Annotated in this window: 44 protein-coding genes and 1 tRNA gene; 23 read left to right on the plus strand and 22 right to left on the minus strand. The window is 71.1% G+C overall.

Annotated elements, in window-relative coordinates:
* The first annotated feature begins 218 nt into the window (after window positions 1-218).
* Genes AB0J74_RS37365 through AB0J74_RS37375 form a run of 3 tightly spaced genes read left to right on the plus strand, consistent with a single transcriptional unit; the run spans window position 219 to window position 4,951 of the window.
* The gene (locus AB0J74_RS37365) at window positions 219-1,988 is read left to right on the plus strand and encodes an ABC transporter (protein ID WP_363457532.1); all 1,770 of its coding nucleotides are present in this window, start codon (window positions 219-221) and stop codon (window positions 1,986-1,988) included.
* Entirely contained in the window at window positions 1,985-3,682 is a 1,698-nt protein-coding gene (locus AB0J74_RS37370) for a GTPase (RefSeq protein ID WP_363457535.1), read from the plus strand. The genes AB0J74_RS37365 and AB0J74_RS37370 overlap by 4 nt, the downstream gene beginning before the upstream one ends.
* A gap of 51 nt (window positions 3,683-3,733) precedes the next feature.
* A complete protein-coding gene (locus AB0J74_RS37375) occupies window positions 3,734-4,951 on the plus strand; it encodes a hypothetical protein (protein WP_363457538.1) in 1,218 nt (405 codons plus the stop codon).
* A gap of 45 nt (window positions 4,952-4,996) precedes the next feature.
* On the opposite strand, the gene AB0J74_RS37380 is transcribed toward AB0J74_RS37375, so the two are convergent.
* The 5 genes from AB0J74_RS37380 to pdhA form a co-directional block, all read right to left on the minus strand.
* Window positions 4,997-8,026: a hypothetical protein gene (locus AB0J74_RS37380; protein ID WP_363457541.1), complete on the minus strand. Its 3,030-nt coding sequence runs from the start codon at window positions 8,024-8,026 to the stop codon at window positions 4,997-4,999.
* Between the two features lie 183 nt (window positions 8,027-8,209).
* The gene (locus AB0J74_RS37385) at window positions 8,210-8,350 is read right to left on the minus strand and encodes a hypothetical protein (protein WP_363457543.1); all 141 of its coding nucleotides are present in this window, start codon (window positions 8,348-8,350) and stop codon (window positions 8,210-8,212) included.
* A gap of 202 nt (window positions 8,351-8,552) precedes the next feature.
* Complete coding sequence (locus AB0J74_RS37390; RefSeq protein WP_363457546.1) at window positions 8,553-10,034, minus strand: dihydrolipoamide acetyltransferase family protein; 1,482 nt, start codon at window positions 10,032-10,034, stop codon at window positions 8,553-8,555.
* 5 nt (window positions 10,035-10,039) lie between these two features.
* Window positions 10,040-11,029: an alpha-ketoacid dehydrogenase subunit beta gene (locus AB0J74_RS37395; protein ID WP_363457642.1), complete on the minus strand. Its 990-nt coding sequence runs from the start codon at window positions 11,027-11,029 to the stop codon at window positions 10,040-10,042.
* A complete protein-coding gene (gene pdhA, locus AB0J74_RS37400; protein ID WP_363457549.1) occupies window positions 11,026-12,150 on the minus strand; it encodes a pyruvate dehydrogenase (acetyl-transferring) E1 component subunit alpha in 1,125 nt (374 codons plus the stop codon). The genes AB0J74_RS37395 and pdhA overlap by 4 nt, the downstream gene beginning before the upstream one ends.
* Window positions 12,151-12,587: 437 nt before the next feature.
* On the opposite strand from pdhA, the gene AB0J74_RS37405 reads away from it, so the two are divergent.
* Window positions 12,588-13,103, plus strand: coding sequence for a hypothetical protein (locus AB0J74_RS37405; RefSeq protein WP_363457552.1), 516 nt, complete (start codon window positions 12,588-12,590; stop codon window positions 13,101-13,103).
* Window positions 13,104-13,106: 3 nt separating this feature from the next.
* On the opposite strand, the gene AB0J74_RS37410 is transcribed toward AB0J74_RS37405, so the two are convergent.
* On the minus strand, window positions 13,107-13,613 hold the full coding sequence (locus AB0J74_RS37410) for a histidine phosphatase family protein (RefSeq protein ID WP_363457555.1): 507 nt from the start codon (window positions 13,611-13,613) through the stop codon (window positions 13,107-13,109).
* A gap of 90 nt (window positions 13,614-13,703) precedes the next feature.
* On the opposite strand from AB0J74_RS37410, the gene AB0J74_RS37415 reads away from it, so the two are divergent.
* Window positions 13,704-13,997 (plus strand): DUF6458 family protein, encoded by a 294-nt coding sequence (locus AB0J74_RS37415; RefSeq protein ID WP_363457558.1) that lies wholly within the window; start codon window positions 13,704-13,706, stop codon window positions 13,995-13,997.
* Between the two features lie 58 nt (window positions 13,998-14,055).
* Here the strand turns inward: AB0J74_RS37415 and AB0J74_RS37420 are convergent, their stop codons facing one another.
* On the minus strand, window positions 14,056-14,736 hold the full coding sequence (locus tag AB0J74_RS37420) for a hemolysin III family protein (protein WP_363457560.1): 681 nt from the start codon (window positions 14,734-14,736) through the stop codon (window positions 14,056-14,058).
* Between the two features lie 80 nt (window positions 14,737-14,816).
* Here AB0J74_RS37420 and AB0J74_RS37425 point away from each other — a divergent pair, with 80 nt between their 5' ends.
* From AB0J74_RS37425 to AB0J74_RS37435, 3 genes are read left to right on the plus strand one after another with little or no spacing between them, the layout of a single operon-like run.
* The gene (locus tag AB0J74_RS37425; protein ID WP_363457644.1) at window positions 14,817-15,416 is read left to right on the plus strand and encodes an allophanate hydrolase subunit 1; all 600 of its coding nucleotides are present in this window, start codon (window positions 14,817-14,819) and stop codon (window positions 15,414-15,416) included.
* Window positions 15,413-16,459 (plus strand): biotin-dependent carboxyltransferase family protein, encoded by a 1,047-nt coding sequence (locus AB0J74_RS37430; RefSeq protein WP_363457563.1) that lies wholly within the window; start codon window positions 15,413-15,415, stop codon window positions 16,457-16,459. Before AB0J74_RS37425 ends, AB0J74_RS37430 begins: the two co-directional genes overlap by 4 nt.
* Window positions 16,443-17,195 (plus strand): 5-oxoprolinase subunit PxpA, encoded by a 753-nt coding sequence (locus AB0J74_RS37435; protein WP_363457565.1) that lies wholly within the window; start codon window positions 16,443-16,445, stop codon window positions 17,193-17,195. The genes AB0J74_RS37430 and AB0J74_RS37435 overlap by 17 nt, the downstream gene beginning before the upstream one ends.
* 148 nt (window positions 17,196-17,343) lie before the next feature.
* On the opposite strand, the gene AB0J74_RS37440 is transcribed toward AB0J74_RS37435, so the two are convergent.
* Both AB0J74_RS37440 and AB0J74_RS37445 read right to left on the minus strand, forming a co-directional pair.
* Window positions 17,344-19,179 (minus strand): NHL domain-containing thioredoxin family protein, encoded by a 1,836-nt coding sequence (locus AB0J74_RS37440; protein ID WP_363457568.1) that lies wholly within the window; start codon window positions 19,177-19,179, stop codon window positions 17,344-17,346.
* 31 nt (window positions 19,180-19,210) lie between these two features.
* Complete coding sequence (locus AB0J74_RS37445) at window positions 19,211-21,052, minus strand: acyl-CoA dehydrogenase (RefSeq protein ID WP_363457570.1); 1,842 nt, start codon at window positions 21,050-21,052, stop codon at window positions 19,211-19,213.
* Between the two features lie 268 nt (window positions 21,053-21,320).
* Here AB0J74_RS37445 and AB0J74_RS37450 point away from each other — a divergent pair, with 268 nt between their 5' ends.
* Window positions 21,321-21,455, plus strand: a complete 135-nt coding sequence (locus AB0J74_RS37450; protein WP_363457573.1) for a hypothetical protein — start codon at window positions 21,321-21,323, stop codon at window positions 21,453-21,455.
* Window positions 21,456-21,464: 9 nt separating this feature from the next.
* On the opposite strand, the gene AB0J74_RS37455 is transcribed toward AB0J74_RS37450, so the two are convergent.
* Window positions 21,465-22,586: a PP2C family protein-serine/threonine phosphatase gene (locus AB0J74_RS37455; RefSeq protein WP_363457576.1), complete on the minus strand. Its 1,122-nt coding sequence runs from the start codon at window positions 22,584-22,586 to the stop codon at window positions 21,465-21,467.
* Between the two features lie 71 nt (window positions 22,587-22,657).
* Window positions 22,658-23,308, minus strand: a complete 651-nt coding sequence (locus tag AB0J74_RS37460; protein ID WP_363457578.1) for a septal ring lytic transglycosylase RlpA family protein — start codon at window positions 23,306-23,308, stop codon at window positions 22,658-22,660.
* Window positions 23,309-23,474: 166 nt separating this feature from the next.
* Between AB0J74_RS37460 and AB0J74_RS37465 the strand changes: the two genes are divergently transcribed.
* From AB0J74_RS37465 to AB0J74_RS37485, 5 genes are all read left to right on the plus strand, one after another.
* Window positions 23,475-24,044 (plus strand): phosphoribosyltransferase, encoded by a 570-nt coding sequence (locus AB0J74_RS37465; protein WP_363457580.1) that lies wholly within the window; start codon window positions 23,475-23,477, stop codon window positions 24,042-24,044.
* Between the two features lie 176 nt (window positions 24,045-24,220).
* The gene (locus tag AB0J74_RS37470) at window positions 24,221-24,673 is read left to right on the plus strand and encodes a DUF6232 family protein (protein ID WP_363457582.1); all 453 of its coding nucleotides are present in this window, start codon (window positions 24,221-24,223) and stop codon (window positions 24,671-24,673) included.
* A 259-nt stretch (window positions 24,674-24,932) separates the two neighbouring features.
* Window positions 24,933-25,805, plus strand: a complete 873-nt coding sequence (locus AB0J74_RS37475; protein ID WP_363457585.1) for a helix-turn-helix transcriptional regulator — start codon at window positions 24,933-24,935, stop codon at window positions 25,803-25,805.
* Window positions 25,806-25,840: 35 nt separating this feature from the next.
* Window positions 25,841-26,041 carry a DUF397 domain-containing protein gene (locus AB0J74_RS37480; protein WP_363457588.1) on the plus strand — a complete coding sequence of 67 codons (201 nt, stop codon included), beginning with the start codon at window positions 25,841-25,843 and terminating at the stop codon, window positions 26,039-26,041.
* 182 nt (window positions 26,042-26,223) lie between these two features.
* Window positions 26,224-26,415 (plus strand): DUF397 domain-containing protein, encoded by a 192-nt coding sequence (locus tag AB0J74_RS37485; protein ID WP_363457591.1) that lies wholly within the window; start codon window positions 26,224-26,226, stop codon window positions 26,413-26,415.
* On the opposite strand, the gene AB0J74_RS37490 is transcribed toward AB0J74_RS37485, so the two are convergent.
* Complete coding sequence (locus AB0J74_RS37490; RefSeq protein ID WP_363457649.1) at window positions 26,362-26,535, minus strand: hypothetical protein; 174 nt, start codon at window positions 26,533-26,535, stop codon at window positions 26,362-26,364. The two genes, AB0J74_RS37485 and AB0J74_RS37490, sit on opposite strands and share 54 nt — an antisense overlap.
* A 60-nt stretch (window positions 26,536-26,595) precedes the next feature.
* On the opposite strand from AB0J74_RS37490, the gene AB0J74_RS37495 reads away from it, so the two are divergent.
* A complete protein-coding gene (locus AB0J74_RS37495) occupies window positions 26,596-27,804 on the plus strand; it encodes an FAD-dependent oxidoreductase (RefSeq protein WP_363457647.1) in 1,209 nt (402 codons plus the stop codon).
* Here the strand turns inward: AB0J74_RS37495 and AB0J74_RS37500 are convergent.
* From AB0J74_RS37500 to AB0J74_RS37510, 3 genes are read right to left on the minus strand one after another with little or no spacing between them, the layout of a single operon-like run.
* On the minus strand, window positions 27,779-28,558 hold the full coding sequence (locus tag AB0J74_RS37500; protein WP_363457594.1) for an alpha/beta hydrolase: 780 nt from the start codon (window positions 28,556-28,558) through the stop codon (window positions 27,779-27,781). The genes AB0J74_RS37495 and AB0J74_RS37500 overlap by 26 nt on opposite strands.
* A complete protein-coding gene (locus tag AB0J74_RS37505; protein ID WP_363457597.1) occupies window positions 28,555-28,998 on the minus strand; it encodes an SRPBCC family protein in 444 nt (147 codons plus the stop codon). Before AB0J74_RS37505 ends, AB0J74_RS37500 begins: the two co-directional genes overlap by 4 nt.
* Window positions 28,995-29,336 (minus strand): metalloregulator ArsR/SmtB family transcription factor, encoded by a 342-nt coding sequence (locus tag AB0J74_RS37510; protein ID WP_363457599.1) that lies wholly within the window; start codon window positions 29,334-29,336, stop codon window positions 28,995-28,997. Before AB0J74_RS37510 ends, AB0J74_RS37505 begins: the two co-directional genes overlap by 4 nt.
* 78 nt (window positions 29,337-29,414) lie before the next feature.
* Here AB0J74_RS37510 and AB0J74_RS37515 point away from each other — a divergent pair, with 78 nt between their 5' ends.
* Complete coding sequence (locus AB0J74_RS37515) at window positions 29,415-29,774, plus strand: hypothetical protein (protein ID WP_363457602.1); 360 nt, start codon at window positions 29,415-29,417, stop codon at window positions 29,772-29,774.
* A 6-nt stretch (window positions 29,775-29,780) separates the two neighbouring features.
* On the opposite strand, the gene AB0J74_RS37520 is transcribed toward AB0J74_RS37515, so the two are convergent.
* The gene (locus AB0J74_RS37520; protein WP_363457605.1) at window positions 29,781-30,347 is read right to left on the minus strand and encodes a flavin reductase family protein; all 567 of its coding nucleotides are present in this window, start codon (window positions 30,345-30,347) and stop codon (window positions 29,781-29,783) included.
* Between the two features lie 110 nt (window positions 30,348-30,457).
* Here AB0J74_RS37520 and AB0J74_RS37525 point away from each other — a divergent pair, with 110 nt between their 5' ends.
* The 5 genes from AB0J74_RS37525 (at window position 30,458) to AB0J74_RS37545 (ending at window position 33,785) form a co-directional block, all read left to right on the plus strand.
* Window positions 30,458-30,799, plus strand: a complete 342-nt coding sequence (locus AB0J74_RS37525; RefSeq protein ID WP_363457608.1) for a PadR family transcriptional regulator — start codon at window positions 30,458-30,460, stop codon at window positions 30,797-30,799.
* Complete coding sequence (locus AB0J74_RS37530) at window positions 30,796-31,743, plus strand: permease prefix domain 1-containing protein (RefSeq protein ID WP_363457611.1); 948 nt, start codon at window positions 30,796-30,798, stop codon at window positions 31,741-31,743. The genes AB0J74_RS37525 and AB0J74_RS37530 overlap by 4 nt, the downstream gene beginning before the upstream one ends.
* 62 nt (window positions 31,744-31,805) lie before the next feature.
* Window positions 31,806-32,270 (plus strand): DUF4265 domain-containing protein, encoded by a 465-nt coding sequence (locus AB0J74_RS37535; protein WP_363457614.1) that lies wholly within the window; start codon window positions 31,806-31,808, stop codon window positions 32,268-32,270.
* Window positions 32,270-32,908 carry a class I SAM-dependent methyltransferase gene (locus tag AB0J74_RS37540; RefSeq protein ID WP_363457617.1) on the plus strand — a complete coding sequence of 213 codons (639 nt, stop codon included), beginning with the start codon at window positions 32,270-32,272 and terminating at the stop codon, window positions 32,906-32,908. The genes AB0J74_RS37535 and AB0J74_RS37540 overlap by 1 nt, the downstream gene beginning before the upstream one ends.
* 70 nt (window positions 32,909-32,978) lie before the next feature.
* Window positions 32,979-33,785, plus strand: a complete 807-nt coding sequence (locus AB0J74_RS37545; RefSeq protein ID WP_363457619.1) for a hypothetical protein — start codon at window positions 32,979-32,981, stop codon at window positions 33,783-33,785.
* On the opposite strand, the gene AB0J74_RS37550 is transcribed toward AB0J74_RS37545, so the two are convergent.
* The 3 genes from AB0J74_RS37550 to AB0J74_RS37560 all read right to left on the minus strand — a co-directional run bounded on the left by AB0J74_RS37550 (window position 33,762) and on the right by AB0J74_RS37560 (window position 36,907).
* Window positions 33,762-35,459, minus strand: a complete 1,698-nt coding sequence (locus tag AB0J74_RS37550; RefSeq protein ID WP_363457622.1) for an FAD-dependent oxidoreductase — start codon at window positions 35,457-35,459, stop codon at window positions 33,762-33,764. The two genes, AB0J74_RS37545 and AB0J74_RS37550, sit on opposite strands and share 24 nt — an antisense overlap.
* A 157-nt stretch (window positions 35,460-35,616) precedes the next feature.
* The gene (locus AB0J74_RS37555; protein WP_363457625.1) at window positions 35,617-36,051 is read right to left on the minus strand and encodes a hypothetical protein; all 435 of its coding nucleotides are present in this window, start codon (window positions 36,049-36,051) and stop codon (window positions 35,617-35,619) included.
* Window positions 36,052-36,833: 782 nt separating this feature from the next.
* A tRNA-Gly gene (locus AB0J74_RS37560) sits at window positions 36,834-36,907 on the minus strand.
* Between the two features lie 146 nt (window positions 36,908-37,053).
* Between AB0J74_RS37560 and AB0J74_RS37565 the strand changes: the two genes are divergently transcribed.
* Window positions 37,054-38,013 (plus strand): zinc metalloprotease, encoded by a 960-nt coding sequence (locus AB0J74_RS37565; RefSeq protein ID WP_363457628.1) that lies wholly within the window; start codon window positions 37,054-37,056, stop codon window positions 38,011-38,013.
* 62 nt (window positions 38,014-38,075) lie between these two features.
* Here the strand turns inward: AB0J74_RS37565 and AB0J74_RS37570 are convergent, their stop codons facing one another.
* Window positions 38,076-38,582, minus strand: coding sequence for a pyridoxamine 5'-phosphate oxidase family protein (locus tag AB0J74_RS37570; protein ID WP_363457630.1), 507 nt, complete (start codon window positions 38,580-38,582; stop codon window positions 38,076-38,078).
* Window positions 38,583-38,626: 44 nt separating this feature from the next.
* On the opposite strand from AB0J74_RS37570, the gene dcd reads away from it, so the two are divergent.
* On the plus strand, window positions 38,627-39,214 hold the full coding sequence (gene dcd, locus AB0J74_RS37575) for a dCTP deaminase (RefSeq protein ID WP_363457633.1): 588 nt from the start codon (window positions 38,627-38,629) through the stop codon (window positions 39,212-39,214).
* A gap of 43 nt (window positions 39,215-39,257) precedes the next feature.
* Here the strand turns inward: dcd and AB0J74_RS37580 are convergent, their stop codons facing one another.
* On the minus strand, window positions 39,258-40,214 hold the full coding sequence (locus tag AB0J74_RS37580) for an NlpC/P60 family protein (RefSeq protein WP_363457636.1): 957 nt from the start codon (window positions 40,212-40,214) through the stop codon (window positions 39,258-39,260).
* 106 nt (window positions 40,215-40,320) lie between these two features.
* Window positions 40,321-41,260 (minus strand): hemolysin family protein (locus tag AB0J74_RS37585; RefSeq protein WP_363457639.1); only part of this gene is annotated, 940 nt, incomplete at its 5' end.

Here is a 41,260-nt window from a genome sequence, read left to right on the forward strand (position 1 = left end):
GGCTCACCGCCTTCGAGGACGCTGACGACCGAGTTCGTCGTGCCGAGGTCGATGCCGACCGCACGTGCCATGGCTTACTTCCTTACGTCAAGTTGAGTGAATCGGACTCAATGATGCCACGATCATGCCACGCGTCAAACTGGGTTGAGTGTGGTAAGCGCAACTTCTACCTCCGCGTTCCTGTTGTCCAGGCCGCATAGATCGGGCACGCTTTACCCGTGACGACGCAGGTAGCGGCGGTGGTCCCGGAGGGACTGCCCACCGCGCTGGGCCGACTACGGGCGGCGATCTCGGCGGCCGACTACCCCCTGTCCCTCACCTCCGCGGCCGAGGCGCGCAAGGTCGGCGCCGCCCTGATCGCCCAACTCGACGACTATCTGCTGCCCCGGCTCGGCCGGCTCGACGCGCCCCTGCTGGTGGTCGTCGGCGGTTCCACCGGCGCCGGCAAGTCGACGCTCGTCAACAGCCTCGTCCAGGCCCGGGTGAGCGCGCCCGGCGTGCTCCGCCCGACCACCCGGGCGCCGGTGCTGGTCTGCAACCCCGCCGACAGCCAGTGGTTCCGCCAGGGCGACCTGCTGCCCGGCCTGACCCGCACCAGCCAGCCCAGCGATGACCCACACACCCTCCAGCTCGTGGCGGCACCCGCCCTCACCCCGGGCCTGGCCTTCCTCGACGCGCCCGACATCGACTCGGTCGTCGACCAGAACCGGGCGCTGGCCGCGCAACTGCTCGCCGCCGCCGACCTCTGGCTGTTCGTCACCACCGCCTCCCGCTACGCCGACGCGGTGCCCTGGGACCTGCTGCGCACCGCCCAACTCCGCGGCACGGTGATCGCCCTGGTGCTCGACCGGGTGCCCGAGGAGGCCGCGGTCGAGGTGCATGCGCACCTGGCCGAGATGCTGGCCGCCAACGAGCTCGCCGAGGCCCCGCTGTTCGTGCTTCCAGAGACCGACGTCGACGGCCAGGGCCTGCTGCCGCCGCGCGACACCGCCGAGCTGCGCACCTGGTTCGACCGGCTGGCCAGCGACGCCAGCGCCCGCACCGCGGTGGTCCGGCAGACGCTCAACGGCGCGGTCGCCGCGCTCGGGCCGGCCGCCGACGGGCTCGCGGCCGCGGCCGACGAGCAGGCCGCGGCGGCCCGGGCCTTGCGTGAGCGGGTACGCGCGGCCTACCGCGGCGCCTCGGAGACGGTCGAGCGCAGCCTCAAAGACGGCCGGCTGCTCCGCGGCGAGGTGCTGTCACGCTGGCACGAGTTCGTCGGCACCGGCGACTTCTTCCGCGGCCTCGAGGCCCGGATCGGCCGGCTGCGCGACCGGATCACCGCCGCCGTCACCGGCCGACCGCAGCCCGGCAACCAGCTCAAGTCGGCGATCGAGTCACAGCTCACCACGCTGCTGCGCGGCGTCGCGGCCGACGCCGCGGAGAACGCCTACACCGGCTGGCAGGCCCACCCGGCCGGCGCCGCACTGCTGGAGCCCGCGCTCGCCCGGCCGACCCCCGACCTGCCCGACCGGGCCGACCGGCTGGTCCGCGACTGGCAGCGCGGCGTGCTCGAGCTGGTCCGGCAGGAGGGCAGCGACAAGCGCTTCGTGGCCCGCACCGCCGCCTACGCGGTCAACGCGACCGGCCTCGCCGTGATGATCGCAGTGTTCGCCTCGACCGCCTTCATCCCGACCGGCCTCGAGATCGGCACGGCCGCCGGCACCACGCTCGCCGCGCAGAAGGTCCTCGAAGCGATCTTCGGCGACCAGGCCATCCGCCGGCTCGCCGCCAAGGCCCGGCAAGACCTGCTCGACCGGGTCGACGGGCTGCTCGCCGACGAGGCGGCCCGCTACTTCAAGCGGATCGAGGCGGTCGGCGTCGACGCCGATCCCGGCAGCGAGCTTCGCGCGGCGGCGGCCGAGGTCGAGCGGGCCCGCTCGGCGGCCGCGCTCACCGGGGGCATCCGGCTGGCGCTGCCCGATCGCGATGCGGGGGCGCAGCGGTGACCCAGTTCCTCGGCCGGGTCCGGGAGAGCCTGCGTGGCAACCGCCGCGTCGACCCCGACCTGCTGATCGGCCGCCTCGACGCGGTGCAGCGGTTCCTCGACGCCGCCGACGGCCACCTGCCGTCCGACCGGTTGGTCCCGGCACACACCCTGGTCGAGCGGGCCGCCGGCCGGCTGTCGCTGTCCCGCGACCACACCCTCGTCGCCCTCGCCGGCGCCACCGGCAGCGGCAAGTCCAGCCTGTTCAACGCGCTGGCACACATGAACCTCTCGCCGGTCGGCGTCCGGCGCCCGACCACCGGCCAGGCGTTCGCCTGCGTCTGGGGTCACGCCGACGACGCGGGCCGGCTGCTCGACTGGGTCGGCGTGCTGCCGCGCAACCGGTTCGCCCGGGAGAGCCCGCTCGACGGTGACGACGAGGCCGCCCTGCGCGGCCTGGTCCTGCTCGACCTGCCCGACCTCGACTCGGTCGAGTCGGCACACCGGGTCGAGGTCGACCGGCTGCTCGGCCTGGTCGACCTGATCGTCTGGATCGTCGACCCACAGAAATACGCCGACCGGGTGGTGCACGACGCCTACCTGCGCGAGTTCCACCGGCACAAGGACGTCACCGTGGTGGTGCTCAACCAGGCCGACCGGCTCTCCAGCGCCGACCTGCCCAAGGTGCTCGACGACCTGCGCCGGCTGCTCGACGAAGACGGCATCGGTGGTGTGCCGGTGCTGGCGACGGCCGCGGTGCAAGATGCGGCCATGGTCGACCTGCGCCGGCTGCTCGAACGCACGGTCGCCGAGCGCCAGGCGGCGTTGCGGCGGCTCAACAGCGACGTCGACAGGGCCCTGGCCGGGATCGACGACCTGGTCGGGCCAGCGGCGCCGGCCGACGTCGACAAGACGACCACGCGCGACCTGGCCAACGCGCTGGCCGGCGTCGCGGGGGTGCCGGCGGTGGCCGACGCGACCGAGCGGGCCTACCGGCACCGGGCCGGTTCGGCGACCGGCTGGCCGCTGGTCAAGGGCTGGCGCAAGCTGCGGCCCGACCCGTTGCGCCGGCTCCACCTGCACACCCCGCCGATGGTGGGCACCGAGCTCACCCCGGCCACCGACCCGCCGACGCCGGCGTTGACCTCGCTGCCCGACCCGAGCGCCGCGCAGCGCGCCTCGCTCGGCATCGCCCTGCGCAGCGTCACCGACAACGCCGGCGGCGACCTACCCGAGCAGTGGCGGGTGGCGGTCAGCGACGCCGCCCGATCCCGGCTCAGCGACCTTCCCGACGCGCTCGACAAGGCGGTGGCCGGCACCGAACTGGGCGTCGAGCGCAAGCGGACCTGGTGGCGCTTTGTCGGGCTGTTGCAATGGCTGGTCACCCTGGTCGCCGTGGCCGGGCTGGTCTGGCTGGTGGCCGGCTACATCGTGCGGGCGCTCGGGCTGCCCCGGTTCGACTATCCGATGGTGGGCGAGGTGCCGCTGCCGACGCTGGGGCTGCTGGGAGGCCTGGTCGCCGGCATCCTGCTGGCCCTGCTGGTGAAGCCGTTCATCCATTGGGGTGCGCGGCGCGCCCGGCGGCGGGCCGAGGCCCGGATGCGCGACTCGGTCGCCGAGGTCGGCCGCGAGCAGGTCATCGCCCCGGTGCGGGTGGTACTGCGCGACTACACGGCCGCCCGCGACGCCTACGGCGCGGCCGGGCCACCCCGTTAGGGCGGCTTCCGGGATCGTGCCCGCGCGGGGCGACCAGCGTAGGGTCACTACATGGCGACGCCACAGACTCCCTATGAGGCCGTGTTGAAGGCCGCGCGTGACGTCGACAAGCTCGACTGCGCGCTCGACGCCGAGATGCTCGGCACCGCGCTGCTCGGCAGCGTCTACGCGATCGCCGAAGAAGACCGGGCCGGCGCCGTACGTACCTTCGTCGAAGGTTTCCTCACCGCCACGTCCCGGCGGCGGGCCGCGGCGGCGACCACCATCCGGTCCGTTTTCGCCTCCCTCGTCCCCGACGCGCCCGGCGCCGCCGCGGTCAAGCCCGGCGCCCAGGCGCCGTCGTGGTCCGGCCAGCTCGGGCGGGTGCGCCCGACCGGCACCTATGCCTATGGCGACGTGTACGGGGACCAGACGTCATACCTGGCCACCTTCGCCTACGAGGACGACGCCGAGGGCGGGCCCGAGCACGCCGTGGTGGCCCTGGTCGACCACAACATCGGCATCACCAAGGACGTGTTCGTCGGCGGGCCGGCCGAACGGATCCTCGGCCAGGTCCGGCGGATGTGCGCGGCCGACGGCCTGACCTGGTTCCGCGAGGAAGACCCGCGCACCCTGCGCGGCGAGGTGGCCAAGCACCTGCGGATCACCGACGAACTCGGCGACCTGCCCGGCGAGGGTTCGCTGGCGACCGACCGCGCGCTGGTCGGCGCCCGCCTCGCGCTCCTGCCCGCACCCGCCCTGGGCGTGGTGCCAGACCTGCCCGAGCCGCTCGGCGACGACGAGCGTACGACGCTGATCCGCACGTTCCTGTCGGCGCCGGAGGCGGCCCGCTTCGAGCTCGACCGGGTGCCCGAGGCCGACCTCGGATCGCTGCACTTCTGCCTGAGCCTGGTCCTCGACCACGCGGCCAGCCTGCCCGACGCCGACCCGATGCGCTGGAGCCCGATCGTGGTCGAGCTGTTCATGCTCGACTGGGTGCACCGGCGTGCGGTGCTCGACATGGACGACGCCGCGCTGCTGCCCCGGGTGGTGCGCGCCTGGGCCGCTTACGCGTCGCGGGTACGCGGCCTGCCGGCGGAAGCGGTGGCCGCGACCGACCAGGCGGTGGAAGACACGGTGCCGGAGTTCGTGCGGCTCTACACGACCGGCGAGCGGCGCAGCCCGGCCACCGCCGCGGTGGCCCAGCTCATCGCCGAGGGCGTCGACCTCAACGACCCGGCCGCCCTGGACGCCTGGCTCGCCGAAAACCGCGACCGCCTGGGCGACTGAGCTTCTGACAGAGCCGGGCGCCCGTGGGGCGCCCGGCTCTTTCTGTCAGTTGGTCGGCTCGGCCGACGGGCTGTCGCCCGCGCCGCCGGACGGCGGGGCCGCCGCCTTAGGGCTCAGGCAGAGCACGTTGTCGTTGCGGCCGCCGGACACCTCGACCACCGGCTGGCCCTTGTCGGGGCACTTGGCCGCGTCGTCGACCCGGGAGACCACCTGGAACGCGTTGGGTTCGGTGCAGGTCGCCGCGACGGCGGTGTTGCCCGACTGGCGGACGCAGTCGCCGACCGCCGGGTTGAAGCCGTCGCCGCTGGAACGGGTGATGAGGTAGACCACCGCCAGCGGGATGACCAGCAGCAGGATCGCCGCACCCAACACCATCGCCAGGACCCGGCCGTTGCGCTCCTTGGCCGGCGGGTCCGGCTTGTCGTCGCTCGGTGTGGCCGGCTCGGCCTCCGGCCGGAACGCCTCGAACCGACCCTGGTCGTCGGCCGGTGCCGCGGACCAGGTGGCGGTCGGCGGCCCACCCGGGCTGCCGGCCCGGTTGAGCGGACCCAGCGGGCGGCCGGAGTTGAGCGGACCGCTGATCCGGCCCTGCGGACCGGCACCCGGCCCACCCGGACCCTGCGGCACGCTGACGCTGCCGGCGTAGCCACCCGGCGGGCGGATCCCCTGGGGACCCTCGAGCCCCTCGGAGCCGGGCCGGTTGCCCACGTCGGGCGGCGAGACCCGCGCGCTTGACCGGTAGCTACCCGGCGGACCGGGCGGCGCCGGCGGCACCTCGATCGGCGCGCCGAACGCGGTCGGCGCACCCTGCTGGTCAGGCCCCTGCCCGAAGCCACCGGGCTGCTGCCCGAAGCCACCGTGCTCACCGCGACCGGGCGCACTCGACGGCGGGCCGCCGAAGCCACCCTCGTCACCACGACCCGGACCACCGGGGAAGCCAGGCTGCTGCCCGAAGCCACCCTCGTCGCCACGACCCGGACCACCCGGCTGCCCTACGCCGCCCTGGTCACCGCGAGCGGGACCACCGGGGAAGCCTGTCTGGCCGCTAAAGCCACCCTCGTCGCCACGACCCGGACCACCCGGCTGCCCGAAGCCGCCCTGGTCACCGCGACCCGGACCGCCTGGGAAGCCGGGCTGGCCGAAGCCACTCTCGTCACCACGACCCGGACCCGGGAAGCCCGGCTGCTGGCCGAAGCCGCGCTCGTCGCCGCGACCGGGAGCGCCTGGCGGCGGACCACCGAAGCCGGGCTGGCCGAAACCGCCCTCGTCGCCGCGACCCGGCGCACTCGGCGACCCGGGCGGCGGACTACCGAAGCCGGGCTGGCCGAAGCCACCCTCGTCGCCGCGACCGGGAGCGCCCGGCGGCGGACCACCGAAGCCGGGCTGACCGAAGCCACCCTCGTCACCGCGGGCTGGCGCGGTCGGCGAACCCGGCGGCGGCCCGCCGAAGCCACCCTCGTCGCCGCGGCCGGGAGCGCCCGGGAAGCCCGGCGGCGGGCCGCCGAAGCCGCCCTGGTCGGCGCCGCGGGCCGGCGAGCCGGGGAAGCCATGTGCGCCGCCGAAGCCACCCTCGGGAGCGCCGGCCGGGAAGCCGGGCTGCTGAGGACCGTCTTCAGTGCGCGACGGCCCACGCGGCGGGCCGCCGAAGCCACGATCGTCGCCGCGCGACTGTGAACCGGCGAGGCCTTGCGGGCCGCCGAAGCCGCCCTCCGGAGCCGCGCCGGGGAAGCCGTCGGACCGCGCCGGTGAGCCCGGGAAGCCGCGCGGTGGGCCGCCGAAGCCGCCCTCGTCGGAACGGGCCGGCGAGCCTGGGAAACCACGCGGTGGGCCGCCGAAGCCACCCTCGTCGCCGCGGGGCGCGCCGGGGGAGGGTGCTTCGCCGAAGCCGGGGAAGCTGCCGTTGTCGGCTGCGGGCGGGCCGGGGAACGCGGACGGGCCGCGGCCGACCCCGAAGCCTTCGGGCTGGTCGCCGCCGTCAGCCTCGGCGGGCGCGCTCACCGCACGCCCGTAGACGCGGGGCTGCGGCGGCGCGGCCGCGGGCGGCGGCAACGGCTGGTCGGTGGTCGGCTGGACCCGGCTCGCGGTCGGCACGGACGCGCTGGCGCTGACCGCGCGGCCGGCCGGCGCCGAACCGCTCGGCGGGCCGGACGTCTGGTTGGCACCGCCCTGGCTGGGCACGGAGGCGTGACCGGAGCGTTCGTCGTCGGCGTCGCCGAACCGGTTGGCCGGCGCTTCGGCGGCGCCGAACTGGGCCGGGTCGATCCGGACGGCGCCCATCGGCACCGAGGCCGAGCCCATCGGGCCGCCGACCCGCGCGGAGCCCACCTGGGCCGAGCCGCTGTGCGGCGCGCCGCTGGTCGGCGTGGCGCCCTGGGGCGGCACGGGCGGAGCGGCCGGGGCCGCGCCGCCGAAGCCGGAAGCCGCCGGCGCGAAGCCGGCGAAGCCGCCCGAGTCGTCGCTGGAACCGCCACTCGACGGCGGCGGCGTCCAGCCACTCGGGCCGGAGTACCCGCCGCCGAACGACGGCCCCTCCGCGGGCGGCTGGTCGGTCGGCTGCGGGATCGAGACCCGGCCGGACGCGGCGCTGTCACTCGACGACCGCGGCTGCGGGACGCTCGGGGGGTATTCGGTGCGACCGTGGTAGTCGATCGCGCCGTAGCTGTCGGCCGGCGGCTCGGTGGGCGGGAAGGCACCGAAGGACGCGCCGGGGACGCGGGTCTGCTGCGGCGGCAGCGGGGCCGGCTCGGGCGCCTGCGGTATCGGTGCCGGCGCGGGCGTGTAGGGCGCCGGCGGCTGCTCGTCGTGTGCTCCCGGGCGGTGGCCGTTGATCGGCCCGTGCGCCTCACTGCGGGGACCGCCGAAACCCTCGCCCGGGCGGGCCGCGCCCCATGGCGGCTGTGCGGCGCCGGGCGGGCTCCACTGGTCGGTCCGCTGTGGTGGGTCGTAGCCGGCCGGGGCCCACGGCTCCTCGGCCGTCTGACGCCGGGGGTCAGCCTCGTCGTAGCGGGGCCCGCCAGCGTCCGAGGCAGCTTCGTCCGGCTCGTAGCCGGGGTGCTGCGAACCCTCGGACGTCATCTGCGCCTCCTCCATCGCGGAACAGCGGCCCGGACGTCATGCCGACGCCGGGCAGCCGGACCAACCGTACCGGGCGGTGCGACAGGTAGGAATCCCGGTGCTGTGACCAGCGAATCCAGTAACCGCACCAATACGAAAGGCCCGCCCGGCACAAGCCGGGCGGGCCTTATCTACGGCGCGTAATCAGTACTGCTGGCGCTGCGCGATCGCGATGATCTCGGCGCGCACGGCCGACGAGTTGGTCTGGCTGAGCGCGCGCTCGAGGGCACGGGCCCGGCGCAAGCGGTCACGGTGCGTGCGGTAGCGGTCGATCATGGTGCTCATGGTGTCGCTCCTCTTCTGCGCCGGTCGCCCCCAACCGGCGTCGATACCTATTATGCCGGAGCCAGACGTCGGTTGCCATCGATTATTAGGTGAGCCGTACCACCAGCCGAACAAACTTAGGTCAGCACCACGGTGGACAGAAGAAGAAACGAAAGAGCCGGCGTGGCCCGAAGGCCACGCCGGCTCCCACAAAAGCGAAAAATCAGCTCCAAGCGAGCAGTGTCGCCTCTGGATCGTTGAGGAACGCACCCACGTCGCGCAGGAACTTCGCGCCCAACTCGCCGTCGATGATCCGGTGGTCGAACGACATCGCGAGCTGGGTGACCTGACGAATCTTGATCTCGCCCTCGTGCACCCACGGCGTTTCCCGCACGGCACCGAACGCGACGATCGCCGACTCACCCGGAGGCAGGATCGGCGTGCCGGCGTCGACACCGAAAACACCGACGTTGGTGATGGTCAGCGTGCCGCCGGTCATCTCGGCCGGTGGCGTCTTGCCGGTCTTCGCGGTCTGCACCAGCGCCGTCATCGCGTCGGCCAGTTCACGCAGCGACAGCCGGCCGGCGTCCTTGATGTTGGGGACGATCAGCCCCCGCTCGGTGGCCGCCGCGATGCCCAGGTTGACGTAGTCCTTGACGATGATCTCGTCGCCGGCCCAGGTCGAGTTGACCATCGGGTGCCGCTTGACGGCCAGCAGGATCGCCTTCGCCACCAGCAGCAGCGGCGAGATGCGCACCTCGCGCCACTCCGGCTGGGCGCGCAACCGGTCGATGACCTGCATCGAGCGGGTCATGTCGACGGTCAGGAACACCGTGACGTGCGGCGCGGTGAACGCCGACGCCACCATGTTCTCCGCGGTCAGCTTGCGCACGCCCTTGACCGGTACGCGCTGCTCGCGGGCGCCGGCCGCGACCGCGGGCGCCGCCGCGACAGCGGCCGAGCCGCCGTTCTGGGCCGCGAGCACGTCGTCGCGGGTGATCGAGCCGAGCGGACCGGAGCCGACCAGGCTGCGCAGGTCGACGCCGAGGTCCTTGGCCAGCTTGCGCACCGGCGGCTTGGCCAGCGCGACCTGGTCGCCGCGTCCGGCGCCGGGAGCGTCCGCCGGAACGTCGACCTGCGTGACCGGGGCGGGCGGCTCGACCTCGACCGGCTGCGCCGGAACGGAAGCCGGCGCACCAGAAGCCGGCGCACCAGAAGCCGGCGCACCAGAAGCCGGCGCACCAGAAGCCGGTGCGGCAGAAGCCGCGGGCGCGGAGCCGTCCGTACGCCGGGGCCGCCGCTTGGCCGCAGCCGTCTTCGGCCCGTAGCCGACCAGAACGGCCGTACGCCCGCCAGGCGCCGGGCCACCGATCAGACCGGGCTCGACCGCACCCTCGGCCGGCGCCACCTCGACCGCGGCCAGCGAGGCCGCCGACGGTGTGGGCGCGTCGGACGCGGACGGGTCGGTGTCGATCGCGACGATCGGGCTGCCCACCTCGACGGTGGTGCCCTCGGGGTGGTGGATCTCGACGACCTTGCCGGCCCACTTCGCCGGGATCTCGACGGCCGCCTTGGCCGTCTCGACCTCGACCAGCGGTTGGTTGAGCTCGATCTCGTCGCCCACCTGGACGAGCCACTTGAGGATCTCGCCCTCGGTCAGCCCCTCACCGAGGTCGGGCAGGTTGAACGTCTTTATTCGCGACATCGCGGTCACCAACCGAACGAGCGGTCGACAGCGTCGAGCACCCGGTCGAGATCGGGCAGGAATTCCTCTTCGACCCTAGCCGCGGGGTAGGGCGTGTCGAAGCCGGTCACCCGGAGCACCGGGGACTCCAGGGAGTAGAAGCACTCCTCGGTGATCCGGGCCGCGAGTTCGGCACCGATGCCGATGTTGCTGGGCGCCTCGTGCACGACCACGCAGCGGCCGGTCCGCCGGACCGACTCGTAGACCGAGCCAAGATCGAGCGGCGACAGGGTACGCAGGTCGATCACCTCGAGCGACCGCCCGTCTTCCTCGGCCGCGCTCGCGGCGTCGAGGGCGGTGCGCACCATCGGCCCGTACGCCAGGACGGTCACGTCGCTGCCGGCCCGCACCGTGCGGGACGCGTGCAGCGGATGCGCCGCGGACAGGTCGAGATCGAGGTCGACCTCGCCCTTCTCCCAGTAGCGCCGCTTCGGCTCCAGGAAGACGATCGGGTCGTCGGACTCGATCGACTGCTGGATCATGAAGTAGGCGTCTTCCGGCGACGAGCAGGAGACCACCTTGAGGCCGGCGGTGTGCGCGAAGTAGGCCTCGGGCGATTCCGAGTGGTGCTCGACCGCGCCGATGCCGCCGCCGAACGGGATGCGGATGACGATCGGCACCCGCACCTTGCCCTGCGAGCGGTAGTGCATCTTCGCGACCTGCGAGACGATCTGGTCGTACGCGGGATAGACGAAGCCGTCGAACTGGATCTCGCAGACGGGGCGGTAGCCGCGAATGGCGAGCCCGATCGCGGTGCCGATGATGCCCGACTCGGCCAGCGGCGTGTCGATCACCCGATCGTCGCCGAAGTCTTTCTGCAGGCCGTCGGTGATCCGGAAGACGCCGCCGAGCTTGCCGACGTCTTCGCCCATGATGATGACCTTCGGGTCGCGTTCGAGCGACCGGCGCAGGCCGGTGTTGAGCGCCTTGCCCATGGTCAGTTTCTCGGCCATCAGTGTGCGCTCCCCTCAAACGACGCCTGGTAGCGAGTGAACCGCTCGCGCTGCTCGTCGACCAGCGGCGAACCGTGCGGGTAGACGTGGTCGAAGATCGTCACCGGCTCCGGGTCCGGCATGGCCAGCACCCGCTCGCGCAGGTGCACGGCCTCGCGCTTGGCCTGCTCGTCGACCTCGGCGAAGAACGCGGTGTCGGCGATCTGCTGCTTTTCCAGGAATGCGCGTACCCGCAGAATCGGGTCCTTGGCCTGCCAGGCCTCGACCTCGCTGGCGATGCGGTAGCGGGTCGGGTCGTCGGAGGTGGTGTGCGCACCCATCCGGTAGGTGTAGGCCTCGATCATCGTCGGGCCCTGACCGAGCCGGGCGTGGTCGAGCGCGGCCCGGGTCACCGCGTAGCTCGCGAGCACGTCGTTGCCGTCGACCCGAATGCCGGGGAAGCCGAAACCGGCCGCGCGGCGGTAGAGGGGGATGCGGGTCTGGCGCTCGAGGGGCTCGGAGATCGCGTACTGGTTGTTCTGGCAGAAGAAGACCAGCGGGGCGTTGAACACGCCGGCCCAGATGAACGCCTCGTTGACGTCACCCTGGCTCGTCGCGCCGTCGCCGAAGTAGGCGATAACCGCCTCACCGTCGTCGGTGCCGGTCTTGCCGTCCATGGTCACGCCCATGGCGTACCCGGTCGCGTGGAGGGTCTGCGCCCCGATGACGATCGTGTACATGTTGAATTTGAACTCGTTCGGGTCCCAGCCGCCCTGGTCGACGCCGCGGAACAGGCCCAGCGGCATGATCGGGTCGATGCCCCGGCAATAGAGAACGCCGTGCTCGCGGTAGGTCGGGAACGCCATGTCCTGCGGCTTCAGCGCGCGGCCGGAGCCGACCTGGGCGGCCTCCTGGCCGAGCAGGCTGGCCCAGATGCCCAACTCGCCCTGGCGCTGGAGGGCCGTGGCCTCGGCGTCGAGCTTTCGGACGATCACGAGGTCGCGGTAGAGCCCGCGGTATTCCTCGTCGGTGAAGTCGACACGGTAGACCGTGCCGTCAGAGCCGGTCACCGACTCGATCCGCTCACCTTCCGGAGTGAGCAATTGGACAAGCTCCCCGTCGGGGGGCGAGCCTCCCTTGGCCATCCGTGTCTCCCTGTCTGTGGTGCGGTGCCGGGGGTGTCCCGGCCGCGCAGCTTCGTCGCCCGCCAGCAGCGCCGACCGGCCTTATCTCACCGCGCCGGACCCGGTGGGGCCGCCGCGCGGTTGGGAGCCGACATCGCGTTCCGCGCCCTCCGCAAGGATGTGCTCGAGGCCCCGGCCACGTTGCCGTCGACTCCATCCTCGCATTGCCACCGGCGGTACCACAGGTTGGTTGACACTCTCCATGATCGACCTCGCCTGGTCCAGCATGGTGAAAGTTGGCACATAGACACGCAGTAGATAGCTGGCAAACCGAGCGTAACTGCGCGACTCTGGTCGCCGGACGCGATGACCGAATAGGACCGATTCCCCCCGGTTGACGGTCTGCCGGGCCTCCCCCGCCGCGTCGTCGCGTTCATCTGCAGACGAGGAGTTCGGCCGTGCCGGACGAGACCCTTTGGCCGCCACCGGGCGGCCGACATCGCGCCTCCGGGCTCAACGGCCCGACCAGGCGTTACGCGCTCATCGTGCTGGCCCTGGCGGTGACCTCGTCGCTGCCGATCCTGGCCGCGATCGGCCCCGGCGCCGGTTCGGTCGGCGACGCGCTGGCGGTCGACCAGCAACCCGACACCACCCCGTTCATCCCGCCACCCTCGCCGGGCCCGGTCGTGGTCATCCCGATCCTCCCCAGCCTGGCCGAGCCGCCGGTGCCGCCGCCGGTGGCCACCCTGTCGACCCCGGCGGACAAGCCACGGCGCCCGCAGGCGCGCCCGCAACGCGACGGCCGGACCAAACCCCACCGGGCGGTCGCCGCGCGCCCCACCCGCGAACGGCAGCCGGAGCGGGCCAAGGTCCGCGAGCCCCGCCCGCGGGCAGGCCACGGCCGGGTGGTCGTCAAGCGCAAGCTGTGGCGGCACACGCCGGCGGCGCTGCGGCACCGCTGCCGGCACCGCTAGCGATCAGCCGCGGGCGGTGTGGGTCTCCAGCAGTGGCGCGTCGCCGCGGCCGCATTCGTCCCAGGCGCCCTCGTAGCGGTGCGCGGCGACGCCGCTGGTGCGCAGCTCGGTGCCCTTCTTCGGGTCGAGCAACTCGGAAGCCAGCGAGATCGACGGGTTGTGCCCGATGAGCATCACCGTGCCGACCGCGTCGTCGACGCCCTGGATCAGGTCGATCAGGTCGGCGGCGTCGCCGTCGTAGACCTCCGCGCGATAGTCGACCTCGGGAGACGGCGGGTTGTCGCCGGCCGCGTCGGCCATGCCCAGGGCGATCCCGTGCCAGGTCTGCCGGGTGCGCTTCGACGGCGAGCAGATCACCAGGTCGGGCCGGTAGTCGCGGTGGGCGAGCCAGGCACCGATCGCGCCCGCGTCGGCATGACCCCGGGGTGTGAGCGGCCGGTCCACATCACCCACGCCGGCCGGCCGGTCGGCCTTGGCGTGCCGCACCAGCAGGATCCTGCGCTCGGTCATGCCACTCAGCTTGCCTGATTGGCGCCGCCTCCACATGGGTAAGTCGGACTGTGCCCGTCCGCTCGACGCTCTATGAAGGAGGCGACCACAGTGGGCATCGGTGCAAGCATCTTCCTGATCGCGATCGGCGCGATCTTCACCTTCGCGCTTGACGTCAACGTGGGCTGGCTCGACCTCGACGTGGTCGGCTGGGTCCTGATGTTGGCCGGCGTCATCGGCCTGGTCCTAACGCTCTGGTTCTGGCAGAGCCGCAAGCGCACGACCGTCGTCCGCGACACCCGCGCCACGCCCCCGACCTACGGGACCCCGGCACCGCCTGCGCCGCCGGCGCAGGGTCGGGTCGAGGAATACCACGAGGTCCGGCGCGACGACCGGGCCTACTGACCGCCCTCCCCCGACAGCGAATGGCCCCCGCCGCACAGGCGAGGGCCATTCGCTGTCGTCAGGCGGCGAACAGCGCCAGGTAGATCGCCACGTGGTGGCAGATCGCGGCGATCAGCGTGCAGGCGTGGAAGAACTCGTGGTGGCCGAACACGGTCGGCCACGGGTTGGGGCGGCGCATCGCGTAGAACACCGCGCCCACCGTGTAGGCGACGCCGCCGGCCAGCAGCAGCAGGAGACACGCCAGGCCGCCGTGCTTGGCGATGTCGGGCAGCACGGCCAGGGCGACCCAGCCGAGCGCGAGATAGAGCGGTGCCGACAGCCAGCGCGACCCGTGCGGCCGCAGCAACTTGAGCAGCACGCCGCCGACCGCACCGGCCCAGACGATGCCCAGGATGATCGTCGCCGTGCGGGTCGGCACCAGCAACACCATGAACGGCGTATAGGTGCCGGCGATGAAGATGAAGATCATCGAGTGGTCGAGCCGGCGCATGATCTGATAACCGCGCTCCGACCAGACCCGCCGGTGATACAACGCGCTGGTGGCGAACAACGCACACACAGTGATGCTGTAGACCAGGCAGCTCACCAGCGGCGACCAGCCCGGCCGGGTCGCCGCGATCGCGCAGAGCACGATCCCGGCCACCACTGCGACGAAGGAGGCGTACGCGTGTAGCCAACCGCGCATCCGGGGTTTGCCTAGGTCCACCGGCCGCATCCGGGATCGGGTCGATGTCGTCACCGGATCAGGCTACCTAGCTGCGCTGATAGCAGTCTGGCAGTCCGCGTACCCGCGATCTGAAGAAGTCGACAATGGAGCCCGTGGACATCCATCCGGTCGGCGCGACCGCGCTGCTTCTCGAGTGCCCACCCGGCGAGGTGGAAGCCTGGCGCGCGGAACTCTGGCGCCGCCGCGCGACCGGCGACCTGACCGCGACCGAGATCGTCCCCGGCGAGCGCACGGTGCTGCTCGACGGCGTCGAGACACCGGCTGAGGTGATCGCCGGCTGGGCACCGCCGCCGCCGGCCAGCTCCACTTCGGCTCGGGTCGTCACGATCCCGACGGTGTACGACGGCCCCGACCTCCCCGCCGTCGCCGCGCTGTGGTCGGTGCCGGTCCCGGCGGTGATCTCCCGTTTGGCGAATACCTCCTTTCGGGTGGCGTTCTGCGGCTTCGCTCCGGGTTTCGGGTACCTGACCGGCCTCCCCCCGTCGCTGGCCGTGCCGCGGCTGGCCTCCCCCCGCACGTCGGTCCCGGCGGGTTCGGTCGGGTTGGCCGGCGCCTATGCGGGCATCTACCCGACCGCTTCGCCCGGCGGCTGGCAGCTCGTCGGTCGCACCGACGTCACCCTCTTCGACGTCGAACGCGATCCGCCGGCCCTGCTCACGCCCGGCACCATGGTCCGGCTGGTGGCGGCATGAGCGGAGTGCTGGCGGTGGTCAAGGCCGGCGCGCTGACGACGGTGCAGGACTTTGGCCGGCCCGGCTACGCCCATCTCGGCGTGCCCCGCTCCGGCGCGCTCGACCCGGGTGCGCTGCGCCGGGCCAACGCGCTCGTGGGCAACCCCGCCGGCGCCGCGGGCCTGGAGACGACGCTGACCGGGTGCGCGTTCCGGCTGCCGGCGGGCGGCCTGGTCGCCCTGACCGGCGCGGTAGCGGCAGTCTCCGTCGACGGCGTCCCGGCCGCGCTCGACGTGGCGGTGCGGGTGCCGCCCGACGGGCTGGTCGAGGTCGGCCGAGCGACCGCCGGCGTGCGTTCCTACGTCGCGGTCGCGGGCGGGATCGCGGTCCCGCCGGTCCTCGGCAGCCGATCGACCGACACCCTCTCCGGTCTCGGCCCGCCCCGCCTCCGCAACGGCGACCTTCTCCCACTCGGCCGACCGGGCGACGCCGCCACCGCGGCGGGCAGCGACCGGATCCCGAACGGCTCGGACGGGCCTGACCCGTACGGCCCGGACCCGCACGGCCCGCACGGCCCGGGCCCGCACGGCCCGCACGGCCCGCACGGCCCGGACCCGCACGGCCTGCACGGCCCGGACACCCCAGAAGGCGCAGACGGCCCGAACGGTCTTGAAGCGGGCGGCCGCCGCCTGGCGTCCTCAGCGACGCCGGGTCGCGACGGGCTCATCGTGTTGCCGGTGCGGCTCGGGCCGCGGGATGGGTGGTTCACCGCTGCGGCGGTCGAGACGTTGCTGACGACGGCGTACACGGTGAGCCCGAACAGCAACCGGGTCGGCGCGCGGCTGGCCGGCGCTGCCCTGGCCCGCGCGGTCGCCGGCGAACTGCCCAGCGAGGGCGTGGTGCTCGGCGCCGTGCAGGTGCCGGCGGACGGGCAGCCGTTGATCTTCCTGGCCGACCATCCCACCACCGGCGGATATCCGGTGATCGCGGTGGTGACTGACGTTTCCGCACTGGCCCAGGCCCGTCCGGGCAGTACCGTCAGATTTCATGGACCTCAACGCTGACCTCGCCGAAGGCTTCGGTATCTGGCGGCTCGGCGACGACGACGCGCTGCTCGACGTGATCACGTCGGCCAACGTGGCCTGCGGCTTCCACGGCGGCGACTCGGTGACCATGCGGCGGGTCTGCGCCACCGCGGCCGCCCGCGGCGTGACGGTCGGCGCCCAGGTCAGCTACCGCGACCTGGCCGGCTTCGGGCGGCGGCGGATCGACTACGCGTTCGACGAGTTGCGCGACGACGTGATCTACCAGATCGGCGCGCTCGACGGGTTCTGCCGGGTGGCCGGCATGGCGGTGCGCTACGTCAAGCCGCACGGCGCCCTCTACAACACCGCGGCCGTCGAGGAGGCGCAGGCAGCCGCGGTGGTCGCCGCGGTCCGCGACTACGACCGAAAGCTGCCGATCCTCTGCTCGCCCGGCTCGACGCTGGCCGAACTCGCGGTCGGCGCGGGCCTGACCGTCGTCGGGGAGGGTTTCGCCGACCGGGCCTACGAGACCAACGGCAACCTGGTTTCCCGCTCCCAGACCGGCGCGGTGATCACCGACCCGGACGCGGTGGTCGCCCGGGCCGTCAGGCTGGCCCGCGAGGGCACCATGGTGGCCGTCGACGGCTCGACCATCCCGCTGCGGGTGGCGTCGATCTGCCTGCACGGCGACACGCCCGGCGCCGCGGAACTGGCCCGCCGGGTCCGCGACGGCCTGACCGCCGCGGGCGCGACCCTGGCACCCTTCGCGAGTTGACCTCAGCCGCGTCTCGCCGCCGCCCGCCTGCGGGCCCGGCCCGCATCTGACCTCAGGCGCGTCTCGCCGCCGCCCGCCCTCGGCCCGGCCTTGCGTCTGACCTTAGCCGCGTTTCGCCGCCGCCCGTCGGCGCGGCTGGCGTCTCACCTCAGCCTTCGTCGAGCCCGCGCAGCACCAGCGCGACCCGCTGCCCGCCGCCGGCGGCGACCTTGATCGGCACGCCCCAGTCCTGCCGGGTCAGGTGGCATGCCGCGTGCTCGGCGTCGGCGTCGCAGGTCGCCGCCTGCGCGACCACCTGGAGCACACCGCCCTCGACATCGCCCGCGATGACCAGTCGCCGGCGCAGGTCGGTGGTGGCGCCGGCGCCCTCGACCAGCAACTCCGGCGGCGACGCGGAGACGGTCAGCCGGGTCGACGGCCCGAACTGCTCGTCGAGTTTCTGCCCCGGCGCCGGCGTGAAGATCACGTCGAGGGTGACCTCACCGGCGGCGACCATCGTCGGCGGGCGCTCGGTGCGGTGCCGGGTGCCGGGGGCGGTCGACCCGCCGGCCGCGCTCAGCGCGCCGGGCGCCAGAGCGGTCAGCCGGTGCGCGGCCGACTCGACGACGAGCACGTCGCCGGTCGCGGTGACGACGATCCCGCTGGGCTCGGCTAGCCCGTCGGCCACGGTCGAGACGGTGTCACTGACCGGGTCGAAGCGCCGTACCGCGCCGTTGTAGGTGTCGGCGACCAGCACCGAACCGTCGGCGAGGGCGCACACGCCGAGCGGGTGCTGGAAGAGCGCCTGGTCGGCCGGGCCGTCCATGTGCCCGAAGTCGAAGAGCCCCTGCCCGACCGCAGTGTGCAGCACGCCGTCTTCGACGTAGCGCAGCGCGCTGGTCTCGCTGTCGGCGATCCAGAGCCGCCGGCCGTCGGCCGCGGTCGACAGCCCCGAAGGCTGCGCCATCCAGACGTCGGGCAGCGGCCCGTCGCGCAGCGCCTCGACCGTGGTGCCGGCGTAGACGCCGGTGGTCCGCTTGATCGGGTCGAACCACCAGAGCTGGTGGATCCCGGCCATCGCGACGATCAACTGGTCGCCGAACCAGGCCACGTCCCACGGCGACGACAGGTCGCTGGCCAGCGCGTCGTGCGCGTGGTCGTCGACCGTCGACCGCCATTGCCGCCCGGTCCCGGCGATCGTCTCGATCTGCCCGGTCTCGAGCCGCAGCCCGCGCAGCATGTGGTTGACGGTGTCGGCGACGACGACGTCGTAGCCGACCGCCTCGGCGACCTCGGCCGGCAGCAGGCAGAGCCCCTGCGGTTCGGCGAACGCGGCCACCTCGGGCCCGCCGTCGGCGTGCCCGCGGGTGCCGGTGCCGATCCGCCGCACGACGGTCTCACCGTCGGCCGCGAGCTCGACGATCGAGTGCCGCGACGAGTCGGAGACCAGCACGTTGCCGTTGGCCAGCACGACCGCCTTCCCGGGGAAGCGCAGCGTGGTGCGCGGCTCTTCCGGCGCCACGTATGGGCCGGAGCCCCGGTGCAGCGTGCCCTTGGCCTCGTGGGTGGCGATCAGCTCGTCGATCAGCCGGACCAGCCCTTCGGCGTGCCCTTCGCCCGCCATGGTGGCCACGACGTAGCCCTCGGGGTCGACCACGGTCAGCGTCGGCCACGCCTTGGCCGCGTACTGGTCCCAGGTGATCAGCTCCGGGTCGTCGAGCACCGGGTGGTCGACCTCGTAACGCTCGACGGCGGCCCGCAGCGCCTCCGGGTCACGCTCGTGTTCGAACTTCGGCGAGTGCACGCCGACGGTGACCAGGACGTCGCCGTATTTCTCCTCGAGCGGCCGCAACTCGTCGAGCACGTGCAGGCAGTTGATGCAGCAGAAGGTCCAGAAGTCGATCAGGACGATCTTGCCGCGCAGGTCGGCGATCGACAGATCCTTGCCGCCCGTGTTGAGCCACCCACGGCCCCGGAGCTGAGGTGCGCGTACGCGAGGAGTCACCCACCAATCCTGCCAGGTGGGTGGCCCGCCGCTAGAAGGCCTCTTCGGGGAGGTCCATCAGGTCAAGGGTGGTGGCCTCGATGATGCGGCGGTCGGCGCCCAGGCGGGGCAGGACCTCGCGGGCGAAGAAGCGGGCCGCCGCGACCTTGCCGGCGTAGAAGGCGTCCGGGCCCTCGGCCAGCTTGCGCAGCGCGACCTCGGCCTGGCGCTGGAGCAGCCAGCCCACGATCAGGTCGCCGACCGCGAGCAGGAAGCGCCGGCTGGACAAGCCCACCTTGTAGACGGCACGCGGGTCCGCTGCCGCTTCGCCGAGCCAACCGGTGAGAGTGGCCAGCATCGTCTGTGCCTCGGTCAGGGCCTTGCCGAGTGCGAGCCGCTCCTCCTTGAGCTGGCCGTTGCCGGCCTCGGACTCGATGAACTGCTGGATCTCGCCGGCCACGGTCAGCAGCGCGCGGCCCTGGTCCTTCACGATCTTGCGGAAGATCAGGTCGAGGCTCTGGATCGCCGTGGTGCCCTCGTAGAGCGTGTCGATCTTCGCGTCGCGGACGTATTGCTCCAGCGGGTAGTCCTGCAGGAAGCCGGAGCCGCCGAAGGTCTGCAGTGACTCGGAGCCGAGCAGTTCGTAGGCGCGCTCCGAACCCAGGCCCTTCACGATCGGCAGCAGGAAGTCGTTGACCCGCTTGGCCAGCTTCTCGCCGTCGGCGTCACCCGCGGCGGCGGCCAGCTTGATCTTGTCCTGCCACGACGCCGTGTAGACGACCAACGCGCGCATGCCCTCGGCGTACGCCTTCTGCAGCATCAGCGACCGGCGCACGTCGGGGTGGTGACTGATGGTGACCCGCGACGCGGCCTTGTCGCCCTGGCGCAGCAGGTCGGCGCCCTGCACCCGCTCCTTGGCGTAGTCGAGCGCGTTGAGGTAGCCGGTGGACAGCGTGGCGATCGCCTTGGTGCCGACCATCATCCGGGCGTACTCGATGATCAGGAACATCTGGCGAATGCCCTCGTGGACGTCGCCCATCAGCCAGCCCTTGGCCGGGACGCCGTGCTCGCCGAAGGTCAGCTCGCAGGTGTTGGAGACCTTGAGGCCCATTTTGTGCTCGACGTTGGTGGCGTAGACGCCGTTGCGCTCGCCGAGTTCGCCGGTCTCCTCGTCGAAGTGGAACTTCGGCACGATGAACAGCGACAGGCCCTTGGTGCCGGGGCCGCCGACGCCCTCGACGCCGACCGGTCGGGCCAGCACGTAGTGCACGATGTTGTCCGAAAGGTCGTGCTCGCCCGAGGTGATGAAGCGCTTCACGCCCTCGATGTGCCACGAGCCGTCGGGCTGCGGGATCGCCCGGGTGCGGCCGGCACCGACGTCGGAGCCGGCGTCGGGCTCGGTGAGCACCATCGTCGACGCCCAGCCCTTGGCGATGAACAGCTCGGCCCACTTCTTCTGCCGCTCGGTGCCCTCGCGGTGCAGGGTGGTCGCGAACGACGGGCCGGAGGCATACATCCAGATCGGGGCGTTGGAGCCGAGGATCAGCTCGGCCAGCGACCACCACAGGGCGCGCGGCGCCGACGTGCCGCCGAGCTCCGCCGGCAGGTCGAGGCGCCAGAACTCGGCGTCCATGAAGGTGTGGTACGAGCGGCGGAACGCCTCGGGCAGGGGTGCCGAGTGCGTCTGCGGGTCGAAGACGGGCGGGTTGCGGTCGCTGTCGACATAGCTGGCCGAGAGGTCTTCGCGGGCGAACCGGTCGAGCTCGGCGAGCAGGGTGCGCGCGGTGTCGACGTCGATCTCGGCGAACGGGCCCTGGCCCAGCACCTTGTCGACACCGAAGACCTCGAAGAGGTTGAACTCGATGTCCCGCACGTTGCTCTTGTAGTGCGTCATGTGCCCGGCTCCCCGATCCAGCGGCGTTGGTTACCCGTCGGTAACCAAGGTTATTACCTGCGAGTAGCTCTCACATAGAGGGGCAGCCGGTGACCGGCGCCACAATACCCCCACGGCGCTGCCCCATTTGGTGGGCTTTATAGCCTTATGGGGGTCGATATTGGGTGAAGTCAAGTCGGCGCGCCGACAGTCGCGTCACCGTAGCCGGCCGGAGGTCGTTTGGTGGTTACCCGCGCTCCGCTACGAGAGCCCGACGCAGGAGGACCCGATGACTCTGGCCCATCTCGCTGACCTGCTGCTCAACCCGCGCGCCGGCTACGTCGGCCGGCACCGCGCGCCCGAGGCCGCGCGGGTCGTCGCGGCCGCCCGGGTGCCCCGGCTGGAAACCGCCAAACAGCCCTGAAGAGAACGGCTACTCGCTGCCGACTTCCCAGCTCGGGACGCTCGCGGTGGTGACCGGGCGCGGCCCGGCGTACTCCATCAGGACGACCGCGATGTCGTCGTCGAGCCGACCGTGAACCCACTCGACCAGCGCCGTCTCGAGTGAAGCCAGACCGTCGCCGACCGTGCCGTGGCCGAGCAACCGCCACGCCCGGTCCGCGATCGGGAAGAACTCGCCCTCCCGGCGCGCCTCGCCGAGACCGTCGGTGAACAGCAGCAGGCGGTCGCCGGGCTCGAGCCGCTCGACCCGTGGGCGGACCACCGGCATGAAGCCGAGCGGCGGCGCCGGCGCCGGCGGCTCGAGCGGGATCACCTCGCCCCGGCGCAGCAGCAACGGCGCCGGGTGTCCGCAGTTGACGATCGTCAGCGTGCCGCCGCGCTCCTCGACCATCGCGGCGGTGACGAAGTCTTCGTCGCCGACGCTGCGCGCCACGGCGCGGTCCAGGTCGGCGACGATCGCCCGCAGGTCGGCCCGCTCGTAGGCGACGTGCCGGTAGGAACCGAGCACGATGCTCGCGGTGCGGACGGCGTCGAGGCCCTTTCCGCGTACGTCGCCGATGATGATCCGCACGCCGTACGGCGTGTCCAGGCACTCGTAGAGGTCGCCGCCGATCTCCGCCGTGGCAGTGGCCGAGATGTAGCGGCCGGCCACCGCGAGCGAGCCCATCTGCGGGCCGATCGGCCGGAGCACCGCCTGCTGGGCGACCTGGGCCAGTTTGGATAGTTCGGCGATCCGCGCGGCCTGCCGTTCCCGGATCACCGCGACCACCGCCGCGATCGCCGTGGCCAGCGCGACGCCGGCGACGTTGACCCCGGTCGCGAGCGTCACGCCCTTGGCGACCAGCGCGAACGCGATGCCGACCACGGTCGCGAGCACGCCCACGACCAGCACCATCCGCCAGGACGCGAACGCCGCGGCGAGGAACGGCGCGGCCGCGACCAGGCCGACGTAGTTGGCGCCGCTGCCGTCGGCGATCTCCACCGCCGACACGATCGCGAGCAGCACGACGGCCGCGCCGAGGCCGGCGCGGGATCCAGGGCTGAGCGGGCGGCGGCCCGGCGGGGAGAAACGCATGGGTACGCGGAACAGCATGCCTGATCGACCGGCGGTGTTGAACGAAGTTGGCCCCTCGTCCATCCGGTTCTGACCGACCCGGTCGGTTGCTAGTTGCCCAGGACTTCGTACTTGACGGTCAACTCGCCCAGTCCGAGGTCGGCGATCGTGCGGAACGCGGCGCGGGAGAGGTCGAGGCAGCGGCCGTCGACGAACGGGCCGCGGTCGTTGATCCGAACCACCACGGACTTGCCGTTGCTGGGGTTGGTCACCCGTACCCGCGTGTTGAAGGCCAGGGTCTTGTGTGCCGCGGTGAGCGCCTCCGGATTGAAGACCTCGCCGTTGGCGGTCATCTGCCCCTCGTCGTAGTACGAGGCACCGCAGGTGCCGCTGCTGACCACCGTGCCGCCCGTGGCGGCCTTGGTGGTGGTCTTCTCCGGGGTGGCCTTCGTCGTGCTCGGAGCGCGCACGCTGCCGCGCGAGGCGTGCTCGGCGCTCTTGGTCGGCGTCGGCTTGGGTTTGGTGGTCGCAGACGGTGTCGGCGTTGGTGTGGTGACTGTCGGTGACGTTGTCTCGGGGGTCGACACGTCCTCGGTCGACTGTGGAACGTCGATCCGGCCGACCGTCGACGCGGTCTTCTCCTCGGTCAGTTTCATCGCTCCGAAAGCGCCGCTGACCAGCAACGCCAGCACCACCACCGCGGTCGCCAACGGTCCGAAGAGCGAACCGCCGGCCGGTTGCCTGGTATGCCTACCCGCCACGATCTCTGGCTCCTTCCACAGGGGGTGAACCGTGGCGGACCGTACCGAGAGTGGCACGTCGGATGTCAACGTGATCATTCGCTTTCGCCCGAGTATGGACGGAAACGTTCAACCGATCGACTGACCCTGCGGTGGGCCGTGCGTTCAGGTGTGCAGGATGGTGGCCGTGGCCACCTCTCCGCCCCTGCGGGATGAACCGCTGCGCGCCGCCCTCGCGGAGGCGTTCCACTGGTTCGACCCCGGCGCGCACAGCGACCACCTGGTCAGCGACGTGTCCGGTTGGTGGCGTTCGCCGAACCTGTTGGCCTCGGTCGGCCCGGCGCTCGCCGGGCTGCACGGTGCCGCGGCGCCGACCCTGGTCATCTCGCCGGAGGTGACCGGCTTCCTGGTCGGGCCGCTGGTTGCCGTCGCGCTCGGCGTCGGGTTCGCGCCGGCCATGAAGGACGGCGGCGACCGGCGGTTGGTCGACCGGGTCACCTGGGCCCGCACCCCACCGGACTATCGCGGCCGGGAACTGCGGCTGGGCGTACGCGAGCGGCAGATCCGCGCCACCGACCGGGTGCTCGTGGTCGACGACTGGGTGGCCACCGGTGCCCAGGTCCAGGCGCTCTACGACGTGGTGGCCACGCGCGGCGCGACGGCCGTGGGCTGCGCGGCGATCGTCAGTGCGTGCCCGCCGCCGGTGGCCGAGCGCCTGCGGCTGCGCTCGCTGCTGACCGCGGCCGACCTGACCTGACATGTCCGTTCTGCAGCGCTGGGCGGGACAAATGCCGTTCCCGCAGGTGGGCCAACTTCCATCCGGGTAGGTCACAGACGGGTATGGCGCTATCTGCGATATTGCAGATTGGTGTCTACCGGAGAGCGAGGTATCCCGGGTCCAATAGACGTAGCACCAACCCGGGAGGAGGTCAGATGCCCACCTACTATCCCGGTCCGGACGTGCGGATCACCGACACGGTGTTCACCGTCCTCCGCGACCAACCGACCCGGTTCGACATCAGAGAACTGGCCGATCCCTACGTCGTCCGCGGCGACCGGCACCCCGCGGGCGTAGTGACCGGCCGTTTCGCCATCGGCACCGTCGCGGCCGGCACCGTGACCTGGCCGATGCACGATTCCCTGCTGCTGCACCTGGCCGTGCTCGTCGCCATCGCGATCCCTGCCCTGGTCACCGGCGCCTGCCTGCGGGCGGCGCCGCGGACCTACCAACTGCGAGCCGTCCACCAGTCGACCGACGTCTGCCTCTACAGCACCACCCATCCGGCACGCTTCGGCCAGGTTCGGCGGGCCCTGGTCAGAGCCGTGGAAGAACAGAGCCGCCGGCGCGCGATCCCGACCTCGTGGCGGCGCGAGATCGAACGCTGAGCTGCCCCACACGGCGCCGAGGGTGGACCGGCCCACCCTCGGCGTCTTCATGTGCCAATCTGCGATATGGCAGGTAGCGGGATAGCGGTGAGGGATCTCGCCGTGCATAATGTGCGTGACCCGCGCGTCCGGCAGACAGGCGTAACCCGGACAACTTACGCTGGCAGCGACGTCACTGCCCGAGCGACAGCAGACAGCGACACGGCAGTGTGCCGTAGCCGCCGACGCGCCGCTCTTAGCGGACAGGAGAGCGCCTGACATGGCCTCGAGCGACTCGCCGGCCGTCGCACGCCGCCGTGTGCGTCTCGCCGTTCGGCGTGCTCGCGAGGCCAAGGCGGTGACACAGAGCGATGTCGCCGAGGCGATGGAATGGTCGCTCAGCAAGGTCATGCGCATCGAGAGCGGTGAGGTCACCATCTCGCAGAACGATCTTCGGCCATTGCTCAGTTACCTTGGTATCAAAGACAGGGCTCAGGTCGAGGCACTCGTCGCGGCCGCGAAGATCTCGAAGCAACGCAAGCAGTGGTGGGAAGCGCCGCCTTACCGCGAGCTGCTGACACCCTCGATGGTGCAACTGATGGGCCTCGAGCTCGCGGCGAGCGAGATCCGCTACTTCTACCCACTGATCGTGCCGGGCCGGCTCCAGACGCCGGCCTACGCGCGCGCGGTGCTGGAGACGTTCGCCGGCGAGCTGCCCGAGGAGGCCATCGAAGCCCGGCTCAAGCTGCGCGAGTTGCGGCGGCAGAGCTTCCTGTCGGCACAGCAGACCGACGTCTTCGTCGTGCTCGACGAGTCGGTCCTGTTGCGTCAGGTCGGCGGCGCCCACGTGCTCCGCGACCAGCTCGAGCACTTGCTCACCCTGATCGGCGACCAGCGGATCGCCGTGCGGATCATTCCGTTCGTCGAGCAGGCGCCGATACCCATGCTGGCGACCTACGAGATCGTCTACCTCGCCGACGGCGGAGAAGACGCCGCGGTGCTGCACCGCGAAAGCGATTTGCTCGACGAGATCGTCGAAGACAAAGAGAAGATCAAGCGGCATCGGGACATCTTCGACCGCATTTGGAATGGTGCGTACGACGAGACAACCTCGGCGGGGCTCATCAAGGACCACGCCACCGCGCTGGTCTGACCGCTAGACATAACCACGAACGAAGGGCTTGCAAGTTGAACGAGTCGAGTGCGGCCATCTCCTGGCGCAAGAGCAGCCGGTGCTCCTCCGGCGCTTGCGTCGAGGTGGCGGACGCGGAGCACACGGTGTTGATGCGTGACTCCAAGTCGCCGGGCGGCGAGCCGCTCGAGTTCCCGCGCGGCGTGTGGACCAGCTTCATGGTCGACATCAAAGAAGGACGATTCAGCGCAAACTAGCTTATGATCGTGAGCCGCGCACTCGTTCGCGGCTCACGATTCACAGCTTGCCAGCCCAGACTATATACAGCGCAATTCACCGCACACTATGACATTGACCGGTGTTCCCGCCGTTCATTCACGTTCCCTCCATTACCGGGGGTGCTTACGCTATGCGTAGGTCACTACTAGGGAGCGTGACTATGTCCACCGATCAAGGCCGGGTCAACTGGCTTAGTAGATGCTCGAACGGCGCGTGCGTCGAAGTCGGCGCGCTCGACGGTCGAGTGCTCGTGCGTGACTCGAAAGACCGTGAAGGGCCTGTCATGGCAGTCTCTCGCTCAGCGTGGAGCGAGTTCCTCGCCGGGATCCGCGAGGGCGAACCGCGCCGCTGACGCGGCACCGCGCGCCGGGTGGGCCGTCGCCCGCTCCGCCATCGCCGGCTCAGTCAGCTCGAAACTACCGTTGCGGCACAGGTCAAGGCGTATCTCGCCGACGCCGGAGTCGGTTTCCACGCCTTGACCGCCGCCGCGCGGGTCGTACCCTGTCGATGGGCTTCATCGAGGGGGGTCGTCATCGACACAGCCGTATGCGTCGTGGGTGGCGGGCCCGCCGGTATCGTCCTGGGCCTGTTGCTGGCCCGGCAGGGCGTCGACGTGACCGTGCTCGAGAAGCACGCCGACTTCCTGCGTGACTTCCGCGGTGACACGGTGCACCCGTCGACGCTGACCCTGCTCGACGAGATCGGCCTCGGCACCGCGCTCGGTGGGCGGCCCGGACGCAAGGTCGACTCGCTGCGGGCGACCTTCGACGACGGAAGCGTGCGGCTCGCCGACTTCAGCCGGCTGCCGGGCGACCACCCCTACGTGCTCTTCCTGCCGCAGTGGGATTTCCTCGACGTGCTCGCCGACGAGGCGGCCAAGCTGCCGACGTTCACGCTGCTCCGCTCGACCGAGGTGGTCGACGTGCTGCGCGACGGCGCGCGGGTGATCGGGGTGCGCACCGCCGACGGCCGCGAGGTCCGGGCCCGACTCACCGTGGCCTGCGACGGCCGGGGCTCGGTGGTCCGCGCCAGGCTCGGCCTGCGGCCGCGGGAGTTCGCCGCCCCGATGGACGTGCTCTGGTTCCGCATCTCCCGGCACGCCGACGACCCGCCCGGGCTCGACATGCGGATCGGCGCCGGCGGCCTGATGTTGTGCATCGACCGGGGCGACTACTTCCAGTGCGCGTACGTGATCGCCAAGGGCGGCTACGCCGAGGTGCGGGCCGGCGGGCTCGAGGCGCTGCGGGTCCGGGTCGCCGCGCGGGCGCCGGCGCTCGCCGACCGCGTCGGCGAGCTGGCCAGCTGGGACGACGTGCGGCTGTTGACCGTCCAACTCGACCGGTTGCGGCGCTGGTCGGTGCCGGGTGCCCTGTTGATCGGCGACGCCGCGCACGCGATGTCGCCGATCGGCGGGGTCGGCATCAACCTGGCCGTGCAGGACGCCGCGGCGACGGCACGGATCCTCGGCCCGGCGCTCGCGGCCGGCACCCTCACCGACGCCGACCTCGACAAGGTGCGGCGCCGGCGCCGGTTCCCGACCGCGGTGACCCAAGCGGGGCAACGCTTCGCGCAGAGTCGCCTGGTCGATCCGCTGCTGCACGCGACCGGCGCGGTCAACGTGCCCGCGCCGATGCGGCTGCTCGGGCGGACGCCGATGTTGCAGCGGCTCGCCGCCCGCGTGGTCGGCTTGGGCGTCCGCCCGGAGCACGCCGGGCCTATCGCGCCTGGAAGAACTCCGTGAGCACGGGTGCCAGCGCCTCGGGCGAGACGTCGTGGGTCTGGTCCGGCAGTTCGCGATAGACGGCACCTGGCACGGCGGCGGCCGTCGCCTTCGCCGCGGTGCGCAGGTTGTCAGGGCTTGCCGCACCGGCGGCAACCAGGGTCGGCACGGTGATCGTGGCTGCCGCGTCGCGGGGCACCGCGGAGTCGCCCATGACCGCGTTGTCGTAGGCCAGCGTCGGCGCGACGGCTTCGAACACAGGCCAGAACGGCTGGGTACGCATGCCGGCGACGGCCTGGGGCGGCATGCCGATCGAGGTCATGAACAGCGCGATCGCGTCACCGTTGCGGCCGGCTGACAACGTCTCGTCGAGCTTGGCCGTGTAGTCGCGGCTCCACTGGCCGCCGTCGGTCTCGGACACGAACGGCGGCTCGTAGAGGGCGAGCTTGGTCAAGCCGGCGTCAACCGCCTTGAGCAGCAGCGCGGCGCCGGACGAGATGCCGAAGGCGTAGGCGCTCCCGCCGGCCTCGGCGACCAGGGCACGCAGGTCGTCGACCTCGCGCTCGACGGCGAACGGTGGCGTGTCGCCGCTCTCGCCGCGGCCGCGCCGGTCGTACGCGTACACCGTGAAGCTGTTTCGCAGTGTTTCGGCGAAGCCCCGCATCGGCCCGGACCCGCGGTAGCACATGGCGCCGTCGACCAAGATCAACGCCGGGCCGGCGCCGCTGCGCTCGAAGGCGATCGTGGTGCCGTCGGTAGACGTGACGCTGCTCATGACGTTGCCCTTTCGAGGTAGGCCGCGAAGCGGTCGAGGCTGGTCTGGAAACCGGCCTGCGCTTCGGCGGCACGGAAGGCGGCCGGCACGTTGGTCTGGTGGGTGACCACCTCGGTGCGGCCGTCGTCGAGCGGGTGGAAGGTGACCGTCGTCTTCATGCCGCCACGCGACTCGGGCTCGATCCAGACCAGCCGGTGCGGCCGGTCGACCTCGACGTAGGTCGCGCGCATCGTGTGGCTGCTGCCGTCGCGCTCGTTGACCATCGTCGTCTCGAAGGCACCGCCCGGCCGCAGGTCGACGACGATGCCGTCGAGCGGGGTCGTCGTGCCGGTCGGGCCCCAGAAGTGGGTCAGGTGCTCGGGCCGGGTCATGCAGTCGAAGAGCAGCTCGGGCGGCGCGGCGTGGACGCGGCGGAAGGTGAGCTCGCCGGTGTCGGTCATCGTGTTTCCTCCCCGTTGGCGCCCAGGCGGGCGAGGTGCTCGTCGAGCCGGTCGTAGCGGTCGGCCCACACCCGGCGGTGTTCGGCGATCCAGCTCGCGGCGACCTCGAGGCGGACGGTGTCGAGCACGCACGGCCGGGCCTGCGCGGCCCGGGTGCGCTGCACCAGGCGGGCCTTCTCCAGCACCTTGATGTGTTTGGAGACGGCCTGCTGGCTCATCGCGAACGGCTCGGCGAGCTGGTTCACCGTGGCGTCGCCACGGGCCAGCCGCTCCAGGATGGCGCGGCGGGTCGGGTCGGCCAGCGCGGCGAAGACCAGGCTGAGCTCGTCGGTGGGCACGTCTTCGACCCTATCCACAACTCTTTGGTTGTGCAACCGCACAGTTGTGTTTGCGATGTTGTGAAAGGATCGACGGCGATGAGCCTCCTGGTGCACGCGTACGTCCGCGGCCCGGCTGGCGAGATGGTGTTTCTCGACGGCCCGCCGGGCTCCGACCTGGCCGGGCCGACGACGGCGCGCACCGGCATCTACGGGGCGGCGTGCGTGGTGGCCCTCGGCGCCCGGATGTTGCCGCTGCTGGCGACCGAAGACGTCTATGCCGAGACGGCCGCGGAACTCGACGCCCTCGACGCCGACTGCGCGCTGCTCCTCGACAACCTCGCCTATGTCTCCACGTCGGTCGGCCGGTCGCCCGATTTCATCGAGCAGCGGGTGCGCAACATCGCGCTCGCGATCGCGCGGGCCCGTTCCCGCGGCGGTGCCGTGGTGATCTGGTAGGCGGTCCTACGTCTGGTATTCCTTCCACAGCACCATCCGCTCGCGCAGGTCGAGGAACTCGCCGTCGGCGTTGAAGGTGCCGTCGCCGTTGTGGTGGAAGGTGCGGTGCTCCGGGCGCCGCGGGTTGACCCAGACCTGCTCTGCGTGCAGGAGCACCAGCCCGCCGTAGTCCCTGACCATCGAGTCGTCGAGCACCGTGCACTCCACATTGGCCAGGCACTCGTTGACCAGCGGTGCCGCGACGTGTTCGGCGTCGCCCGCGGTGAGTCCGAACCGCTCGAACTTGTCGACGTCATAGCCGGAGCAGTTGCCGATGTCGACGACCTTCTCCGCGAGGTCGACGCCCGGGACACCGATCACGCACTCGCCGGTCTCGGCCAGCGAGCGCTGCGAGAAGTCGCCCGGCGAGATCACCGCGGCGAGCACGCCCTCGTGCGAGACGACCATGTGGAAGCCGACGGTCATCAGGTCGGTCCGGCCGGCCTTGTTGCGGGTCGAGACCAGGATCGTCGGACCTGATTCGAGTACGCGGTAGGCCTTGTCGCCGGGCAGCCGCTTGATCGATTCGACCATGACAATTCCCCCCTTTGTCTCGCTTCGACCCTAGGCCGGGCGGTGTCGCGCTGCGGACACAATGATGTGCCGCTAGACAATGGTGTGTGGCACACACTATCGTGTGACGCATGCCCACCGATGAGATCCTGCGGATCCACCTCCAGGAGCTGCGCCGGGGGACCGTCGTGGTGGCGAGCCTGGTCGCGCTGCGCCGGCCCGACTACGGCTACGCCCTGCTGCAGCACCTGACCAGCAACGGTTTCCCGGTCGACGCCAACACGCTCTATCCCTTGCTCCGCCGGCTGGAGGAGCAGGGCCTGCTGACCAGCGAGTGGAACACCGAAGAGAAGCGACCGCGCAAGTTCTACCGGACCAGCGACGAGGGCGAGACGGTGCTCACCCGGCTTCTCGCCGACATGGCCGACGTACAGACCTCGATGACCGCGCTGATCGAAGGAGTGGACCGATGACCTCCCTGACCGACCGCTATGTCGCCGCGACCCTGCGCTCGGTGCCCGCACAGCGCCGCGACGAGATCGCCGCCGAACTGCGCGGTTCCATCGAGGACATGATCGAGGGCCGGTCGGCGGCCGGCGAGGATGCCGGCGCGGCCGAGCGCTCGGTGTTGACCGAGCTTGGCAACCCCGCTCAGCTCGCGGCCCGCTACAGCGACCGCCGGCTGCAACTGATCGGCCCGACCTACTACCTGGTCTGGGAGCGGCTGATGAAGGTGCTGCTCAGCTCCGTACCCCCGATCGTCGGTGTGGTGTTCGGTCTGGTGAAGGCGGCCGACGGCGATCCGGGCGGCGCGGTCGGCGCCGGCATCGGCGTGGCCATCGAGGTCGCGGTGCAGGTCGCCTTCTGGGTCACCCTCGCGTTCGCCGTCATGGAGCGCACCAACACGGCCCTCAACCTGCCGGAATGGACGGTCGACCAACTCCCGCGCGACCACCCCAACCGCCAGATCACCCTCCCCGACAGCGCCGCGGCGATCGGCTGGCTCGTGCTGGTGATCGCCTACCTGCCGCTGCAACACTTCTGGTCGTTCATCCCGGCCCGAGACGGCGGCAACGTGCCCCTGTTGGACCCCGCGCTGTGGAGCTTCTGGCTGCCGTTCCTGCTCGCCGTCCTGGTCGCCAACCTGGGCATCGAGATCGCGAAATACCGTGCCGGCCGCTGGACCTGGCCGCTGATCGCCGCCAACGCCGTCGTCAACATCGCGTTCGCCGTCCCGGTCTGCTGGCTGCTGCTGACGGATCGCCTGCTCAGCCCGGAGTTCGTCGCCCGCTTCGAATGGCTCGGCCAGCCCGACAACCTGGACACCGTCGCCAACGTGTCGGTCGTGGTCACGATCGTGATCGTGCTCTGGAGCATCACCGACAGCGTGCTGCGCTGCCGCCGCAACCCCGCCTGAGTTCCTGCTCGCTCGGCCCTGGTCCCCTCGGACCAGGGCCTTGGCGCGTAGTGTGCGGCTTCATGGCCGCCGAGGAGCACGTCCGACTCTGGGCCGGGGACACCGCGGCCGGGAAGCCCGTCTTCGAGATGGTGCCCGCCGAGTCGCTCGGCGGGTCCAGGTATCGGTTGCTCGGAACGCCGGGCCTCGCTCTCGGCTGTGCCGCTGACGACGTCATCTCGGTCACCGCCGACGGCCGCCTGTCGGTCGAGGTCCGGGGCGGAAACGTCGCCGCGGTCGCCTACCTGCGGCCGGAAGCCCGATCCCCGGCAGCGCTGGACGCCCTGCGCAGGTCGATGGCGCCGCTGGACGCCCTGGTGGAGGCCCCGGCCGACCTGCGCTTCCTGGTCGTAACGGTCCCGGTCACCGCCCTGTTCACCGCGATCGAACAGGCCCTGACCACCTGGTCCGACCGTACGCCCGGCTCGTCGTGGTATTTCGCCAACGTCTACGACGACCAAGACCAGCCGCTCGACTGGTGGAAGTGATGCGGGACTGGTTGTCGGACACGCGGACGTCGTACGACACGGTCGCGGCCGACTACGCCGACCAGGTGCGCACTCTCCTGGCGTCGTCGCCCTACGAGCGGGCGATGCTGGCGCTGTTCGCCGAGCAGGTGCTGGCCGCCGGCGCTGGTCCGGTCGCCGACGTGGGCTGTGGCCCGGGGCGGATCACCGCCCACCTGCGCACGCTCGACGTCGACGCCTTCGGAATCGACCTCTCCCCCGGCATGATCTCGGTCGCCCGCCGCGACCACCCGGGCGTGCGGTTCGAGGTCGGTTCCATGACCGACCTGACCCTGCCAGCGGGTTCGCTGGGCGGCCTGGTCGCCTGGTATTCGCTGATCCACGTCCCGGACGACGAGATCCCGCTGGTCCTGGCCCACTTCCACCGCGCGCTGCGCCCCGGCGCACCCCTGATGCTGAGCTTCCACGTTGGCGACGGCACGCGCCTGAAAACGGAGGGCTACGGCGGCCACCCGATGAACGTTCAGGTCCACCGCCGCCAACCAGCCCGCGTCGCGACCTGGCTGGCCGAGGCCGGCTTCACGACCGAGGCCCAGCTGACCCTGACCTCCCCGGAAAGCCGGCACGGCGCGGTCCTCTTCGGACGCCGCCCGAACTAGCCGCCGGCTTCGGCGGGTGGCGCCCTCGGTGGACCATCGAGCGATGGACCGACGAGCGCCCATCGCGGCGTTGCTCACCGAAGCCCGCGTACGGCTACGCGTCGACAAGGATCGCGGCCGGGCGCTCGAGCTTGTCACCGCCGCGGACGGCATGCTCGCCGGCCTCGATGCCGCCCCGGCGGTGCGGGCCGACATCTGTGCGTCGATAGCGTCGCTCTGGCTCGATCTCGGCGACGAGCTGCGCAGCGAGCAGCGGATCATCGAGGCGATCCGGGCAGAAGAGCAGGCCACGCCGACCCGGCCCGTGATCCTCGGTACGCACACGTTGTTCTACGCGAAACTGCTCCACGGTCAGCGGCGGTTCGGCGATGCGGCGCGCCGCGCGAGCGAGGGCTTGGCGATCTACGCGCGGGGTGTCGAGCCGGGCAGCCTGGAGCTCGCGCGCGTGCGAACCCTCTTCGCGCCGTTCCTGGCCAGCATCGTCACGCCCGATCCGCAGTCCGTCGTCGGCGGGCTGCGCGCGATGGCCGAACGCTTGTGCACGGTGGCGACGGGGAGCGAGGCCGAGATCCTGCGCGCGCTGGGCGTCCCCACCACCCCACCGCCGCTGGGCGCCAGCGCGTTCCTCGTCGACGCCGGCGAACTCGGGCTCGCAAGCGTCGAACTGCGCTTCCCCGCCGGCACGCTGACCCGGCGCGACCTGGACGACACGTTCGGACCACCGAACGTCTTGCCTCGCGCCGGAGCGTTCGCGTCGCGGGTGCTCGCCTACGACGTGCGGATCCCCGGGACCCCGGCCAGGGTCAGCCTGTTCGCCCGCTTCCCGGCGAACGACGCTGGCCTGAAGAGTGTGCTACTCCGCATCGACAGTTCGTGAGCGGCCGTTCTGCGGACGCCCGCTCGGCTGCAGCTGAGCCGCAGTGAACAGCTCGTGCAGGAACGGGATCGCGATCGAGCCCTCGCCGACCGCTGACGCCACCCGTTTGACGGACCCGTGTCGAACGTCGCCGGCGGCGAAGACCCCGGGCATGCTCGTCTCGAGCAGGAACGGGCGGCGAGCGAGCGGCCACGCCCGAACGTCTTCTCCGGTAAGGAGAAAGCCCTGCGCGTCGCGGTCGATCTCCGGCGGCAGCCACTCGGTGCGTGGGCGCGCGCCGATCATGAGGAAGAGCCCGTCGGCGTCGACGGTCTCCTCGGCACCGTCGTCGACCGCGCGGAGCACGAGGCGCTCCAGCGAGCCGTTGCCCCCGCCGCCGACGATCTCGGTGCCGAGCCGGACCGTCACGTTCGGCGTCGCCTCGACCTCTCGGATCAGATAGTGCGACATCCCCGCGGCCAGCGACCGGCCCCGCACCACCAGCGTGACGCTCCGGGCGTAGCGGGCGAGGTAGACCGCCGCCTGGCCGGCCGAGTTGGCGCCACCGAGCACAAAGACGTCGCGGCCGGCCATGGCGGGCGCCTCGGAGGTCGGACCGCCGTAGAAGACGCCGGCACCGTTGAGCGCCTCGAGCGCCGGGACCTCCAACCGGCGATAGTCGGCGCCCATCGCGATCAGCACCGCGCGGGCGCGCACGAGGCCGCCGTCGGAAAGGGTGAGAGCGAGCCCGTCGCCCTCGCGCCGGAGGCCTGTCACCCGTTGCATGAACGCGAAGTTGGCTCCGAAGACCCAGGCCTGGTCATACGCGCGCTGCGCCAGTCGGCGCCCGCTGACGCCGCGCGGGAAACCGAGGTAGTTGCGAATCAGCGAGCTGGACGTCGCCTGGCCGCCGATGCCGCCCTCGTCGACGACCAGCGTGTTGAACCCCTCCGACGCGCCGTACACGGCCGCCGACAGACCAGCCGGCCCCGCGCCGACGATGACGAGGTCGAAATCGATCCGGTCCGGGTTGACCGCGGAGCCGGTTGCCTGCGCCAGGTCGATGTTGCTGGGGTCGAGCAGGACCTTCCCGTTGGGAAAGATGACGATCGGCAGCGGTTCCCGGTGATCCAGGTCGGCCAGCAGCGTGCGCCCCTCGGCCGAATCGGCGAGGCAGAACGAGTGCGGGATCGCACAGCGCCCGAGCGCGTTACGCAGCTCGTATGCCCGGCCCGACCAGGACTCGCCGACGATGTGAACGGTGTAGGGCATCGCGCGTCGCGCGTCTGCCCAGCCCAGCAGCAAGCTCGAGATCGCATGGTGAAACGCCTCGTCCGGCGGCTCGGACGGCCGCAGCACGTAGTGGTCGATGCGGCCGCGGGCCATGGAGTCGAAGATCGCCCGGCCGGTCTCTCGTTCGCCCCATTCGCCCCAGGCGATCACCAGGCCGCGCTTGGCGTGCGGATGAAGGCGCCGGGCCGCTTCGAGCAGTTCGATGCTGGGCGGCTGTCCCGAAAGGACCAAAGCAACCTCGTCGCCGGAACGGGCAAGCTCTTCGAGACAACCCCGCGCCTCATCCGGCGAGCGAAAGCCCATCACGCGGTAATGCCGCTCGTAGCGCTCGCGCAACTCGCGCTCCACATCACGAAGCGCGACCACATCCTGGTCAACGGTGAGAAGCACCGGGTGAGACACGCCGCAATTTTACGCCAGGTAACGAAGCGATCACGGTGCGCACCGCCGACGGAGCCCGAATCGACGCGCCGGGGCTTGTCGCTGAGTTCCGCGTTCGTAGGGGCATGAGCGTGTGGTGGCCCTGCCTAATGGCACGGGAATGGCACGGCCGTTGCCATTACTGCAATTGAGCCGATTGGTTGTGCGCGGCATGTAGCCCGTCAATGAACCGGGCGAGCACCTCGTCGGCCCGCAAAGGACGGGCCGTGTTCACCTGAAACCAGTCCACGTCGACGTGACGAGCACGAACGATGTCTGGTTGCGCGGCAAGCGCCTGCTCGAGCAGGTCATCCTCGGCCACGTCGGGTTCAATCTTGACGACGCTCGTTATTGGCTCATCGATTCCGAGATTCCACGTCATCTCATCCTGGGCGTCCAGGTACAGCAACCCGCATACGTTATCCCGCGTGATCGCGCCGAACTCATCCTCGTCGTCCCAGTCGAACAACGCGGGCCACACCTGCGGAGCGCGGCCGAGCGCGGCCGCCACCGGGTCGGTTGTCGCCAGTTGCTCGCCTCGGTATTTCGCCGTGGCATACCCGAATTCAGACATACTTGCCCTCCCATGGCGGCACCAGGGCAGGAAGTTATCGCAATGGTCGGCCCTCGGCAAGGGAGTGCGGACCTAGAGGCCCATTTGAAGCTGACAATACTTACCGCAGCAGCGTCCGCGGCGATTGGCGCGCAGTTTGACGTCGAGAATGGCCGACCTACACAGGAACGGCTGCAGACCGAGGAACAACAGCGGTGCGGTCTGATAGCGGGCCACCCGTCCGGCCTTGGCACGGGCCCGGTCCGACGCAGCGACGTGGAGCGTCCCGCGTTGCCATTAGCCCGCGATCGACCCCTAGATCCGTCAGTGCACCCGGCTGCATTTCCACGATCTCCTGCACACCGGCACCGACCTCGCTTCGTGGCACCGGGCGCAAGCCTGCGGACATGGGCTACGCAGCCCGCTTGCCGCGCTGATCTACCAGCAGACCAATCAAGGCTGACCGCGGGATCCAGCACACCCAACCCCGAGGCCGACCGCCGGATCGCCGACGCGATGGACGCCGCGGTCAAGGCGCTCCGAGTAACAGAGGCCGAGCAAACGCGGGCCGAGCAAACGCAGGCTCGCAGGCCGAGCGAACGCAGGCCGAAGCATCCCGGAGACGGAGAGCTCGTCGAGGCGCCCCCGCGCCTCATCCGGCGAGCGAAAGCTCGTCACGACGCCGACGGGGGAGCGTGACGAGGGGCTTGCCCACTAGCCGCAACCACCGGACCGTGGGGTGTCCGGGGCTCGGCCCCGGAGCAGGAATCGCTCATGTCCGCGGTCTCGGCGGACATGAGCGATGGAGCGGGTGACGGGAATCGAACCCGCACTGTCAGCTTGGGAAGCTGATGTTCTGCCATTGAACTACACCCGCGAGCGGCACCACTCTAACCCAAACGCCGCAGTGTGCGCACTGAGGGGCACGACGAGGGTTGCGGCGAGGGTGGCGCCCGTTCCTTCCATCCACGCGCATGAGTAACGTCCGTCACATCTGTTCCACGGGGAGGAAGAGGTGTGTCGATGACGCTTCACGGAACGCGGTGGGTGGCGCGGGCCGCGACGATGGGTGCGGCGCTGGCCCTCGTGCTCAGCACCGGCGCGGCCGGTGTCGCGAGTCCGGTCGGGGCCGCCGCGCCGGTCACCAACCCGAGTTGTGGTGGCAGCAGCAGCGACCTCAAGGTGAAGAAGGGTGTGCAGCGGCAGGACCCCAACGACCTGTCGGCGGCGCAGGTGGCCGCGGCCGAGGCGGAGTTCGACGCCGCCTACGCCGCCAGGACCGGCGGCGTGGCCGACGAGCGGCGCAAGACGATCGCGATTCCGGTGGTCGTGCACGTCGTCTCGGCCGACGGGACGCGGGCGACCGGCAACATCCCGCGGTCGATGATCGATGCCCAGATCAACGTGCTCAACCAGGCCTATGGCGGGTTCACGGGTGGGGCGGCGGCGCCGTTCGCCTTCAAGCTCAAGAAGGTCAACCGGGTCGTCAACCCGGCCTGGTCGCCGATCCTGTCGGAGACGCCGGCCGAGCGGCAGATGAAGCGCCAGCTGCGCGAGGGTGGGCCGGAGACACTCAACATCTACGTCGGGCTGATCGACCCCGGGCTGCTCGGGTGGGCGACCTACCCGAAGCGCAACATCACCGCGTATGACGGCGCCGTGATTCTTTCCGAATCGTTGCCGGGTGGGGTGGAGGCGCCCTACAACGAGGGTGACACGGCCACCCACGAGGTCGGGCACTGGCTCAACCTGATGCACACGTTCGAGAACGGGTGCGAGGGCAAGGGCGACCACGTGGCCGACACGCCGGCCGAGGCGGACGCGCAGTTTGAGTGCCCGATCGGGGCCGACACCTGCACCGCGCCGGGGCTGGACCCGATCCACAACTTCATGGACTACACCGACGACTCCTGCATGTATCAGTTCACCGCGGGCCAGGTGAAGCGCATGGTGCGCGCCTGGGACGCCTTCCGCGCACCGTAGAACCGCACTCAGAGAACTCCGCCGGCACCGCGAGCCCCGACCGCGGTGCCGGCGGCGCACGTCTAGTTGACGGCCTGCAACACGCCCCGGGAACGCCGGGCCGGGCGGCGCGGGGATGATCGGCGGCGGCCGACCGGGTCGAGCCAGATGCGCACCTCGGGGCCGGCGTCGCGCCGGGCGATCATCGCCGCCTCGATGGTGAGCTCGAAGAGCTTCCAGTCGACGCGGGGCTCGGCGCGCAGAGTGCTGGCGATGGCTTCGATCCGCCGCGGGTCGGTGACCGGCTCGGCCCGCCCCGCGACGTAGGCCTCGTCGTCGCTGTTTTCGGGTGGGAACGAGTGGAGCGCGTAGCGCCCGTCGCGTTCGAGGTCGCGCCGCTTGGGTGAGTCGACGATGAAGCAGAAGAGCCCGTCAGCAGTGATCACCGGCGAGACCGGGTGCACCCGCGGACCGCCGTCGGCGCGGACGGTCGCCAGGTAGCCCAGACCGGGCCCGTATTGGTGCATGAGGGCGTGGATCGCCCGCGCAAGTCGCGGCTCATCAGCGGCGAACTCAGACCAGGAAGCCATGGAGTGATTCTATCGTACATACGTACGAACCATAGGGTGATTCAATGCTGCTCTCCGACCGTGACCTGGTCACGGAGATCAAGTCGGGCGCCTTGACGCTGGAGCCGTTCGAGCCCGCGCTGGTGCAACCGTCCAGCATCGACGTGCGCCTTGACCGGCTGTTCCGGGTCTTCAACAACCACCTCTACACGCACATCGACCCGGCCATCCAGCAGGACGAGTTGACGGCGCAGGTCGAGGTGCCCGACGGTCAACCGTTCGTGTTGCACCCGGGCGAGTTCGTGTTGGCGTCGACCATGGAGGTGATCTCCCTCGGCGACACGCTCGCCGGCCGGCTCGAGGGCAAGTCGAGCCTCGGCCGCCTCGGGCTGCTCACCCACTCGACCGCCGGCTTCATCGACCCGGGCTTCTCCGGCCATGTGACGCTGGAGCTGTCCAACGTGGCCAACCTGCCGATCATGCTGTGGCCGGGGATGAAGATCGGCCAACTCTGCATCTTCCGGCTCTCGTCACCGGCCGAGCACCCTTACGGCGCGGCGGTCTACGGCTCCCGCTACCAGAACCAGCGCGGGCCGACCCCGAGCCGCGCCTGGCAGAACTGGCGCACCTGGCCGACGGCCCCGGAGGAGTGAACAAAGCGGGGCCCCGAAACCGGGGCCCCGCAAAAAACCAAGCTCAGCGTTTCTTCACGGATCGGTAGCCCGCGACCGGCTGCTGGCTGACGATGCCGATCTGCACCGGTTTGCCGGCTCGCGGCGCGTGCACCATCTTTCCGTTGCCGATGTAGAGACCCACGTGGCTGACCGGACTGTAGAAGAACACCAGGTCACCGGGACGTGGTGAGGACACCGCATAGGTCTCGTCCCACTGGTCACCGGTGTAGTGCGTGAGCGAGACACCCGCCGCGGCCCAGGCGTACTCCGTCAAACCCGAGCAGTCGAAGGTGTTCGGCCCGGCCGTGGCGAACACGTAGGGCTTGCCGATCTGGGCACACGCGGTCTTGACCGCCTTGGCCTCGCCCACCGTCTTCGTCTCGATGGTCGGGCAGCCGGGCACCTTGACGTGGGTGACCGGCAGCGAGTCTTCGAGCTTCTTGATGTCGGCCGCGATCTGCTTCCGCCGAGCCGACAGCTCGCTGTCTTTCTTCTTGTTGTCGGCGACCAGCGCGTCGAGCTTGGTCTTCTCGGCGTTGAACTTGTCGCGAGCGGCCACGACATCGGCGATCTGGGCCTTCTCCTGCCGGGCCAGCAGGTCGATCATCGCGAGCTGGTCGGTCAGGTCGCCGGTCTTGGCACCGCTGAGCAGCATTCCGAGCTGGCCGGCTCCGCCGCCGGTTTTGTATTGCTGCGCCGCGAAAACGCCGATGCGGTCGAGTGCGATGTCGGCCTGAAGCGACAGCGGCTCGATTTTCTTTCCTAAGTCTTTAGCCTTCTTTTGGTTTTTCTGAAGGTCGGAGTGGACCTTGTTGTACTGCTCGATGACGGGCTCGAGCTGCTCCCATTTCTTGTCGATTTCCGCCTCGATCTGCGCCGGGCTTGGTTCGGCGGCAGCGAGGCCAGCAGGCACGACAGCGGCAACCAGACCGAAGGTGGCGGCCAGCAGGACGTTGAGAAACGGCCGGGACGCGCGCAAGGCGAATGCCTCCCGTAGTGAGTCTGAGTCGGCGTGGGGGGTACGCCGCCGGAGCATCACATTAGGGATAAGCGAAAGCGCACGCAAGGCCGCATTCGCTACGCTGTCAGGCGGGTACGGGCGGTGTAGCACCTCCGCCGGGAAAGCCCGAATTGCCCTGTCCGACAACTGCATTTAGCACATCGTCGAGTGTCACTACTCCGAGCGGCGCCCGGCCGTCGCTCACCAAAACCATGTGCTGCCGCTCCCGCCGCATCGAAAGCAGAAGATCCGCAAGACTGCGATCCGGGGGTACGACGGTGAGCCCGCGAACCATCTCCGCCGGCACCGCTGCCGTCCGGCTCGCGCCGGCGTACCCGATGATGTCCTTGAGGTGCACGAAGCCCAGCACCCGCCGCGTGCTGCGCTGCACCACCGGGAAGCGCGACCACCCGGTGCGGGTCGCCAGCACCTCCAGCGACGCCGGCGACACGTCGTCGGGCACCGTCGTGACCGACGACCAGGGTCGCATCGCGTCGGCCGCGGTGCGGTCGTGCAGGGCCAGCGCGCCGGTGATCCGGGCGTGCTCCTCCGAGCCGAGCAGCCCCTCGGTCCGCGCCTGGGAGACCAGCCCGGCGAGTTCCTCCGCGGTGAACACCGTCTTCACCGCGTCGGTCGCCTCCACCCGCCAGAGCCGCAGCACCAGCCGGGAAAGCCACTTGAGCGCGACCAGCAGCGGCTTGGTCGCCACGCAGAACGCCAGCATCGCCGGGCCGAGCCAGAGCGCCGAGGTCTCCGGGCCGGCGATCGAGATGTTCTTCGGCACCATCTCGCCGATCACCGTGTGCAGGTAGACCACGATCATCAGCGCCACGACGAAGGCGACCGGGTGTAGGGCGGCCTCCGGCAGACCAGCGGCGTGGAACGGGCTCTCGAAGAGGTGCGCGATGGCCGGCTCGGCGATCGCGCCCAGCCCGAGCGAGCAGATCGTGATGCCGAGTTGCGCCCCGGCGATCATCAGCGGGATCTGGTTCATCGCCGACAGCGCCATCCGGGCCCGCCGCGAG

Origin of the sequence: Asanoa sp. NPDC049573, from assembly GCF_040676615.1 — a bacterium.
Lineage (GTDB): Bacteria > Actinomycetota > Actinomycetes > Mycobacteriales > Micromonosporaceae > Asanoa.

Coding starts and splice junctions, on each gene's coding strand:
- AB0J74_RS37455 (WP_363457576.1), bottom strand. CDS start 22,586: ATGCTGTTCCGCGTACCCATGCGTTTCTCCCCGCCGGGCCGCCGCCCG.
- AB0J74_RS37565 (WP_363457628.1), top strand. CDS start 37,054: ATGACGCTTCACGGAACGCGGTGGGTGGCGCGGGCCGCGACGATGGGT.
- dcd (WP_363457633.1), top strand. CDS start 38,627: ATGCTGCTCTCCGACCGTGACCTGGTCACGGAGATCAAGTCGGGCGCC.
- AB0J74_RS37385 (WP_363457543.1), bottom strand. CDS start 8,350: ATGAGCACCATGATCGACCGCTACCGCACGCACCGTGACCGCTTGCGC.
- AB0J74_RS37445 (WP_363457570.1), bottom strand. CDS start 21,052: ATGACGCACTACAAGAGCAACGTGCGGGACATCGAGTTCAACCTCTTC.
- AB0J74_RS37525 (WP_363457608.1), top strand. CDS start 30,458: ATGCCCACCGATGAGATCCTGCGGATCCACCTCCAGGAGCTGCGCCGG.
- AB0J74_RS37505 (WP_363457597.1), bottom strand. CDS start 28,998: ATGACCGACACCGGCGAGCTCACCTTCCGCCGCGTCCACGCCGCGCCG.
- AB0J74_RS37450 (WP_363457573.1), top strand. CDS start 21,321: ATGACTCTGGCCCATCTCGCTGACCTGCTGCTCAACCCGCGCGCCGGC.
- AB0J74_RS37380 (WP_363457541.1), bottom strand. CDS start 8,026: ATGACGTCCGAGGGTTCGCAGCACCCCGGCTACGAGCCGGACGAAGCT.
- AB0J74_RS37475 (WP_363457585.1), top strand. CDS start 24,933: ATGGCCTCGAGCGACTCGCCGGCCGTCGCACGCCGCCGTGTGCGTCTC.
- AB0J74_RS37435 (WP_363457565.1), top strand. CDS start 16,443: ATGGACCTCAACGCTGACCTCGCCGAAGGCTTCGGTATCTGGCGGCTC.
- AB0J74_RS37375 (WP_363457538.1), top strand. CDS start 3,734: ATGGCGACGCCACAGACTCCCTATGAGGCCGTGTTGAAGGCCGCGCGT.
- AB0J74_RS37470 (WP_363457582.1), top strand. CDS start 24,221: ATGCCCACCTACTATCCCGGTCCGGACGTGCGGATCACCGACACGGTG.
- AB0J74_RS37390 (WP_363457546.1), bottom strand. CDS start 10,034: ATGTCGCGAATAAAGACGTTCAACCTGCCCGACCTCGGTGAGGGGCTG.
- AB0J74_RS37410 (WP_363457555.1), bottom strand. CDS start 13,613: ATGACCGAGCGCAGGATCCTGCTGGTGCGGCACGCCAAGGCCGACCGG.
- AB0J74_RS37430 (WP_363457563.1), top strand. CDS start 15,413: ATGAGCGGAGTGCTGGCGGTGGTCAAGGCCGGCGCGCTGACGACGGTG.
- AB0J74_RS37555 (WP_363457625.1), bottom strand. CDS start 36,051: ATGTCTGAATTCGGGTATGCCACGGCGAAATACCGAGGCGAGCAACTG.
- AB0J74_RS37570 (WP_363457630.1), bottom strand. CDS start 38,582: ATGGCTTCCTGGTCTGAGTTCGCCGCTGATGAGCCGCGACTTGCGCGG.
- AB0J74_RS37520 (WP_363457605.1), bottom strand. CDS start 30,347: ATGGTCGAATCGATCAAGCGGCTGCCCGGCGACAAGGCCTACCGCGTA.
- AB0J74_RS37485 (WP_363457591.1), top strand. CDS start 26,224: ATGTCCACCGATCAAGGCCGGGTCAACTGGCTTAGTAGATGCTCGAAC.
- AB0J74_RS37500 (WP_363457594.1), bottom strand. CDS start 28,558: ATGAGCAGCGTCACGTCTACCGACGGCACCACGATCGCCTTCGAGCGC.
- AB0J74_RS37540 (WP_363457617.1), top strand. CDS start 32,270: ATGCGGGACTGGTTGTCGGACACGCGGACGTCGTACGACACGGTCGCG.
- pdhA (WP_363457549.1), bottom strand. CDS start 12,150: ATGGCCAAGGGAGGCTCGCCCCCCGACGGGGAGCTTGTCCAATTGCTC.
- AB0J74_RS37515 (WP_363457602.1), top strand. CDS start 29,415: ATGAGCCTCCTGGTGCACGCGTACGTCCGCGGCCCGGCTGGCGAGATG.
- AB0J74_RS37530 (WP_363457611.1), top strand. CDS start 30,796: ATGACCTCCCTGACCGACCGCTATGTCGCCGCGACCCTGCGCTCGGTG.
- AB0J74_RS37535 (WP_363457614.1), top strand. CDS start 31,806: ATGGCCGCCGAGGAGCACGTCCGACTCTGGGCCGGGGACACCGCGGCC.